Annotated in this window: 50 protein-coding genes (1 of these 50 only partly in view); 22 read left to right on the plus strand and 28 right to left on the minus strand. The window is 67.0% G+C overall.

Annotated features, from left to right (window positions below; translation table 11 throughout):
• Positions 1-114: 114 nt before the first annotated feature.
• On the minus strand, positions 115-600 hold the full coding sequence (locus IB259_RS24785) for a GAF domain-containing protein (RefSeq protein WP_119451789.1): 486 nt from the start codon (positions 598-600) through the stop codon (positions 115-117).
• A 179-nt stretch (positions 601-779) separates the two neighbouring features.
• Here IB259_RS24785 and IB259_RS24790 point away from each other — a divergent pair, with 179 nt between their 5' ends.
• From IB259_RS24790 to IB259_RS24810, 5 genes are all read left to right on the plus strand, one after another.
• On the plus strand, positions 780-1,979 hold the full coding sequence (locus IB259_RS24790) for a PLP-dependent aminotransferase family protein (RefSeq protein ID WP_119451792.1): 1,200 nt from the start codon (positions 780-782) through the stop codon (positions 1,977-1,979).
• 217 nt (positions 1,980-2,196) lie between these two features.
• Positions 2,197-3,123 (plus strand): 4-hydroxybenzoate octaprenyltransferase, encoded by a 927-nt coding sequence (gene ubiA, locus IB259_RS24795; protein ID WP_054457303.1) that lies wholly within the window; start codon positions 2,197-2,199, stop codon positions 3,121-3,123.
• 137 nt (positions 3,124-3,260) lie between these two features.
• Positions 3,261-3,665 (plus strand): DUF1090 domain-containing protein, encoded by a 405-nt coding sequence (locus IB259_RS24800; RefSeq protein ID WP_192330374.1) that lies wholly within the window; start codon positions 3,261-3,263, stop codon positions 3,663-3,665.
• A 307-nt stretch (positions 3,666-3,972) separates the two neighbouring features.
• Positions 3,973-4,365, plus strand: coding sequence for a DUF4148 domain-containing protein (locus IB259_RS24805; protein ID WP_082401215.1), 393 nt, complete (start codon positions 3,973-3,975; stop codon positions 4,363-4,365).
• A gap of 202 nt (positions 4,366-4,567) precedes the next feature.
• Positions 4,568-5,692 carry a saccharopine dehydrogenase family protein gene (locus IB259_RS24810; protein ID WP_054457155.1) on the plus strand — a complete coding sequence of 375 codons (1,125 nt, stop codon included), beginning with the start codon at positions 4,568-4,570 and terminating at the stop codon, positions 5,690-5,692.
• 46 nt (positions 5,693-5,738) lie between these two features.
• On the opposite strand, the gene glcC is transcribed toward IB259_RS24810, so the two are convergent.
• Positions 5,739-6,503, minus strand: coding sequence for a transcriptional regulator GlcC (gene glcC / locus IB259_RS24815; protein WP_013396917.1), 765 nt, complete (start codon positions 6,501-6,503; stop codon positions 5,739-5,741).
• Between the two features lie 237 nt (positions 6,504-6,740).
• Between glcC and IB259_RS24820 the strand changes: the two genes are divergently transcribed.
• The 3 genes from IB259_RS24820 (at position 6,741) to IB259_RS24830 (ending at position 10,758) form a co-directional block, all read left to right on the plus strand.
• Positions 6,741-8,915, plus strand: coding sequence for a malate synthase G (locus IB259_RS24820; RefSeq protein ID WP_119449716.1), 2,175 nt, complete (start codon positions 6,741-6,743; stop codon positions 8,913-8,915).
• 115 nt (positions 8,916-9,030) lie between these two features.
• Positions 9,031-9,648, plus strand: coding sequence for a TetR/AcrR family transcriptional regulator (locus tag IB259_RS24825; RefSeq protein ID WP_175181581.1), 618 nt, complete (start codon positions 9,031-9,033; stop codon positions 9,646-9,648).
• Between the two features lie 249 nt (positions 9,649-9,897).
• Complete coding sequence (locus IB259_RS24830; protein ID WP_054457305.1) at positions 9,898-10,758, plus strand: hypothetical protein; 861 nt, start codon at positions 9,898-9,900, stop codon at positions 10,756-10,758.
• Between the two features lie 77 nt (positions 10,759-10,835).
• Here IB259_RS24830 and IB259_RS24835 read toward each other — a convergent pair whose 3' ends face one another.
• The 5 genes from IB259_RS24835 to IB259_RS24855 form a co-directional block, all read right to left on the minus strand.
• Positions 10,836-11,432, minus strand: coding sequence for a TetR/AcrR family transcriptional regulator (locus tag IB259_RS24835; RefSeq protein ID WP_054457159.1), 597 nt, complete (start codon positions 11,430-11,432; stop codon positions 10,836-10,838).
• Positions 11,433-11,562: 130 nt separating this feature from the next.
• The gene (locus IB259_RS24840) at positions 11,563-11,868 is read right to left on the minus strand and encodes a DUF4148 domain-containing protein (RefSeq protein WP_054457161.1); all 306 of its coding nucleotides are present in this window, start codon (positions 11,866-11,868) and stop codon (positions 11,563-11,565) included.
• 84 nt (positions 11,869-11,952) lie between these two features.
• A complete protein-coding gene (locus IB259_RS24845; protein ID WP_042795957.1) occupies positions 11,953-12,258 on the minus strand; it encodes a DUF4148 domain-containing protein in 306 nt (101 codons plus the stop codon).
• Between the two features lie 358 nt (positions 12,259-12,616).
• Positions 12,617-13,138: a single-stranded DNA-binding protein gene (ssb, locus tag IB259_RS24850; protein WP_192330376.1), complete on the minus strand. Its 522-nt coding sequence runs from the start codon at positions 13,136-13,138 to the stop codon at positions 12,617-12,619.
• A gap of 280 nt (positions 13,139-13,418) precedes the next feature.
• On the minus strand, positions 13,419-14,636 hold the full coding sequence (locus IB259_RS24855) for an MFS transporter (protein WP_054457175.1): 1,218 nt from the start codon (positions 14,634-14,636) through the stop codon (positions 13,419-13,421).
• A gap of 187 nt (positions 14,637-14,823) precedes the next feature.
• Between IB259_RS24855 and uvrA the strand changes: the two genes are divergently transcribed.
• Together uvrA and IB259_RS24865 are read left to right on the plus strand one after the other, a co-directional pair.
• Positions 14,824-17,667 carry an excinuclease ABC subunit UvrA gene (gene uvrA, locus IB259_RS24860; RefSeq protein ID WP_370126359.1) on the plus strand — a complete coding sequence of 948 codons (2,844 nt, stop codon included), beginning with the start codon at positions 14,824-14,826 and terminating at the stop codon, positions 17,665-17,667.
• Positions 17,668-17,712: 45 nt separating this feature from the next.
• Positions 17,713-18,375 (plus strand): glutathione S-transferase family protein, encoded by a 663-nt coding sequence (locus IB259_RS24865; protein ID WP_054457179.1) that lies wholly within the window; start codon positions 17,713-17,715, stop codon positions 18,373-18,375.
• Positions 18,376-18,394: 19 nt separating this feature from the next.
• On the opposite strand, the gene IB259_RS24870 is transcribed toward IB259_RS24865, so the two are convergent.
• On the minus strand, positions 18,395-19,297 hold the full coding sequence (locus IB259_RS24870) for a LysR family transcriptional regulator (RefSeq protein WP_192330377.1): 903 nt from the start codon (positions 19,295-19,297) through the stop codon (positions 18,395-18,397).
• Between the two features lie 127 nt (positions 19,298-19,424).
• On the opposite strand from IB259_RS24870, the gene IB259_RS24875 reads away from it, so the two are divergent.
• Both IB259_RS24875 and IB259_RS24880 read left to right on the plus strand, forming a co-directional pair.
• A complete protein-coding gene (locus IB259_RS24875; protein ID WP_192330416.1) occupies positions 19,425-20,426 on the plus strand; it encodes a tripartite tricarboxylate transporter substrate binding protein in 1,002 nt (333 codons plus the stop codon).
• 23 nt (positions 20,427-20,449) lie between these two features.
• The gene (locus IB259_RS24880) at positions 20,450-21,643 is read left to right on the plus strand and encodes a M20 aminoacylase family protein (protein ID WP_054457184.1); all 1,194 of its coding nucleotides are present in this window, start codon (positions 20,450-20,452) and stop codon (positions 21,641-21,643) included.
• A gap of 31 nt (positions 21,644-21,674) precedes the next feature.
• Here IB259_RS24880 and IB259_RS24885 read toward each other — a convergent pair whose 3' ends face one another.
• Genes IB259_RS24885 through IB259_RS24895 form a run of 3 tightly spaced genes read right to left on the minus strand, consistent with a single transcriptional unit; the run spans position 21,675 to position 24,540 of the window.
• Positions 21,675-22,802: a deoxyguanosinetriphosphate triphosphohydrolase gene (locus IB259_RS24885; protein ID WP_175181583.1), complete on the minus strand. Its 1,128-nt coding sequence runs from the start codon at positions 22,800-22,802 to the stop codon at positions 21,675-21,677.
• Between the two features lie 23 nt (positions 22,803-22,825).
• Entirely contained in the window at positions 22,826-23,902 is a 1,077-nt protein-coding gene (gene aroB, locus IB259_RS24890) for a 3-dehydroquinate synthase (RefSeq protein WP_125472556.1), read from the minus strand.
• Entirely contained in the window at positions 23,899-24,540 is a 642-nt protein-coding gene (locus IB259_RS24895; protein ID WP_054457189.1) for a shikimate kinase, read from the minus strand. The genes aroB and IB259_RS24895 overlap by 4 nt, the downstream gene beginning before the upstream one ends.
• Before the next feature lie 114 nt (positions 24,541-24,654).
• Here IB259_RS24895 and IB259_RS24900 point away from each other — a divergent pair, with 114 nt between their 5' ends.
• A complete protein-coding gene (locus IB259_RS24900) occupies positions 24,655-27,102 on the plus strand; it encodes a penicillin-binding protein 1A (protein ID WP_054457191.1) in 2,448 nt (815 codons plus the stop codon).
• Positions 27,103-27,162: 60 nt separating this feature from the next.
• Here the strand turns inward: IB259_RS24900 and cyaY are convergent, their stop codons facing one another.
• A complete protein-coding gene (gene cyaY / locus IB259_RS24905; protein WP_013396958.1) occupies positions 27,163-27,492 on the minus strand; it encodes an iron donor protein CyaY in 330 nt (109 codons plus the stop codon).
• 54 nt (positions 27,493-27,546) lie between these two features.
• On the opposite strand from cyaY, the gene IB259_RS24910 reads away from it, so the two are divergent.
• Both IB259_RS24910 and lysA read left to right on the plus strand, forming a co-directional pair.
• Entirely contained in the window at positions 27,547-27,708 is a 162-nt protein-coding gene (locus IB259_RS24910; RefSeq protein WP_225590469.1) for a lipoprotein, read from the plus strand.
• A complete protein-coding gene (lysA, locus tag IB259_RS24915; protein WP_054457194.1) occupies positions 27,705-28,997 on the plus strand; it encodes a diaminopimelate decarboxylase in 1,293 nt (430 codons plus the stop codon). The genes IB259_RS24910 and lysA overlap by 4 nt, the downstream gene beginning before the upstream one ends.
• A gap of 60 nt (positions 28,998-29,057) precedes the next feature.
• Here lysA and IB259_RS24920 read toward each other — a convergent pair whose 3' ends face one another.
• The 6 genes from IB259_RS24920 to tssJ are packed head-to-tail and all read right to left on the minus strand — an operon-like array spanning position 29,058 to position 38,004.
• Complete coding sequence (locus IB259_RS24920) at positions 29,058-30,410, minus strand: hypothetical protein (protein ID WP_192330379.1); 1,353 nt, start codon at positions 30,408-30,410, stop codon at positions 29,058-29,060.
• Between the two features lie 19 nt (positions 30,411-30,429).
• Positions 30,430-31,146, minus strand: a complete 717-nt coding sequence (tagF, locus tag IB259_RS24925) for a type VI secretion system-associated protein TagF (RefSeq protein WP_054457308.1) — start codon at positions 31,144-31,146, stop codon at positions 30,430-30,432.
• A gap of 13 nt (positions 31,147-31,159) precedes the next feature.
• On the minus strand, positions 31,160-34,789 hold the full coding sequence (gene tssM, locus IB259_RS24930) for a type VI secretion system membrane subunit TssM (protein ID WP_054457198.1): 3,630 nt from the start codon (positions 34,787-34,789) through the stop codon (positions 31,160-31,162).
• Entirely contained in the window at positions 34,786-36,063 is a 1,278-nt protein-coding gene (locus tag IB259_RS24935) for a DotU family type VI secretion system protein (RefSeq protein WP_192330381.1), read from the minus strand. The genes tssM and IB259_RS24935 overlap by 4 nt, the downstream gene beginning before the upstream one ends.
• A 27-nt stretch (positions 36,064-36,090) precedes the next feature.
• Positions 36,091-37,425, minus strand: coding sequence for a type VI secretion system baseplate subunit TssK (gene tssK, locus IB259_RS24940; RefSeq protein WP_192330383.1), 1,335 nt, complete (start codon positions 37,423-37,425; stop codon positions 36,091-36,093).
• A gap of 18 nt (positions 37,426-37,443) precedes the next feature.
• Positions 37,444-38,004, minus strand: coding sequence for a type VI secretion system lipoprotein TssJ (gene tssJ / locus IB259_RS24945; RefSeq protein ID WP_054457203.1), 561 nt, complete (start codon positions 38,002-38,004; stop codon positions 37,444-37,446).
• A 118-nt stretch (positions 38,005-38,122) separates the two neighbouring features.
• On the opposite strand from tssJ, the gene IB259_RS24950 reads away from it, so the two are divergent.
• Both IB259_RS24950 and IB259_RS24955 read left to right on the plus strand, forming a co-directional pair.
• Positions 38,123-38,494 (plus strand): TssQ family T6SS-associated lipoprotein, encoded by a 372-nt coding sequence (locus tag IB259_RS24950; RefSeq protein WP_054457206.1) that lies wholly within the window; start codon positions 38,123-38,125, stop codon positions 38,492-38,494.
• A gap of 27 nt (positions 38,495-38,521) precedes the next feature.
• Positions 38,522-39,283 (plus strand): FHA domain-containing protein, encoded by a 762-nt coding sequence (locus IB259_RS24955; protein ID WP_054457208.1) that lies wholly within the window; start codon positions 38,522-38,524, stop codon positions 39,281-39,283.
• A 4-nt stretch (positions 39,284-39,287) separates the two neighbouring features.
• Here IB259_RS24955 and tssH read toward each other — a convergent pair whose 3' ends face one another.
• From tssH to tssA, 10 genes are all read right to left on the minus strand, one after another.
• Positions 39,288-41,897, minus strand: a complete 2,610-nt coding sequence (tssH, locus tag IB259_RS24960) for a type VI secretion system ATPase TssH (protein WP_192330418.1) — start codon at positions 41,895-41,897, stop codon at positions 39,288-39,290.
• Between the two features lie 14 nt (positions 41,898-41,911).
• Positions 41,912-43,015: a type VI secretion system baseplate subunit TssG gene (gene tssG, locus IB259_RS24965; RefSeq protein ID WP_192330385.1), complete on the minus strand. Its 1,104-nt coding sequence runs from the start codon at positions 43,013-43,015 to the stop codon at positions 41,912-41,914.
• 4 nt (positions 43,016-43,019) lie between these two features.
• Entirely contained in the window at positions 43,020-43,559 is a 540-nt protein-coding gene (locus IB259_RS24970) for a DUF3540 domain-containing protein (RefSeq protein WP_119449735.1), read from the minus strand.
• 28 nt (positions 43,560-43,587) lie between these two features.
• Positions 43,588-45,492: a type VI secretion system baseplate subunit TssF gene (tssF, locus tag IB259_RS24975; protein ID WP_175160047.1), complete on the minus strand. Its 1,905-nt coding sequence runs from the start codon at positions 45,490-45,492 to the stop codon at positions 43,588-43,590.
• On the minus strand, positions 45,492-46,043 hold the full coding sequence (gene tssE / locus IB259_RS24980) for a type VI secretion system baseplate subunit TssE (RefSeq protein ID WP_192330387.1): 552 nt from the start codon (positions 46,041-46,043) through the stop codon (positions 45,492-45,494). The genes tssF and tssE overlap by 1 nt, the downstream gene beginning before the upstream one ends.
• Positions 46,043-46,858 carry a type VI secretion system accessory protein TagJ gene (locus IB259_RS24985; protein WP_119449737.1) on the minus strand — a complete coding sequence of 272 codons (816 nt, stop codon included), beginning with the start codon at positions 46,856-46,858 and terminating at the stop codon, positions 46,043-46,045. The genes tssE and IB259_RS24985 overlap by 1 nt, the downstream gene beginning before the upstream one ends.
• Before the next feature lie 13 nt (positions 46,859-46,871).
• The gene (locus IB259_RS24990; RefSeq protein WP_088607795.1) at positions 46,872-47,339 is read right to left on the minus strand and encodes a type VI secretion system tube protein Hcp; all 468 of its coding nucleotides are present in this window, start codon (positions 47,337-47,339) and stop codon (positions 46,872-46,874) included.
• Positions 47,340-47,410: 71 nt separating this feature from the next.
• Positions 47,411-48,913 (minus strand): type VI secretion system contractile sheath large subunit, encoded by a 1,503-nt coding sequence (gene tssC, locus IB259_RS24995; protein WP_059379448.1) that lies wholly within the window; start codon positions 48,911-48,913, stop codon positions 47,411-47,413.
• A gap of 31 nt (positions 48,914-48,944) precedes the next feature.
• Entirely contained in the window at positions 48,945-49,496 is a 552-nt protein-coding gene (tssB, locus tag IB259_RS25000) for a type VI secretion system contractile sheath small subunit (RefSeq protein WP_054457219.1), read from the minus strand.
• Positions 49,497-49,535: 39 nt separating this feature from the next.
• Positions 49,536-50,585, minus strand: a complete 1,050-nt coding sequence (gene tssA, locus IB259_RS25005; protein WP_192330420.1) for a type VI secretion system protein TssA — start codon at positions 50,583-50,585, stop codon at positions 49,536-49,538.
• A 527-nt stretch (positions 50,586-51,112) separates the two neighbouring features.
• Between tssA and IB259_RS25010 the strand changes: the two genes are divergently transcribed.
• The 5 genes in view from IB259_RS25010 to IB259_RS25030 are tightly spaced (at most 44 nt apart) and all read left to right on the plus strand, a layout consistent with a single transcriptional unit that may run on beyond the window.
• Positions 51,113-53,500 (plus strand): type VI secretion system Vgr family protein, encoded by a 2,388-nt coding sequence (locus tag IB259_RS25010; RefSeq protein ID WP_054457222.1) that lies wholly within the window; start codon positions 51,113-51,115, stop codon positions 53,498-53,500.
• A 7-nt stretch (positions 53,501-53,507) separates the two neighbouring features.
• Positions 53,508-53,912, plus strand: a complete 405-nt coding sequence (locus tag IB259_RS25015; protein ID WP_192330389.1) for a hypothetical protein — start codon at positions 53,508-53,510, stop codon at positions 53,910-53,912.
• A 2-nt stretch (positions 53,913-53,914) separates the two neighbouring features.
• Positions 53,915-56,542, plus strand: coding sequence for a DUF2169 domain-containing protein (locus IB259_RS25020; protein ID WP_192330391.1), 2,628 nt, complete (start codon positions 53,915-53,917; stop codon positions 56,540-56,542).
• A complete protein-coding gene (locus IB259_RS25025) occupies positions 56,539-57,597 on the plus strand; it encodes a pentapeptide repeat-containing protein (protein ID WP_192330393.1) in 1,059 nt (352 codons plus the stop codon). Before IB259_RS25020 ends, IB259_RS25025 begins: the two co-directional genes overlap by 4 nt.
• Before the next feature lie 44 nt (positions 57,598-57,641).
• Positions 57,642-57,671 carry the start of a DUF4150 domain-containing protein gene (locus tag IB259_RS25030; RefSeq protein WP_054457232.1) on the plus strand. Its footprint extends 354 nt past the window's final position, so the window shows 30 of its 384 coding nt (coding positions 1-30); the start codon lies at positions 57,642-57,644; the stop codon falls past the right edge of the window.

Below are 57,671 nucleotides of genomic sequence, written 5' to 3' on the forward strand. Positions count from 1 at the left end.
GAACGGGAAAGCGGATTGGTTGGCCTGATGAATCATGTATGGATTGAATGCAGTGGTCTGCAAGCGCAGATGCGGGAATCTACCGGGAGCCCGCAACGCTGTCAACGCCGCGTCTCAGCCCAGGCTGGCCAGGAACACCGCGCACAGGGCTTCCATGCCCTGGCGGTCGTCTTCGTCAAAGCGGTCGGGCACGGGGCTGTCCACGTCCCACACGCCGATCAACTGGCCCTGGTGCACCAGCGGCACCACGATCTCGGAACGCGAGGCCGCATCGCAGGCGATGTGGCCGGGAAAAGCATGCACGTCGGGCACCAGTTGGGTCTGGCGCTGGCTGGCGGCCGCGCCGCACACGCCGCGGTTCAGCGGGATGCGCACGCAAGCCGGCTTGCCCTGGAAGGGGCCCAGCACCAGTTCCGTGCCGTCGTAGAAATAGAAGCCCGCCCAGTTCAGGTCAGGCAGGGCCTGATAGGCCAGCGCGCTCAGGTTGGCGGCATTGGCGATGCGGTCATGCTCGCCTTCGAGCAGGGCGCGGGCCTGGGCGACCAGTCCGGCATACAGGGCGGCCTTGGAATCGGCGACGATGGGAGCGGCTTCGAACATGGGAAATGTAACTGTACAGGCGGTTATCGATGCAGGTGATTTTAGGGCTTGGCGCCATTAAGGGGGCCGGGCCGCTGCCGTGTGGGACAATAGTTTTTTGCCGAATGTTTTTTCCGCCGGGCCACCCCAAGGGATCAACCGCCCGTATTTTCCTACCCTTCTTGATCAAGAAGCACTCCATGGACAAGCCTCTCGAACCTGCGTTTTCCTTTTCGGAACGCGCCCAGCAACTCACCAGCTCCGCCATCCGCGAAATCCTCAAGGTAACCGAGCGCCCCGAAGTCATCTCGTTCGCTGGCGGCCTGCCGGCGCCCGGCGGCTTCCCGGTAGAGGTAGTTCGCGCGGCATTCGACAAGGTACTGTCCACCAACGGTCGCGCCGCGCTGCAGTACGGCCCCACCGAAGGTTTTGCGCCGCTGCGCCAATGGGTTGCTGACGACCTGAACAAGGCCGGCGCCAGCGTCGCCGCAGACCAGATCCTGATCGTGTCGGGTTCGCAGCAAGCGCTGGACCTGCTGGGCAAGGTGCTGATCGACAAGGACAGCAAGGTGCTGGTCGAAGACCCCAGCTACCTGGGCGCGCTGCAATCGTTCAGCCTGTACCAGCCCAACTTCGTGCCGGTGCCCACCGACGAAGGCGGCCTGATCCCCGAAGCCATCACGCCTGAACTGGCCGAAGGCGCCCGCTTCCTGTACGCCCTGCCCAACTTCCAGAACCCCACCGGCCGCACGCTGAGCCTGGAACGCCGCATCGCGCTGGTCAAACGCGCCGCGGAACTGAACCTGACCATCGTCGAGGACGATCCCTACGGCGAACTGCGCTACGCAGGCGAACCGCAGCCGGGCCTGATCGCGCTGGCCGCCGAGTACGGCGCCAACGTCGTGCGCCTGGGCACGTTCTCCAAGGTGCTGGCTCCCGGCCTGCGCCTGGGCTACATCGCTGCCGCGCGCCCGCTCATCAACAAGCTGGTGCAAGCCAAGCAGGCCACCGACCTGCACACGCCCACGCTGACGCAGATGGCCGTGTACGAGATCGTCAAGGAAGGCTTCCTGGAAGAGCACCTGCCCAACGTCCGCGAGATCTACCGCGCCCAGGGCAGCTGCATGCTGGATGCCATCAAGCAGGAATTCCCGGACACCGTCACCTGGACCAAGCCGGAAGGCGGCATGTTCATCTGGCTGACGTTGCCCGAGCACATCGACAGCACCAAGCTGCTGGAAAAGGCCATCGCGCAGAACGTGGCGTTCGTGCCCGGCGCGCCGTTCTATTGCGGCGCCGGCAAGACCAACACGCTGCGCCTGAGCTTTGCCACCGTGCCGGAAGACAAGATCCGCCGCGGCATCGCCATCCTCGGCAAGCTGCTAAAAGCCGAGGTGTAGTAGGTCCCCCCCCGAAGCGCCTGTGGCGCTTCCCCCCCAGGGGGGCGCCGCTACGGACCGGCGGAGCCCGGATCCGTGCGGCCCCGCTTTCGCCACGACAGTGACGATATGACGCGGGTGCCTCGAAGGGGGGGTAGGACATGAACGGCGGCCGGGCGCGATGTCCGGCCGCCGTTGTTTTATGCTCTTGGTTTTCCCATTCCGTTTCGCCGTGACAGTGAGCGCCCCCCAACAATCTCCCGTCGACCTCAGTGACATCGTTTTCACCGACTGGGTCGAACGCTGGCTGCCCAAGTCCTGGCGGCCCTATGCCCGCCTGTGCCGCCTGGACCGCCCGATCGGCACCTGGCTGACCCTGCTGCCGGCCATTGCGGCGCTGATCCAGGCCGCGGGCGGCCTGCCGGACCTGCAGCGGCTGATCGTGTTTTCGCTGGGCGCCCTGCTGATGCGCGGCATCGGCTGCACCGTCAACGACATGTGCGACCGCAACTTCGACAAGCACGTCGAGCGCACGCGTTTCCGCCCTCTGACCAGCGGCCAGCTGACGATGAAGAACGCGGTCTGGTTCCTGCTCGGGCAATTGCTGGTCTGCGGGTCGCTGCTGTTCTTCCTGAACGAAATGAGCCGCTGGCTGGCCGTGGCCGTGCTGCCTTTCGTCTTCATCTACCCGCTGTGCAAGCGTGTCACCTACTGGCCGCAAGTGGTGCTGGGCATCTGCTTCAACTGGGGCATGCTGATGGCCTGGTCGGACACGCAGAACCACGTGCCGCTGGCCGCCATCGCCATGTGGGCGGGCGCCGTGCTGTGGCAGGTGGGCTACGACAGCATCTACGCCTACGTGGACGTGCGCGACGACCGCAGCCTGGGCCTGCATTCCACCGCCATGCGCTTTGGCGACCAGGGCAAGCTCTGGATCGGCGGCTTCTATCTGGCCACCATCGTGCTGTGGGCCTGGGGCGGCTACGCCATCGGCCTGTCGTGGGCCTATCAGGTCGGCATGGTGGCGGTGGCCGTGCACCTGGCGTGGCAGTTGAAGGTCTTCGACATCCAGCGCCCCGACCGCAACTTCATGCTGTTCCGCGCCAACCTCTGGCTGGGCGCGCTGCTGGTCGCCGCCGCACTGGCCGGCACGCTGATTCGCTGACGTCCTGCCGGCGCGGCAACGAACCCGGTCGATCGGCGGGGTCCGCGCCGCGCTGAGGCTGCGTTGATGCCGCGCATTGCGAGCATCGCGCGCAAGGCCCATGATGGAACCTCCGCAACGCATTACGGAGACCACGCATGCCCTCATTGCTCAAATCCCTGGCCTTGACGGCCGCCGCAGCCGCCGCCTTCGTGGCCATTCCGGCCCAGGCCGCCAGCGATTGCTCGGCCCAGCGCGGCTGCGCCGCCAAGTTCTGCGAAATCGAAAACGCCATCGCCGCTGCCAAGGCGCAGAACAATACCCGCCGCGAAGCCGGCCTGCGCAAGGCCCTGGCCGAAGCCAAAGCGAATTGCACCGACAGCCGCCTGCAATCCCAGCGCGAAGCCGACGTGCGCGAGAAGCAGAACAAGGTCGCCGAGCGCGAAAGCGAGCTCAAGCAGGCCCGCGCCAAGGGCAAGCAGGACAAGATCGACAAAGCCCAGCGCAAACTGGACGAAGCCCAGGCGGAATACAACGCCGCGCTGGTCGAACTGAACCGCTGATTCCCTCCTCCTTGCCGGTCCCGGGCTTTTCCGGGGCTGCGCCCCCCACTCCCCCCGCCGCCAGACCTCCGCCCTACCGGGTGGACTACCTCCTATGGTGTCATCAAATGGAAATTCCACCACCCATGGTGCCATTTGGTGAAATGGAAACCTATTAGTCTTCTTTTTGGAAAGATGTTTTCAGAGAATCAGGGTTTATCCGGAGATGATTTGCGCCCAGAATGCATCTCATCGGGACACAGCAAGCGAACCCCAGGCAATCAGGCCAGCGGTTCGGCTCCCAAGCTCAAGACATTGGAGGTCTGCTATGAAAACCCTTGCTACCGCTTTGATGCTGTCCATGTCCGTTCTGGCTGCCGGCGCCCAAGCCGCCGAGGCTGATCAGGGCCCGACCCGCGCTCAGGTCCAAGCCGAACTGCAACAAGCCAAGGCCTCGGGCCAATACACCTTCGGCGAAGAAGGCTACCCCGCCGCCATCGCCCCGAAGTCGACCCTGACCTCGCAGCAAGTGCAAGCTGAACTGCAACAAGCCAAGAACGCCGGTGAAGTGACCTTCGGCAACCTGGACTACCCGCCCGTCGCCGCGGCTGAACAAGCCACCTCGCTGACCCGCGCCGAAGTCCGCACCGAACTGGCCCAGGCCAAGTCGGAAGGCCTGGTCACCTTCGGCAACCTGGACTACCCGCCCCTGGGCAGCTGATCCCCCCCTGGCCTCCCCGGCCAGGCAGCGCCCCAAAGCCCTCCGGCCCCAAACCGGAGGGCTTTGTTTTTGACGTTTCGATATTTAATTAAGTCGAATTGACGTTACCTATGGCCGATTCGACTATTTAGTCTCTACACATCGACAGCGACCGCGCATAGGATGAGCTCACCCTCTCCCCCATCCATGCAGGAGCCGCACCATGACCACCGCCTCTCCCCGGCCCGTCGTACTTCTGGGCGCCGGAAAAATCGGTTTCGCCATTGCCCTGATGCTGGAACGCAGCGGCGGCTATTCGGTACTGGTAGCCGACCAGGATCCCGAACGGCTGCGCATCGTGGCCGAACTGGGTTGTGAAACCCGTCAGATTTCCGGCGACGACTCCGTGGCGCAATGCATCGAGGGGCGTTACGCGGTCATCAACGCGCTGCCCTTTCACCGCGCCGCCGCGGTGGCCGGCCTGTGCGCCAAGGCGGGGGTGCACTACTTCGACCTGACCGAAGACGTGGCCAGCACGCACGCCATCCAGGCGCTGGCGGAAGACGCCCGCAGCGTGCTGATGCCGCAATGCGGCCTGGCCCCGGGTTTCATCGGCGTGGTCGGCAACGCGCTGGCGCGCCGCTTCGATACCCTGCTGGATCTGCGCATGCGCGTGGGCGCCCTGCCGCGCTATCCCTCCAACAGCCTGCGCTACAACCTGACCTGGAGCACCGAGGGACTGATCAACGAGTACTGCAATCCCTGCGAGGCCATCGTCGACGGCCAACTGACCAGCGTGCCCGCGCTGGAAGGCTACGAGACCTTCGCGCTGGACGGCGTGGAGTACGAAGCCTTCAACACGTCCGGCGGACTGGGCACCCTGCCCGCCACCTTGCGCGGCCGCGCCCGCAACGTGGACTACAAATCGGTGCGCTACCCGGGCCACTGCAGCATCATGAAATTGCTGCTCAACGACTTGCGCTTGCGGGACCGCCGCGACCTGCTCAAGGAAATTTTCGAAGCCGCCATTCCCACGACCGAACAGGACGTGATCGTGATCCAGGCTTCGGCATCGGGCCGCCGCCATGGCCGGCTGGAAGAGGAGTCCTACCCCATCCGCATCTTCGGCGCGGACGTCGACGGCCATCGCCTGAGCGCGATCCAGCTGTCCACCGCCGCCGGCATCTGCGCCGCGCTGGATCTGGTGGCGCAGGGCGCATTGCCGCAACGCGGGTTCGTCGGGCAGGAAGCCATCGATCTGGACGCGTTCATCAACAACCGCTTTGGCCGCGTGTACGCGGGCAAGCCGCTGGCGCTGGCGGGCAGCGGCGCCATGGCCGACCGCTGAACCACGACGCGCCCTCATGCGTCCTGCCCCGCGAGAGCGCAGGACGCTAGCTCCAGCCTTCCAGCCGCAGCGTCGCGCGCACCAGGCGCTGCTCTTCCTGCTCGATATCGGCCAGGCTCTGGCGCACGCTGTCCACGTGGTCCGCGGCCGCCTTGCGCGCCTGCTCCGGCTGGCGCGCCGTCACGGCGTTGAACAGCCGCGTGTGCTGCCGGTCGATCTGGCGCTTCTCGGGTTGGCGGTGGTACAGGTTGTTGACGCAGGCGAAGACCGAGCCCAGCAGCAAGTCCGTCAGCGATTGCAACGTATGCACCAGCACCGGATTGTGCGAAGCCTCGCAGATGGCCAGGTGAAAAGCATGGTCCAGATGCGCGTGCGTCGCCGTGTCGGTGGCCGTGCCCTGCGCCGCCACCATTTCGTCATAACGGCGGCGGATCATGATGAAGTCCGCCTCGGTGCCGCGTATGGCCGCCAGCCGGGCAGACTCGGCTTCCAGCAGCGAACGCACTTCCAGCAGGTCGTAGAGCGTGCGCGGCTGCGAATTGAACAGGTGCATCAGCGGACCGGCATCCACCTTGGATATGTGCGCCACATACGAACCCTTGCCTTGCGCGGTGTGGATGATCTCGCGCGCACGCAAGAGCTTGAGCCCTTCGCGTAGGGCCGTGCGCGACACGCCCAGCTTCTCGGTCAGACGCCGTTCGGAAGGCAGCGCCTGGCCGGCCTTCAGCACGCCGTCCAGGATCAGGCGTTCGATCCGTTCGGCGACCTCGTCCGCCACCTGGCGAGGCTTTTCTTCAGTTTCCGCGTACATGCACTCTCCGCACCAGTGGTATGACCAAGCGCATCCCCGATCGGACCTCTTGCATAACACCCCCGTAAGTAGCTGATATAAAACCATAAAAATTACGACTTTGCCCATACGGCAGTGCACAAACTGGTATGACCAGTGGGTTTTGATATGGACATTGCGGCAGGCGCGAACGATGATGTCGAGACCAGATACGCCCGGCGCGCGGCGTCGGCCAGTCCCTTACCGCTAGAGAACCGCATGACTCAACGCATCCAGCATCACGGCCTGCAAGTGGCGGCCAATCTCAATCAATTCATCGAACAGGAAGCCCTGCCCGGCACCGGCCTGGATGCCGAAGGCTTCTGGCAAGGCTTCGCGGCCCTGGTGGACGACCTGGCTCCGAAGAACCGCGCGTTGCTGGCCGAACGCGACCGCCTGCAGGCCGAGCTCGACGCATGGCACCGCGCCCACCCCGGCCCCATCGCCGATCCGGCCGCCTACCGCAAATTCCTGGAAGGCATCGGCTACCTGCTGCCGCAGCCGGCCAGTGTGCGCGCCACCACCGACAACGTCGACACCGAGATTTCGCAGCAGGCCGGCCCGCAGCTGGTCGTGCCCATGTCCAACTCGCGCTACGCGCTGAACGCCGCCAACGCGCGCTGGGGCAGCCTGTACGACGCGCTCTACGGCACCGACGCCATCCCCGCCACGCCCGGCGACACGGGCCGCGGCTACAACCCGGAACGCGGCGCCGCCGTCATCGCCCGCGCCCGCGCCTTCCTGGACACCGCCGCCCCGCTGGCCCAGGGCTCGCATGCCGACGCCCGCGGCTACACCGTGGAAAGCGGTCAACTGCGCGTGGCGCTGGCCAACGGCTCGACCGGCCTGAAGAATCCCGCGCAATTGGCCGGCTACCAGGGCGAGGCCTCCGCGCCTACGGCCATCCTGCTCAAGAACAACGGCCTGCACTTCGAAATCCAGATCGACCGCAGCCACAGCATCGGCGCCACCGACGCCGCAGGCGTCAAGGACGTGCTGGTGGAAGCCGCGCTCACCACCATCATGGACTGCGAGGATTCCGTCGCCGCCGTGGATGCCGAGGACAAGGTCCATATCTACCGCAACTGGCTCGGCCTGATGAAGGGCGACCTGACCGAAGAGGTCACCAAGGGCGGCAAGACCTTCACCCGCAAGCTCAACGCCGACCGCGACTACACGCGTCCCGACGGTTCGCCGCTGACCCTGCATGGCCGTTCGCTCATGTTCGTGCGCAACGTCGGCCACCTGATGACCAACCCGGCCATCCTGGACCGCGAGGGCCGCGAAATCCCCGAAGGCATCCTGGACGCCGTGGTCACCAGCCTGGCCGCGCTGCAGGACCGCAAGCACAAGCTGAATTCGCGCACCGGTTCCGTCTACATCGTGAAGCCGAAGATGCACGGCCCCGTCGAAGCCGCCTTCGCCAGCGAACTGTTCGACCGCGTCGAAGACCTGCTCAAGCTGCCGCGCAACACCCTGAAAATGGGCATCATGGACGAAGAGCGCCGCACCAGCATCAACCTCAAGGCGTGCATCGAGGCCGCCGCCGCGCGCGTGGCCTTCATCAACACCGGCTTCCTGGACCGCACCGGCGACGAAATGCACTCCAGCATGGAAGCCGGCCCGATGCTGCGCAAGGGCGACATGAAGTCCACCGCCTGGATCACCGCCTACGAGCGCAACAACGTGCTGGTCGGCCTGGATGCCGGCCTGCGCGGCCGCGCCCAGATCGGCAAGGGCATGTGGGCCATGCCGGACCTGATGGCCGCCATGCTGGAACAGAAGATCGCCCATCCCAAGGCCGGCGCCAACACCGCCTGGGTGCCTTCGCCCACCGCAGCCACGCTGCACGCGTTGCACTACCACCAGATCGACGTGCAGGCGGTGCAGCAGGAGCTGGAACGCACCAAGCTCGACAGCGTGCGCGATGACCTGCTGGGCGGCCTGCTGACGGTGCCGGTCGGCGATCCGTCCAAGTGGTCCGCGCAGGACATCCAGCAGGAGCTCGACAACAACGTGCAGGGCATCCTGGGCTACGTGGTGCGCTGGATCGACCAGGGCGTGGGCTGCTCCAAGGTGCCGGACATCCACAACGTCGGCCTGATGGAAGACCGCGCCACGCTGCGCATCTCCAGCCAGCACATCGCCAACTGGCTGCGCCACGGCGTGACCAACCGCGAGCAGGTCATGGAAACCTTCAAGCGCATGGCCAAGGTGGTCGACGGCCAAAACGCGGGCGATACGCTCTACCGCCCGATGGCCGGCAACTTCGACACCTCGCTGGCATTCAAGGCTGCCTGCGCGCTGGTGTTCGAAGGCCTGACCCAGCCCAACGGCTACACCGAGCCGCTGCTGCACAAGTACCGCCTGGAGTTCAAGGCCAACCAGGCCTGATCCCGGCGCGCTTTTGCCGCAACAAGACCGGACAGCCTGGCTGTCCGGTTTTTTTTCGGGGCGCGACCCTGAAAAAAGCCAGGTCAATTTCGCACGGTCGTGCTAAATTTGCCGCATGACTGCCAAAACCGAGAAAAGCGAGCTGACCTTCGCGGCCATTGTGGACGCGGCCCTGGACATGGCCGCGGCGCAAGGCATGGAGAGCCTGTCGCTCGGCCAGGTGGCCAAGCGCCTGGGCATCAGCAAGAGCGGCGTGTTCTCGCGCGTGGGCTCGCTGGAAGCCCTGCAGCAGGCGGTGCTGGACGAATACGACCGGCGCTTCCTTGAAGCCGTGTTCACCCCGGCCCTGGCCCATCCCCGCGGCCTGCCGCGGCTCAACGCCCTGGTCTCGCTCTGGATCGAGCGCGCCAGCAATGTCGAAACGCTGACGGGCTGCATCTACGTGGCCGGCGCCTTCGAATACGACGACGTGGAATCCCCGCTGCGCTCGGTGCTGGAGGGCAATCTACGGCGCTGGCGCAGCGCCATGCTGCGCACGGTCAACCAGGCGCTCGAAGCCGGCCACGTCAGGCCGGACACGGATCCCGAGCAGCTCGTATTCGAGGTCTACAGCTTGATGATCGGGCTGATGCACGATGCCCGCTTCCTGCGGGATCCCAAGGCTCCCCAGCGCGTGCGGGCGGCCTATGAACGATTGATTTCCACCTACCGCAGTTTCAAGTACCTCGAGTAGCCGTATTTCCAGCGCCGGCCCGTGCCGGCAATTCTTTACTTTAATTTCGCACGGCCGTGCGAAATTTTCCAGGAGCCTGACATGTGGATCGTTATCGCAGTGATCGCCGTTTCAGCCGGGGGCAGCGTCTGGCTGCAGTGGCGCGAGCTGCTCAAGCAGTTACCAGACCGCGCCGAGCATCTGGTACTTTTCTAGAAAGACATGGCCATCCCGTTCTATATTTCGAGTTCGCCTGTCCCGAACGTCGTCATGCCGCGCTCCAATCATCTACTGATCATCGATCCGCAGAATGACTTCTGCGACCTGCCCGAGTCGTACCTGCCCACGGATCCCGTGACGGGCGCCGCGCACGCGCCCGCCCTGCCTGTGGCCGGCGCCCACGCCGACATGCAGCGGCTCGCGCACTTCATCGACACGACCGCGCCCGCGCTTACCTCGATCACGGTGACGCTGGATTCGCACCATCGCCTGGACATCGCCCATCCGACCTTCTGGTCCACCGGCGACGGCCAGCCCGTGGCGCCGTACACGCAGATCACGGCGGCACAGCTGCGCGCGGGCGATTTCCGGCCGCGCCACGACGACGACCTGCCGCGTACCCTGTCGTACCTGGACGAACTCGAGGCGCGCGGCCGCTACACGCTGATGGTGTGGCCGCTGCATTGCGAAATCGGCACCTGGGGCCACAACGTGCATGCGGACGTGCGCGCGGCTTACAGCCGCTGGGAAGACGAGCGCCAGTTCATCGTGCGCAAGGTGCCCAAGGGTATGAACCCCTGGACCGAACACTACAGCGCGCTGATGGCCGAAGTCCCTGATGCCGACGATCCGCGCAGCCAGCTCAACCGCAGCCTGCTCGATTCGCTGGACCGCGCCGAACTCATCCTGATCGCCGGCCAGGCCGGCAGCCATTGCGTCAAGGCCACTGTCGAACACCTGGCCGAGCACCTGCCCGGCCGCGACCTGTCGCGCCTGGTGTTGCTGACGGACTGCATGAGCCCCGTCGCGGGCTTCGAAGACGCACAGGCAACCTTCCAGCAACGCATGCGCGACCTGGGTATCCAGGCGCGCACCAGCGTCGACATGGCGCGGGCGCTGCTCGCGGCCTGATCCCGCCGCGCAAAACACAACGGCCGCCTGCTTGCGCATGGCGGCCGTGGTTGATGGGCTGCGTGGAGCGGGAACGCTCAGGCGGCGCCGCCGTGCTTGCCGTCGCACTCCACGTACAGCGCGCCGATGGCCTCGCACAATGCCGCGGGCTGTTGGAACAGGCGCGCCACCAATATGCAACCTTGCACCGTGGCGAACACCGCGCGGCCAGCCGCCTCCGGCGTGCCAGAGAACTTCATCGTGCCCTGCGCCGCGCCTTCGGCCAGCACGCGTGCCAACCAGGCTTCGTGCGCGCGGAAGAATCCTTGCAATGCGCCACGCACGCGTTCGGGCAGCGAATTGACCTCGGCCGCCAGCATGCCGGCCAGACAGAGCTCGCCCGACCCGCAGGCGCGCGATTCCATCATCGACAGATATTGGTCGAGCTGCGCTTGCGCCGGCAGCGACGTGTCGATCCCGCGCATCGCGGCCAGCGCGCGCGCGCTGTAGGCTTCGACGGCCTCGTAGAGCAAGTCGTCCTTGCCCGGAAAGTAATAGTGGATGCTGGACGTCTTTACGCCCACATGCTCAGCCAGGTCGCGGTAGCTGAAGCCGTTGCATCCGCGCGTGCGGATCAGCTTCTCGGCATGGGCCAGAAGCTGTTCGCGAGTGGTGTTGGAAGTAGGAGTGTCCATGGCTGAATATTACCTACTAATAGGTTGATTCGTCATCGGTTCCGGCAGCGTTGCCACTGCTCCAAAACCCTTGCGGACCCCGGCCGGGAATCATCCCGCCCCCCGGGATCCGCATGTACCGGCATGAAGCTCAGCCTTGCACGGGCGGGTAGTCCAGCTCACCGCTGTCGGTCAGGCCATGCGCGCGGGCGGCGGCCAATTCCTGCTGCACTTGCTTGCGGCTCTTGTCGCCGGCCGAGGCAAACATCGTGGCGGCGTAGCCTTCTTCGCCCGACACCAGCTCGCCATTGGCGCGCGCTTCGGCCAGTTCCTGCTGCACCTGGGCGCGGGTCACCGTGCTTTCCGTGTTCAGGGGAGGCGGATAGTCCAGTTCGCCGGCTTGGGCGGCGCCGATGAAGGAAGCGGACAGGATCAGGGCGGATACGAGGGTCTTCATGGTTGATCTCCAGTAAGGATCAGGTGCTGCGTCAGGGTTTCGATGGAGCTATCTACTTATAGATAGACATCGAGGGAAAAAAACTCAGCCTTGCACGGGCGGGTAAGCCAGTTCGGCGCTGTCGGTCAGGCCTTGGGCGCGGGCGGCGGCCAGTTCCTTCTGGACCTGGGCGCGGCTCTTGTCGCCAGAGGCGGCAAAGATCGTGGCGGCGTAGCCTTCTTCGCCAGACACCAGTTCGCCATTGGCGCGGGCCTGGGCCAGCTCTTGCTGCACTTGGGCGCGGGTCACCGTGCTTTCGGTGTTCAGGGCAGGCGGATAGTCCAGCTCGCCGGCTTGGGCGGCGCCAATGAAGGAAGCGGACAGGATCAGGGCGGATACGAGGGTCTTCATGGTTGATCTCCAGATAACGATTGCGTAGCGGTTCAAAAAACTATCTACTTATAGGTAGACAAGAAGGGAAATAAAAAAGCGGTCCTACTGTATTTCTGGTTTCGACGTCGGCGGGTGTTTGGTTTGCTGCGTCGATGGATGAATCTTATCTACTACTAGGTAGATAGCGCAAGGGGGTTTTGTGAAACAAAATAATTCCAGCAACACCAGGACTTCGCCTCACCTATGCCGGAATGGCGCCCCATCCGCGAGTCGGCCTCTCGAACGCGTCGGCCCACACTACCGCCAGGGGCAACAAAAAACCCGGTAAATCAGGAATTTACCGGGTTCTTGTTGAAGTCTGATGCCGCGCTGTGGCTTAGAACGGAATATCGTCGTCCATATCCGCCAGATTAGCGCCGCTGCTGGCCGGAGCCGCGGCGGGAGCCGGGCGCTGTTGCGGGGCCGGGCGTTGGGCCGGGGAGCGCTGCTGCTGCGGGCGCGAAGGCGCGTCGTCGTAGCCGCCACCGCCGCCGAAGCTTGCGCCACCGCCGCCGCCGTCTTCGCGGCCGCCCAGCATCTGCATCTGGTCGGCGACGACTTCGGTGCTGTAGCGGTCAGCGCCGGTGTCCTTGTCTTGCCACTTGCGCGTCTTCAGGCGGCCTTCGATGTAGACCGAGCGGCCCTTCTTCAGGTACTCGCCGGCGATTTCAGCCAGGCGGTTGTACATGACGACGCGGTGCCATTCCGTTTCTTCGCGGCGTTCGCCCGAAGCCTTGTCTTTCCAGGTGGAGGTGGTGGCAATGGACATATTGCAGATTGCCGCCCCTTCGGGGCTGTAGCGGACTTCCGGGTCGCGTCCCAGATTGCCCACGAGTATGACTTTGTTAACCGATGCCATGCCGTTGTCCCTCTGTTGTTGACAGCCTGCGTGTGCGTTGCCGCGGACGCGCCGGCAACAACATAAAAGCGATGATGTTGAAGACCGGCTTCATGAAACACGCCGGTCACCGCAACGATGACCGGCGACGCCGGGTTGAACCCTGAGTGAAGCCCTGATTTGATGCGTATTATCGACGAAAAGCGCCCGCCGCGCCAAACCAGGATGTGACAAAGCCGTCCACCCCAGCCATGGAATTTTCGCGTCTGTTGGGCGCTTTTCGGGGTGGGATCCCGACTTTTCAGCCGGCCCGCGCCGATGCCTGGCGGTCCGGTTCGGGCAACGGCCGCAGGGCCCAGGTCACCGCCAGCCAGATCGCCGACAGGGCGGCGGCGGCGATGAAAACGGCGCTGGAACCGGAATGCGAGGCCAGCCAGCCGCCCAGCGCGCCACCCGCGAACAGGCCGGCGGCCTGGGCGGTGTTGTAGAAGCCCAGCGCCAGGCCCTTGTAGGCCTGCGGCGCGACCCGCGACACCAGCGACGGTTGCAGGGCTTCCAGCACATTGAAGGCCACGAAGAAGCCCGTCAGGGCGGCTGCCAGGGTGTAGAAGCCATGGCTGGCCGCGGGCAGCAAGGCGCACACCAGCACCAGCCCGGCCACGGCGGCGCGCAGGGCGCCGCGATGGGCGCGGCGCTTTTCGGCGACGAACACCACCGGCACCATCAGCACGAAGGAAACCAGGATGACCGGCAGATAGACCTTCCAGAGCTCGCGCGCGTCCAGGCCGCCCACCTTCGCCAGCAGGGCCGGCACCACGACAAACAGCGCCACCTGGATCAGGTGCAGGACAAAAACGCCGAAATTCAGGCGCAGCAGGTCGCTGTGGGTCAGGACTTCGCGCGGCCGGGCGGCCTGCATGGTGCGGGCCTGGGTCAGCGGCACCACGGGCACCACCCAGCCGGCCACGGCCAGGCAGATCACGCCCAGACAGGCGATGGTCCAGAACAGGCCGGACAGGCCCCACCAGCCCACCAGCACGGGCGACAGGACCAGCGACACGGCGAAGGACAGGCCGATCGACCCGCCCACCATGGCCATGGCCCGGGTGCGGACCTCGTCGCGGGTGGAATCCGCCAGCCAGGCGGTGACGGCCGCGGAAATCGCGCCCGCGCCCTGGATGGCGCGGCCGATGGTGATCCAGTACACGTCGGACGCCTGTGCACAGACGATGCTGCCCGCCACGAACAGCAGCAGGCCGAACAGCACCACGGGACGCCGGCCCCAGCGGTCGGACGCCAGGCCGAAGGGAATCTGCATGAAGGCCTGGGTCAGGCCGTACATGCCCAGCGCCAGGCCGACGCGGGCCGGATCGTCCCCGCCCGGCATGCCGGCGGCGGCCACGGCGAAGACGGGCAGCAACAGGAACAGCCCCAGCATCCGCGCGGCGAACAGTCCGGCCAGCGCCACGCTGGCGCGGCGTTCGGACGGGGTCAATTTCAGTTTTTTATCTGCCTGCATGCGAAAAATTCAACGATGACTAGGACTCGCCCGCGCGCGTGGATGTCACACGCTCACGGTCTGATCTGGCGGTGCGGCGCCGCCCCCCGGGTCTATCCAGGCTGGAGTACTGCCCCGAACGCAGGGGGATTCGGCGCGCTATAGTACCAAGTTGGCCTTTGAAACCGCTTAAAAGAGCCCGATGGACGTGACAATACGCATTCGGGGTGCGCGCACCCACAATCTCAAGAACGTCTCGCTCGACCTGCCACGCCACAAGCTGGTGGTCGTCACCGGCTTGTCCGGCTCGGGCAAATCGTCGCTGGCCTTCGACACGCTGTACGCGGAAGGCCAACGCCGCTACGTGGAAAGCCTGTCCGCCTACGCCCGCCAGTTCCTGCAGCTGATGGACAAGCCGGACGTGGACCTGATCGAGGGCTTGTCCCCGGCCATCTCCATCGAACAGAAGGCCGCGGGCCACAACCCCCGCTCCACCGTCGGCACCATCACCGAGATCCACGACTACCTGCGCCTCCTGTACGCGCGGGTCGGTACGCCCTATTGCCCTGACCATGGCCTGCCATTACAGGCGCAAAGCGTCAGCCAGATGGTGGACGCGGTGCTGTCCTGGACGCCCGAAACCCGGCTGGCGGTACTGGCGCCCATAGCCCGCGGCAAGAAAGGCAGTTTCGAGGACGAATGCGCCAGCCTGCAGGCGCAGGGCTACGTGCGTCTGCGCGTGGACGGCCAGCTGACCGAAATCGACGGCATGGCGCCGCTGAAGAAGACCGAGAAGCACGACATCGACGTCGTCATCGACCGGCTGCGCATCAAGCCTGAAAGCAAGCAGCGCCTGGCGGAAAGCTTCGAGACCGCGTTGCAGCTGGCCGAGGGCCGCGCCCTGGCGCTGGACATGGACAGCGGCCGCGAACAGGTCTTCTCCAGCCGCTACGCCTGCCCGGTGTGCAGCCACAGCCTGCCCGAGCTGGAGCCGCGCCTGTTCAGCTTCAACAATCCCATGGGCGCCTGCCCCAGTTGCGATGGCATCGGCCAGGTCGGCTTCTTCGACCCCAAGCGCGTGGTCGCCTTCCCGGAGCTGAGCCTGGCGGCCGGCGCCATCCGCGGCTGGGACCGCCGCAACGCCTTCACGCATTCGCTCTTGACCAGCCTGGCGGCGCACTATGAATTCGACATCGAAGCGCCCTTCGAGGAACTGCCCGAGGCGTTGCGCGACAAGGTGCTGTACGGCTCCGGCGACGAAGAGATCTCGTTCCTCTACCTGAACGAAAAAGGCCGCAGCACGGTCAAGCGCCATACATTCGAAGGCGTGATCCCGAACCTGGAGCGCCGTTGGCGCGAAACCGATTCGGCCACCGTGCGCGAAGAGCTCGGCAAGTACCGCAACATCAAGACCTGCCCGGATTGCGGCGGCTCGCGCCTGCGGCCCGAGGCCCGCAACGTGCTGATCGGCCAGGATCCGCGCGGCGGCGAACGCCACGGTCAGGCCATCTACGAGGTCGAGGCCATGCCGCTGTCGACCTGCCTTACCTGGTTCCGCGACCTGAGCCTGACGGGCGCCAAGCAGGAGATCGCGCAACGCATCGTGCGCGAGATCGAGGCGCGCCTGAGCTTCCTGAACAACGTCGGCCTGAACTATCTGTCGCTGGACCGCAGCGCCGATACCATCTCGGGCGGCGAGGCGCAGCGCATCCGCCTGGCCAGCCAGATCGGCTCGGGCCTGACCGGCGTGATGTACGTGCTGGACGAGCCCTCCATCGGCCTGCACCAGCGCGACAACGACCGCCTCATCGGCACCCTGCAGCACCTGCGCGACCTAGGCAATAGCGTCATCGTCGTGGAGCACGACGAAGACATGATCCGCATGGCCGACTGGGTCGTGGACATGGGACCGGGCGCGGGCGAGCACGGCGGCCAGGTGGTGGCGCAGGGCGACCCGGAAACCGTGCAGCGCGACCCCCAGTCGCTGACCGGCCAGTACCTGAGCGGCGCGCGCGCCATCGCCATCCCGAAGCGACGCCCCGTCAACGACGAACTGTCCTGGCTGACCCTGACGGGCGCCAGCGGCAACAACCTGAAGAACGTGGACCTGCGCATCCCCGCGGGCCGGCTGGTGTGCGTGACCGGCGTGTCCGGTTCGGGCAAGTCCACGCTGGTCAACGACACGCTGGCGGTCGCCGTGTCGCGCCAGCTGCATCATGCACAGAGCGAACCCGCTCCTTACGTGTCGATGCAGGGGCTGGAGAACTTCGACAAGATCATCAGCGTGGACCAGAGCCCCATCGGCCGCACGCCGCGCAGCAACCCCGCGACCTACACGGGCCTGTTCACGCCCATCCGCGAACTCTTCGCGGGCGTGCCGGAAGCGCGCACCCGCGGCTACGACCCGGGGCGCTTCAGCTTCAACGTCAAGGGCGGGCGCTGCGAGGCCTGCCAGGGCGACGGCGTGGTCAAGGTCGAAATGCATTTCCTGCCCGACATGTACGTGCCTTGCGACGTCTGCCACGGCAAGCGCTACAACCGCGAAACGCTGGAAATCCGCTATCGCGGCCGCAACATCAGCGAAGTGCTGGACCTGACGGTCGAGCAGGCGCTGGAATACTTCGAGTCCGTGCCGGCCATCGCCCGCAAGCTGCACACGCTGATCGACGTGGGCCTGTCGTATATCCGGCTGGGCCAGAGCGCTACCACCCTGTCGGGCGGCGAAGCGCAGCGCGTGAAGCTGTCGCAGGAACTGTCGCGGCGCAGCACCGGCCGCACGCTCTACATCCTGGACGAGCCCACCACGGGCCTGCATTTCCGAGACATCGAGCTGCTGCTGCAGGTGCTGAACCAGCTGGTCGACAGCGGCAACACGGTGCTGATCATCGAGCACAACCTGGACGTCATCAAGACCGCGGACTGGGTGGTCGACATGGGTCCCGAAGGCGGCGACGGCGGCGGGCGCGTGGTGGCGCAGGGCACGCCCGAAGACGTGGCCGGCACGTCCGCCAGCCACACCGGACAATACCTGGGCAAACTGCTGCGCCGCTGAACCGGCGCCTGAACCATCACATCAACGGCTAGGAAGGATCGCGGCATGTACACCTTGATCATCGGCAACAAGAACTACTCGTCCTGGTCCCTGCGGCCGTGGATCGCCTTGCGCGCCGCAGGCATACCCTTTACCGAGCAGAAGCTCGGCTTCTTCACCGAGGAATTCTCGCGCCGCGTGGGCGCGGTGTCGCCCGCGGGGCTGGTTCCGGTGCTGCTGGATGGCGAGTTCGCGATCTGGGACACGCTGGCGATCTGCGAGTACCTGGCCGAACGCCATCCCGAAGCCCGCCTGTGGCCCCAGGACGCGCGCGCCCGGGCCCGCGCGCGGTCGCTCACCGCGCAGATGCACAGCGGCTTTGGCGCGATGCGCCAGGCGCTGCCCATGAACGTCGAAGCGCACCTGCCCGGCATCGACTTTCCTGCGGCCGCGCAACAGGACATCGAGCGCCTGCAAGCGATCTGGCGCGACACGCGCGCGGCATTCGGCCAGGGCGGGCCGTTCCTGTTCGGCGAGTTCTCGATCGCCGACGCCTTCTTCGCGCCGGTGGTCTCGCGCTTCACGACCTATGGCATCGCGGCGTCCGGCCCGGTGCGCGACTACATGGACGCCGTGCTGGCGCTGCCCGCCATGCAGGAATGGACCCGCGACGCGCTCGCGGAAGCCACCTTCGTGCCCGAGGACGAGCCCTACCGCAAGCAGCGCTGAAGCACGTCAATCGGCGCGTTCAATCGCGCAGGCGCTGGGCCACGAATTCACGCACCAGCGCCATCGCCGGCGCCTCGGTGCGGCCCGTCAGCGTCACCATTGCAAACAGCGCGTGGCTGCGCAGCGGCGGGTCGGTAGGCAGTTCCGTCAGTTCGCCCGCGGCGATGCCGACCCGCGCCGCGCCCACGATGCCCAGGAATACCGCGTCCGACACGCGCACCGCTTCCAGCACGCTGCCGATTTCATCGCAGCGCAGGCGCATCGCGGTCTGCGGATCCGCCTCGACGCCGAAATGGTCGACCACGATGCGCACGGTATCCGCTGCGAGAAACGTGGACGCCAGCGGATAGGCCGCAACCTCCGCGAAGCGCGCCGGCCGCCCGGCCTGGGCCAGCGGATGGCCGCGGCGGCAGATGAATCCGGCGCGCATTTCCGAGATGGGTTCGATGCGCAGGTCGGCCGCCGGCACGATGCCGCGCGTATCGACCACCAGCGCGTCCAGGCGCCGCTGGCGCAACAGCGCCAGATGGGCCTCGGGCGAGCCGCGCATCACGTCCAGCCGCAACTGCGGATAGTGCCGCGCCACGTGCGCCAGCAGCGGCGTCATGAGCATGACGCCCGGCCCTGAACCCAATCCGATGCTGATGCTGCCCCGGTCGCCCTGGGTCAGCAGTTCCGCGCTGCGGCGCAGCTCGCCCGATTCGAACAGGATGCGCCGCGCGCGGCCGGCGACGGTCAGGCCCAGCGGGGTCAGCTCCGTGCGCTTGCCCATGCGGTCCAGCAGGCGCGCGCCCAGGTCTTCTTCCAGCAGGCGGATGCTGCGGCTGAGCGCCGACTGGGTCAGGTACAGGCGTTCGGCCGCACGGCTGAAGGAACCCGCCTCGGCCACGGCCAGCAGATGTTCGAGCTGCTTGAGATTCATGCCCGGGTCCCGATTAAGTATGAGTTTTTTTTCTAGCTTCCAGAATAACAATTCGTTAGACAACTAGCGAGGCCTGTCCCTAGCATGCGGATCACGACTAGATCATTCCAAGGGGAATTTCGTGAGCATGCTTTCCAATGGCCTGCGCCTGGCCGGCTGTGCGCTGGCGCTGGGCGCGGCGCTGCTGGCCCAGGGCGCCCGGGCCGCAGACTATCCCGACCGGCCCGTCATGATGATGGTGCCCTACCCGGCCGGCGGCGCGTCCGATTCCATCGCCCGCGTGGTGGCCCCGCCCGTCTCCAAGCAACTGGGCCAACCCGTGCTGGTGGAGAACCTGGGCGGCGTAAGCGGCGCGCTGGGCGCACAGAAGGTGCTGGGCGCCAAGGCTGACGGCTATTACCTGTTCCAGGGCTCGCCCAACGAGCTGATCCTGTCCCCCATTGCCAATCCCGCGGTCAAGCTCAAGAGCGAGGATTTCCGCCTGGTGCAGATGATCGGCATGGCCCCATTGGTGATCGTGGCGCGCGCCGACCTGCCCGCCAACAATGCCGACGAGCTGGTCACGCTGGCGCGCTCGCGCTCGGCCACCCAGCCGCTGACGTTCGGCAGCGTGGGCGTGGGTTCGCTGTACCACGTGCTGGGCGAGCACATGGCGCGCACCATCGGCGCCAACATGATGCATGTGCCCTACAAGGGCGGCGCGCCGTTGATGCAGGACATCGGCGGCGGCCAGGTGGACCTGGCCATCCTGCCGCTGTCGCAGCAGCAGGTGGCGCTGGCCGAGCAGGGCCGCATCAAGCTGCTGGCCAGCCTGGACCCGCAGCGCAGCCAGTTGCCCGCGCTCAAGACCGTGCCGTCGGTCAACGAAGGCCAACTGCTCAAGGGCTTCAACTTCACCACCTGGACTGGCTACTTCGTCAGGCGCGACACGCCGCAAGACGTGGTGGCGCGCCTGAACGCAGCGCTCAACGCCGCCATGCAGGATGCGGCGGTGAAGGACAGCCTGGCGCACCAGAACATCGAAGTCTCCGCCCCCATGAGCGCGGAACAGGCCGACGCCATGTACCGCGCCGAGACCGAGCGCTTCCGCGAAATCTCCAGCCACGTGAAACTGGCAGGCAACCAGTGACCCGATTCCAGGACCTCTCCGACATGCATCCCATCCTGCAGGCGATGACCGCCCAGGCCGACGAATTCGTCTCGATCCGCCGCGACATCCACCGCCACCCCGAACTCGGCTTCCAGGAATTCCGCACCAGCGACCTGGTGGCGCAGTGCCTGACGCAATGGGGCTATGAAGTGGAACGCGGGCTGGGCGGCACCGGCGTGGTGGGGCAGTTGCGCCGCGGCAGCGGCGGCAAGCGCCTGGGCCTGCGCGCCGACATGGACGCCCTGCCCATCCAGGAAGCGACGGGCCTGGAACACGCCAGCTGCAACGAAGGCGTCATGCACGCCTGCGGCCACGACGGCCACACCGCCATGCTGCTGGCGGCCGCGCACCACCTGGCCAGGCATGGCGACTTCGACGGCACGCTCAACCTGATCTTCCAGCCCGCCGAGGAAGGCCTGGGCGGCGCCAAGCGCATGATGGAAGACGGACTGTTCAGCAAGTATCCCTGCGACGCCATCTTCGCCATGCACAACATGCCGGGCCATCCGCAAGGCCGCCTGCTGCTGCGCGACGGCGCCGCGATGGCTTCGTCCGACAACGTCACCATCGTGCTGGAAGGCGTGGGCGGGCACGGCGCGATGCCGCATTGCGCCGCCGATCCGGTGGTGGCTGGCGCGGCCATCGTGCTGGGCCTGCAAAGCATCGTCGCCCGCAATATCGATCCCCTGCACATGGCGGTGATCACGGTCGGCGCATTCAACGCAGGCAAAGCCAACAACGTCATCCCCCAGACCGCCACGCTGAAACTCAGCGTGCGCGCGCTGGACCGCGGCGTGCGCGACACGCTGCAAGCCCGCATCACGGAACTGGTCCACAGCCAGGCGGCCAGCTATCAGGTGCGCGCCACCATCGACTACGGCCGCGGTTATCCCGTGCTGGTCAACACCCGCGAAGAAACCGATTTCGCGCGCCAGGTGGCGGTGGAACTGGTGGGCGCCGACCAGGTGGAACTCCAGACCCGCGCGCTGACCGGCAGCGAGGACTTCGCCTTCATGCTGGAGGAAGTGCCAGGGTCCTACCTGCTGGTGGGCAATGGCGATGGCTCGGCGGAAGGCTTCAACAGCGGGCATGGGGCCTGCATGGTGCACAACCCGGGCTATGACTTCAACGACCACAGCCTGCCCGTGGGCGCTGCCTACTGGGTGCTGCTGACGCAGCGCTATCTGGCGGGCTGAGGCCGCGGCGCAAGCCTGAGGCCCACGGGCCTCAGGCCATCTCGAACAGGCGCTTGTGCTCGCGGATGGCGTAGCGGTCCGTCATGCCCGCGATGTAGTCGGCGATGGCGCGGGCCTGCTCGTTGAAAGCCGGCCGGCGATAGTCGGGCGGCAACAGCCGCGGATCGTCCAGGAAAGCCGCGAACAGCTCGCGCACGATGCGCCGCGCCTTGGTCGTCATGCGCAACACGCGGTAGTGGCGGTACAGGTTGTCGAACAGGAATTTCTTCAGCGCGTCGGCCTCGCTCCGGATCTCGGGCGAAAAGGTCGCCAGCGGCGGCGCGCGGCGCACGTCGTCGGCAGTGGCGGGAGCGAACTCGCGGATGCGCGCCAACGAGGTCCGCGTCAGGTCGACGATCAGCGTATTGATCATGCGGCGTATGGTCTCGGCCACCGCGCGACGCGCAGCCAGCCCCGGATAGCTTTCCAGCACGTGGGCGTGGTGGCGCTCGAAGATCGACACTTCCTTCAGCTGTTCCAGCGTGATCAGGCCCGAGCGCAGGCCGTCGTCGATGTCGTGGTTGTTGTAGGCGACCTCGTCCGCCAGGTTGGCCAACTGCGCCTCCAGCGAGGGTTGGGTGCGGTCGAGGAAGCGCTGGCCCACGTCGCCCAGCTGCCGCGCATGCGCGGCCGAACAATGCTTGAGGATGCCTTCGCGCGTTTCGAAGCACAGGTTCAGGCCGTTGAAGTCCGCGTAGCGTTCTTCCAGTTCGTCCACCACCCGCAGGCTTTGCAGATTGTGCTCGAAGCCGCCCGCCTCCGGCGCCAATTCGCGCATGCAGGCGTTGAGTTCATCCTGGCCCGCATGACCGAACGGCGTGTGGCCCAGGTCGTGCGCCAGCGAGATGGCTTCGGTCAGGTCTTCGGACAGGCCCAGGCTGCGCGCCAGCGTGCGCGCAATCTGGGCCACTTCCAGGCTGTGGGTCAGGCGGGTGCGGAACAGGTCGCCCTCGTGGTTCACGAAGACCTGGGTCTTGTATTCCAGGCGCCGGAAGGCGCTGGAATGGACGATGCGATCGCGGTCGCGCTGGAACTCCGTCCGGTTTTCCGGCGGCGGCTCGGCATAGGTCCGCCCGCGCGATTGAGACGGGTGGGATGCATAGGAAGCCAGTTCTTTCATCTGCAACACCGTCTCCATCACGGCTATTGGGTGGTGCGGGCCAGCACGGCGCGCACGGCGTCGTCGGGGGCCGCGCGCATCATGGCCTCGCCGATGCGGGTCATGAGCACGTAGCGGATCGAGCCGCCTTCGGTCTTCTTGTCGACCTGCATCAGGTCCAGCCAGCGGTCGGCGCCCAGGTCGGGGGCCACGACGGGACAGCCGATGGCGACCACCAGCGCGCGCACGCGCTCCACGTCGGCACGGTCAAAGCCGGCGACGTCGGCCGACAGCTCGGCAGCCTGCACCATGCCGCAACCGACGGCTTCGCCATGCAGCCAGGCGCCGTAGCCCAGGCCGGATTCGATGGCGTGGCCGAAGGTGTGGCCCAGGTTGAGGATGGCGCGCAGGCCGGACTCGCGCTCGTCCTTGCCCACCACTTGCGCCTTGAGTTCGCAGGAGCGGCGGATGGCGTAGGCGACCGCCTCGGGGTCCAGTTCGCGCAGCTTCTGCGCATTGTCCTCGCACCAGGACCAGAATTCCGGGTCCAGGATCAGGCCGTACTTGATCACTTCGGCCAGGCCCGCGGACACCTCGCGCGCCGGCAGCGTGTTCAGCACGTCGGTGTCTATTTCGACTGCGACCGGCTGGTAGAACGCGCCGATCATGTTCTTGCCCAGCGGATGGTTGACGGCGGTCTTGCCGCCCACCGACGAATCGACCTGCGACAGCAGCGTCGTGGGCACCTGCAGGAAGCGCACGCCGCGCATGTAGACCGCGGCCGCGAAACCGGTCATGTCGCCGATGACGCCGCCGCCCAGCGCCACCAGCACGCAGCGGCGGTCCAGGCGGTTGCCCAGCAGCGCGTCGAAGATCAGGTTCAGCGACTGCCAGTCCTTATAGGCCTCGCCGTCGGGCAATTCGATGCGCAGCACCCGCTTGCCGGTCCGGGCCAGCGCGGCTTCGGCGCGCTCGCCGTACAGGGCGGCGACGGTCGGGTTGGTCACCACGGCGATCGCGGTGGCGTCGGCGGGGATGCACTGGTCCAGGGCGTCCAGGCGGCCGGGGCCGATGTGGATCGGGTAGGCTCCGCCCGGGGTGTCCACGTGTACTACGTTCATATGCGCTTCTCGAAGGCTTGCAGTTGCGGCAGCAGCGCCTTGACCAGGGTGTGTATGGGCATGGCGCCCGTCTCCACCACCAGGTCGGCTACTTCCTTATAGAGGGGTTCCCGCAGGGTCATGAGATCGCGCAGCGTGCCGCGCGGGTCGGCCGTGGCCAACAGGGGACGGTTGCGGTCGCGGCAGGTGCGGCGGAACAGTTCGTCCACGCTGGCGCGCAGGTAGACCACGATGCCGCGCTCGCGCAGGCGCTGACGGTTTTCCGGCGCCAGGATCGCGCCGCCGCCGGTGGCAAGAATTATGTTGCGCCGTTGGGTACACTCTTCCAAGGCGGCAGATTCCCGGCGACGAAAACCGGCTTCGCCCTCGATTTCGAAGATTACCGGCACCCGCACGCCGCAACGCGCCTCGAGCTCATGATCCAAGTCCATAAACTCGCGCCCCAGGGCACGCGCCAGGCCACGCCCTATGGTGGTCTTGCCCGCGCCCATCATCCCGACCAGGAAAACCGGCAGGTCATGCGGCAGCGTGGCGGCCTTGCCTGTGCACTCGATCGCGCAAGGCTGGTTTTCGGGCGTCTCGCAGGAGGACGCCGGGTCCGGGTCAGCCTCCGGACATGAGTTAGCGGAAAAGTTCATGACGGCATTATCACATCAGCCGCCAGTTGCCCGCCTACCACACTGAACGATTTTGTTACAGAAACCGGTGCCCCGTGCCAAGACGGACCCGGAGATACCCGTAAAATCGCCGCGATGAGCAAGCCCCAGAATTCCTCCAAGAAAGACAAGCCCGCCAAGAGCGGTTCCCCGATACTGCGATTCTTCGTAAAAACCGGCATTTTCTTTGCCGGCCTGTTCCTGTGCGGCGTGCTGCTGGCTGGGATGGCGTTGGCGCTGGCCTGGCCCAACCTGCCCGACCTGAACGCCATGACGGACTACCGCCCCCGGGTGCCGCTGCGCGTCTTTACGGCGGACCGCGTCCTGATCGGCGAATTCGGCGAAGAGCGCCGCAACGTGCTGCGCTTCAACGAAATCCCGGACGTCATGAAGTCCGCGGTGCTGGCGGCCGAGGACGACCGCTTCTACCAGCACGGCGGGATCGACTGGATGGGCGTGGCGCGCGCCGGCCTGACCAACCTGGTCAGCATGTCGAAGTCGCAGGGCGCCAGCACCATCACGATGCAGGTGGCGCGCAACTTCTACCTGTCGTCGGAAAAGACCTATTCGCGCAAGTTCTATGAACTGCTGCTGACCTTCAAGATCGAGTCGGAGCTCACCAAGGACCAGATCCTCGAGCTCTACATGAACCAGATCTACCTGGGCCACCGCGCCTATGGTTTCGCGGCCGCCTCGCGCACCTACTTCGGCAAGCCCCTGTCCGAAGTCACGCCTGCGGAAGCCGCCATGCTGGCCGGCATCCCCAAGGCGCCCTCGCGTTTCAACCCTATCGCCAACCGCCCGCGCGCCGAGCTGCGCCAGCGCTACGTGCTGGGCCGCATGCACTCGCTGGGCTACCTGACCGAACCGGAATACCAGCAGGCGCTGGCCCAGCCCATCGTCATGAAGTCCGCGGAAGGCACGCCGGCCGGCGGCTATTCCATCCATGGCGAGTACGTGGCGGAACTGGCACGCCAGCTGTTGTTCAACGTGTACCAGGACAACGTCTATTCGCGCGGCATCAATATCTACACCACCGTGCAGTCCAAGGACCAGGAAGCGGCCTACCGCGCCGTGCGCGAAGGCGTGCTGGAATACACGCGCCGCGCGCCCTACCCCGGCCCCGAGGAACAGCTCGACCTGCCGCCGGGCACCGAGAACAACCCGCAGGCGCTGGACGAATTCCTGGACGGCGTGTTCGACAAGTTCAGCGACAGCGGCGACCTGCTGACGGCGCTGGTGCTGTCGGCCAGCCCCACCGAAGTGAAGCTGGCGCGCAGCTCGCGCGAGATCATCACCGTCACCGACAAGAAGGTGCTGGGCGTCGTGGCGCGCGCGCTGAACGACAAGGCCAAGCCCGAGCAGCGCATCAAGCGCGGCTCCGTGGTCTACATCCGCAAGTTCGGCGACAACTGGGAAATCATCAACCTGCCTTCGGTGCAGGCGGCCTTCGTGGCGCTGTCGCCGCAAGATGGCGCCATCCGCGCCATGGTCGGCGGCTTTGACTTCTACCGCGGCAACTTCAACCGGGTGACGCAAGCCTGGCGCCAGCCGGGTTCGAACATCAAGCCCTTCATCTACGCCGCTTCGCTGGAACGCGGCCTGACCCCGGGCACGCAGATCTCGGACCAGCCCTTCGAACTGACGGCCGCGCAGACCGGCTCCAAGGCCTGGAACCCGAAGAACTACGGCAATCAGTACGAACCCATGCTGACCCTGCGCCAGGGCCTGTACAAGTCCAAGAACATGGTGTCGATCCGTATCCTGCAGGCCATCGGCCCGCAGTACGCGCAGGACTACCTGACCCGCTTCGGCTTCGACAAGGCCCGCCAGCCCGCCGTGTTGCCGCTGGCGCTGGGCGCGGGCTCGGTCACGCCCTTGCAGCTGGCCGGCGCCTTCTCGGTGTTCGCCAATGGCGGCTACCGCGTCACGCCCTACCTGATCGACCGCGTCACCGACAGCAGCGGCAAGGTCATCATGCAGTCCAAGCCGGTCGTGGCCGGCGACGCCGCGGCCCGCGCCATCGATCCGCGCACGGCCTGGGTCATGGACGACATCCTGCGCGGCGTGGCCACCTACGGCACCGCAGCGCGCGCCCGCGTCCTGCTCAAGCGCAACGACATCGCAGGCAAGACCGGCACCACCAACGAATCGGTGGACGCCTGGTTCTCCGGCTACACCCCGTCGCTGGTCGCCACCGCGTGGCTGGGCTTTGACCAGCCCAAGTCCCTGGGTTCGCGCGAAACCGGCGGCGGCGTCGCCATGCCGATCTGGGTCGATTACATGCAGACGGTCCTCAAGGGCGTGCCCGAAGAGAAGCCGCGTCCCCGCCCCGATGGCCTGCTGGTCGAAAACGGCGAGTTCTACTTCTCCGAATTCCCGCCCGGACAAGCGGTGGCGCGCCTGGGCTTGCCCGAGGCCGACACGCTGGGTGAGTTCCTCAACGGCCTGAACGGCAGCACCAGCGAGGAAACCCGGATCAAGGTGGCGCCGGGCGTAGGTACGCAAGGCAACACGCCCTGGTCCCAGAAGATTCCGTTCTGACGCGCAAATGACAAGGCCGGCCCCATGGGGCCGGCCTTTTTTTCGCCTGAAGCTGACGTTTTACAGGCGTATCGTCACGGGTACGCCGGCTGCCGCGGAACAGATCTGCGACAGGGCATCCGGCAACTGCGGGCCGCCTCGGGTATCGTTCCAGTGCTGGCCATCGTAGCGGTAGTGAAAGCCGCCGCTGCGCGCCGCGACCCACAGCTCCTGCATGGCAGCCTGGCTGTTCACCACCACATGGGTGTTGTCCTCGAAAACCATCGTCAGCACATTGCCGCTGCGGCTGGTTTCGACGTCGACATCGAGCGAAGCCGCCCAGTCATCGGCCTGGCTTTCGATGCTGTTCAGCACCTGGTCGATCAACGCAAGAAATTCGGTTTCGGTCATAATCGAGCCTGCAAGATTTAGGAGTTCCCAGTGTTCCACTTGGCATTTCGCCGCATGGTCCTTCGCATTGTAGCCACGCTGCTGGCGACCGGCATGGTTGCCGCCTGCGGGTATAAGGGCCCCTTGTACATGCCGACGCCGGACGGCAAGCCGCCCTCGCGCACGCAGCCGCAGCCGCAACCGACGCCCATCCCGCCGGTGCAGTCCATTCCATGACCCCCCGATTCCCCGCGCAGCCTGAACTGGCCGGTCATCCGTACTTCCAGTTCCGCAACAATGTCCTGTACGCCGAGGACGTGCCGCTGGATCACCTGGCCGAAAAGCTGGGCACGCCGCTGTACGTATACTCGCGCGCCGCGCTCAAGGCTGCCTGGGAATCCTACCGCAATGCCGTCGGCCAGCATCCGGTGCTGGTCTGCTACGGCATGAAGGCCAATTCCAACCTGGCCGTCCTGAAGGAATTCGCGCGCCTGGGCGCGGGCTTCGACATCGTTTCCGGCGGCGAGCTCAAGCGCGCCCTGGCGGCCGGTGCGGACCCGTCCAGGATCGTATTTTCCGGCGTGGGCAAGCAGGCCTGGGAAATGCGCGCCGCGCTGGCCGCCAAGGTCAAGTGCTTCAACGTCGAGTCCGAAGCCGAACTGCGCCGGCTGTCGGAAATCGCGCATGACATGGGTCTGCGCGCGCCCGTTTCGCTGCGGGTGAATCCGGACGTGGATGCGCAGACGCATCCATACATCTCCACCGGCCTGAAGGAAAACAAGTTCGGCATCGCCATCGAATCGGCGCTGGACGTCTACCGCCTGGCCCAGTCGCTGCCGGCCCTGGAAATCGTGGGCGTGGACTGCCACATCGGTTCGCAGCTCACCGACATCAGTCCCTATTTCGACGCGCTGGAAAAGCTGCTGGACCTGATCGAAAAGCTGGATCAGGCCGGCATCCGGATCGTCCATCTGGACCTGGGCGGCGGCCTGGGCATCCGCTATACGGATGAGATCCCGCCCTCGCCCCAGGCCTTGCTGGACCGTGTCTTCGAACGCCTGAACGCGCGCGGCTTCGGCCATCTGCACCTGGTGCTGGAGCCCGGCCGCTCGCTGGTGGGCAACGCCGGCGTGCTGCTCACGCGGGTCCAGTACCTGAAGCACTCGGAAGCGCGCAACTTCGCCATCGTCGACGCCGCCATGAACGACCTGCTGCGTCCCGCGCTGTACGAAGCCTTCCACGGCGTGCGCCCCGTGCATCCGCGCGCGGGCGACGAAACCCTATACGACATCGTCGGCCCGGTCTGCGAAAGCGCCGACTGGCTGGCCCGGCAGCGCAAGCTTGCTCTCCAACAGGGCGACCTGCTGGCGGTGGAGTCCGCGGGCGCCTACAGCATGGCCATGGCCAGCAATTACAACGCCCGCCCCCGCGCGGCGGAAGCCATGGTCGACGGTGACAAGTACTACGTCGTGCGCCAGCGCGAAACGCTGGACGACCTGCTCAAGGGCGAATCCACGCTGCCCTGAGGGGCTGCCGCCATCCGCGGCGCGGACCGCGCGCCGCATAGGGGCGCGATGCCGCTCATTTCACTCGAACTCATGCGTGATGGAAACCGGCCGGCCCGGCGCTACTGTCAGGGTCATGCGGTAATCGCCCGCTGATGCGTTGCGCACCGTCACCTGGTAACGGCCTGGCGGCAGGGACAGTTCGCGCAGCGGCGGGCTGACGCCGCGCGAGCGGCCATTGACCACCACCTCTCCCCACGGACGCACGGCCACGCGCACCGTGACAGGCGCCGCCTGAGGCGGCGGCGTCGCGGGCGCGGCGGGCTCTGACGCGGCGGGGGCCGCCGCGGCTTCAGGCTCAGGGGCGCTATCTGGCTTCGGGCTGGCGGACGGCATGGTGGAGCCAGTGGCTGCGGCCTGCGGCGGCGAGGCTGGTAGGGCCGCGGCGGGGGAATCCGGCGGGGTCGGTGGAGTCGGCGCGGGCGCGGGTTGCGGCTGTGGTTCCGACGGCGGCAGGGGTTGCGGCGGCGGTTGGGACGGTGGCTCCGATTGGGGCTGGGGTTGCTGCTGAGCTTGAGGCGGCGCCACGCCAGCCAGCTCCACCGGCGGCTGTGCCGGCCGCAGCCATGCATATCCCCCCGCCGCAAGCAGCAAAAGGCCCGCCACGGCCAGCGGCAGCATGCGCCGCGCGCGCGTCGGGTGTTCCGGCCGCATCGCGGTCAGGCGAGCGGCGGCCGGCGGCGGATCGGCAAGGTCGCCGGCGGGCGTCTCCATCATCAATGAAGGCGCGGTCATGTCCGGCTCCGGATCCTCCACAGGAGCGGCCACAGAAACCGCCGCAGGAGCCGGCACCGCCGGCGGGATCACGCCCATCGCCGCAGCAAGCGCCACGGCTGTCCGCGGCCTCGCCTGCGCCTCCATCGCCAGGCCCTCGTCCACGGCGGCGCAGAAGGCCGCCCGATAGGCGCCCGGATGCCACTCATCCAGAGGCGGGCAATCGTCGCGTACACGGCGCGCCAGCGCGCCTGGAGGGGCCGCGCCCGTCGCCAGGAAGTACGCCAGCGCCGCCAGCCCGTACACGTCCGTCCAGGGGCCGCAAGAATGCCCCGGATCGTCCGTGTACTGTTCGAACGCGGCGTAACCGGCATGTCGCGCTGCGTCTTCGTCATCGGGCGCCACATCGAAAGGCGGCGCCAGGACGGCAAAACCCTGCCCGTCGCGTACCACGGCATCTGGGCAAATGCCGCCATGCGCCCGGCCGCCTTCGTGCATGGCGGCCAGGGACGCGGACAGGCCGGCGACCACTCGCAGGATCTCCTGTTCACGCAGCCGCCCGGGCGGCAGGCGCAGGATATCGTCCAGGCGCTCCACATCTGGCGCGGCCGGGAAGCCCCCCGCGCCCGGTCCAGGCGGCACAGCTGAAGTTCGTAGCATGCGCGGTCCTCCGGCAGATTCAGGGATGCCAGGTCGGCAGGGATGAGAACAGCCTGGCGAACAGCGTCGCGTTCAGCGCGCCGCCATGGATGTAGGTCTGCAAGGCCGCGCCGTCCGCCTGGTTGGTCCACCAATAGCTGGTGTGGGAACTGGGGTTGAAGCAGAACGGCAGGTCGGGCCAGGCGCCCAGCGCGCGGCGCGCCAGCGGCGCGGAATCCTGCTCGCGGCCGGCGCTCAGGATGTCCATGATGTCGCTGCCGCCGCGCGGCGCGGCGGCGCCCGGCGCTGCGGCAGGCGTACGCACCTGCTGCAGGCTGCGGTCGAACTGCTCCGCCGGGCAGCCATGGCGCACCGCCGCCAGCATGCTGGCGCCGATCTGCCGGTAGTAGTCGCTGGCGCCATCCAGGATGCTGCTGTGGTACTGCGCGGGCGGTACGGCCATGACCACGCACAGCGGGTAGCCCCGGCCCACCCGGTCGCGGCTGGGCGTGATGCAGCCCAGCTGTGCGACACCCGCGCCCGGCCCGGCGGGAATCGCGAAATTCCAGATGGGCGCCGACGCGAAACCGCGCGCGGCATTGACGTCCGGCGCCTGCTTCAGCGCCGCCAGCCCGAACTGCAGCCAGCGGTCCCACCAGGTGATCAGCTCGCGCGGCAGGCGCCGGTGCACGAAGTCGCCCGCCGCCGGAATCTTGCCGTACCAGCCCACACGCCCACGCTCCACTGCTAGCTCCATGTCCATGTCCTGTTCACGACGCGCCCGGGCAGGCGAACGCCTGCATCTCGGCCAGATGGAAAGGGCTCTTGACGCTGCTGGCGGTGATCTCCAGCACCACCTTGCGCCCGCCCAGATCGAATGTGGCCAGCGTGACCTCCGGCGTGGCCCCCCGCCGCAGCTGGGCGCGGTCCAGCATGCGGTTCAGCGCCCAGGGGCCCGACGTGGTCATGCCAGCCGCGCCGACCTGCGGCGTGAGCTCGATGCGCACCTGGTTGCTGCCGCGCGGACCGGGCCACTGCACCGTGGTCGCCACCTGCGGACCATGCGCGTAGCGCACCGCCTGGCCATCCACGTCCATCACGAACTGGGTAATGCCCGCGTCCATTTCCACGGGCCTGATGGCCACCCGATACGAGGGCATGGGGTTGCCCGCCATGAAATACACGTCGCGGATCACGCCCGCGCGCTGGAACGCGTCCAGCGTGGTGGAGTTCTCCCCCGACTTGCCGTCGATGCCGGGCTTGAAGCGCCAGCGCTGTCCGGAAACGTCGATCTGGTTCGCCAGGTTCTTCTGGAAGAAGTCGTCCATCAGGCCATTGGGCCCGAACAGCCGCGCCATATCGTTGGGCGCCACGTCGCGCGCCGAACGGCTCGAAAACGGATAGCGTCCGGCCACGGACTGGCCGCAGAACATGCCGATGGTGGCGGACACGGTCTCGCCCATGCGCGCGCGGGCCACGTCGGACACCTCGCCGGACGCGTTCACCGACAGCGAGTTGAGCACGTCGCGCAGCGGCCCTGGCAAGCGGCCCGCCTCGGCCCTCAGCTTGGTCACGGAATCCGAGCTGGGCGCGGGGCTGCCGCTGCGCAAGGCCGCATCCGCCGCCGTCAGATAGGTATAGAGCTCGTTGATGAGGCCGGTGGTAGCTGCGATCGGCGAGGTGGCGCCGGCCGCCGCGCCCTCGCCTTCGGCCAGCCGCCGGTACGGCTCGAAATGCTGGTCTACGATGCGCTCCAGCTTCTCGTCGGTGGCGTCGGCCCGCATGGCCGCGCCGGGCCCGGTTGGCCCGAACATCTGCTCCAGCGCCTCGCGCGTGCTGCTGACGCGGTCGCGTGCCTGGTCCACCAGCGAGCGGTCATCCTTGCCGGTATCGCGCAGCAAGGAGGTCTCGCGCGCAACGCCGCGCACCAGCTGCACCAGCGGAGACTCCGGCGCGGACAAGGTGCGCGCCATCTGGATGTTCTGCAGCAGCGACTTGCTGGGCGCCAGCTGCATATCGTTCAGATAGCCGTCCCACTGCGCTACGTAGTCGTTCATGTACAAGCGCTTGATGTCGACCACCAGCTGGCGTTGCGCAGTCTGGTCCAGCTGGCTGCGCAACGGGATGTTCAGGATCCACGCATCATCCGAACGCAGCACCTCGGCCACGCCGGTCACGCGCTTGTTGAACACGTCCCAATAGCCGCGATAGCTGTAGAGCGCGGGAATGCCCTGGCTCAACGGCTTGCCGCTCTTGCGCACGAAGACGGCGCTGGCCTGCGCGCCGCCCAGGGTCACCACCGTGATCTCGGGCGCCGCGTCGGCGTTGGCCAGGGTGCGGCGCAGCCGGCTGTAGGCGCGTTGCGCCAGCGTGTAGCGCGCCAGCTTCTCGCGCGCCTGGGCCACCAGCGCGTCGTCCTTGGGAAACGGCGACGCAAGCACGTGGCTCTGCGTCAGGTTGCGCAGGTGCAGCGACAGCTGCTCATACTGGCGCCGCGTGTAGCCTTCAGGCAGGGTGGCCTGCATGTCCGAGAGCAGCCACGCATGCATGAACTCCGCGTCGTAGCGTTCGGCCTCGTACAGCATCAGATAGGCCCGCAGCGCCTCGTAGGAATACTCCAGGTCGCTGGCCGAGGCGTCGCGCAGGGCGGTCTCGACGCGCCGCGCCACCTGCGGCAGCAGCACCTGGTCCAGCGTGTTGCCGTACACGCCCTGCGCCGCCGCCCGCAGCTTCTGGCCCTGGTAGAGGCCATAGCGATAGCTCAGGGGCGGATTGTCGATCTCGAAGCCCTCGTGCTGGGGCAGGTACCAGAGGCTGTCCAGGAACGGCATCAGCCCCAGCAGGTCGCCGGTGCGCGTGATCTTGATGTCGCGGCTAAGCTTCTCCACCGCCGGCACCCGCCGCGCCACCTCTTCCACGTAATCGGCGTTGTTGCGATAGCTCATCGTCCAACCCGCGACCAAAGCCAGGAAGGCCGCTGTCACCAGGCCGTACCCCGCCCAGTGCAACTGCCGATAGCGGCGTTCCCAACGCAGGTTGCGGCTGGCCAGGCCGGCCTCGCGGAAGATGACGTCCTGCAGCAGGTTCTTCAGGAAGTAGCTGCGTCCTTCCGCCTCGCCCGGCACGCTGGCCGCGGGCGCGGCGCCGCCGTCGATGCGCAGGTAGCGCTTCAGATGGCCAGTCACCTGGTCGAAGGTCTCTCCGCCCTGCGTGCCGCTGGTGAAGTAGACGCCTCGCGGAATGACCCGCGCCTCGAATTTCGAAGTCGCGAACACATCGCTCAGGAAATGGCCCAGGATGGCCTGCAGGCCCGCGAACTGCTGCGGCAACATGTAGGCAAGCGCGCGCCGCGCAGGATCGCTCTCGGCCGCCACCACTTCAGGCAAGGCGTCATCCAACCGCCGCTGCAACAGCGCATACTCTTCATGAAAGGCTTCATACAGGTCGAAACCCGGCTCCTGCGCGCGCGCATACGGCAAGGTAAAGCCCCAGATCTGCGCCAGCTCCTCTCGGGTAAAGGAAGCGAAGTACTCTTCGAAACCGGACAGCAGATCCGTCTTGGTCACCAGCACATACACCGGGAATGCGATGCCCAGCTGCTCGCGCAATTCCTGCAGGCGGCGTCGCAGCACAGCCGCATGCTGCGCCCGTTCCGCATCCGACGCCGACAGCAGGTCTTCGACGCTGACAGTGAGCATGGCGCCGTTGATGGGCTGGCGGCCGCGGTACTTGGACAGCAGGCCGAGAAAGCCGCGCCACTCTTCTTCGTCGCCGGTCGGATCGCTTTCGTGCGTGGTGTAGCGCCCCGCCGTGTCCAGCAACACGGCATCGTCAGTGAACCACCAGTCGCAATTGCGCGTGCCGCCCACGCCACGCAAGGCCACCTTGCCGTAGCGTTCGGCCAGAGGAAAATTCAAGCCTGAATTCACCAGCGCGGTGGTCTTGCCCGCGCCCGGCGCGCCGATGATCACGTACCAGGGCAGCTGATACAGGTACTGCTTGGAGAACCGGTCCAGCGCGCCGCGCCTGCCGCGGCTCTCGAAGCGGGTCTTGCGCAGCAGTTCCACGGCCTCGTGAAAGCGCGCCTCCAGCTGGCGTATCTCGTCGTTGCCGGCGGCTTCCTCCAGCGGCTTTTCCGCCTTGGGCCGGGGCCGCCGCAACTGGCTCAGCAGCTGCGCGTTCAAGCGCCCTTCGCGCCATTTTCGCCACAACAGCCGCAGCAGCCAGATCGCGAACATCGCCACGATGACGGCGATGCGCACCGTTTCGCTTTCCAGCGGGCGCACCGTGCCGATGGCGATCAGCGGCCCCGCGATCCAGATCAGCACCGCCAGGGCCACCAGCCCCAGGAAGTTCCACACGCGGCGGCTGAAGAACCATCCGAACAGCCTGTAGATCATTCCTGTCCTCCCTGCTCGTGCCCCACCGGCGGCACCAGCACCGTGATCTCCACCCGCCGGTTCAGCGCGCGGCCCGCGGCCGTGTCATTGGGCGCCACCGGATCAGCGTCGCCGCGCCCTTCCGCGCGCACGCGGGCCGTCTGGTCCAGGCGTTGCTCCAGCATGTCCTTGACCGCATCCGCGCGCGCCTGCGACAAATGCCAGTTGGACGGAAAGCGTGCGCTGCGCATCGGCGTGTTGTCGGAGTAGCCGCGCACCAGGATGCTGCCCTGCGTCTCGCGCAAGGCATCGGCCACGCGCGACAGCACCGGCAGGTACTGGTCGCGCACGGAACTGGCGCCAGATTCGAATACGCCGTCGCCCCGCAGCACCACCACGCTGCGGTCCACCTCATCGCGCACGGTGACCAACTGGTCGCGGATCTCGGGCGCCAGGAACACCGCCAGCCGCGGCGCGGGCGCGGGCCGCTTCACGGCGGTCGGGGCGATCTGCACCGTGGGCGGACGCAGCTTGGCGATGGACGCGAACACGCCGTCGGACTCGCTGCCCAGACGCCAGCCCAGGCCCCAGTACAGGGCCAGCGCCAGGACGGCTGCCAACGCGCCGAACACCCACAGCGGCACGGGCAGGCGGCGCAATGGCGTCTGCGCCGGCTCGTCGCGCCAATGCGGAGACAGCGCCAGCGGATAATCGCCGCGCGCGCCGCGCAGGATGCGCAAGAGGCGCTGGCGCAGCGTTTCCAGCTGCGAGCGGCCGTTGTCGATCACGCGGTAGCGCCCTTCGAAGCCCAGCAGCAGGCAGTAATACAGCAACTCCAGCAGATCCAGGTGCTGCCCGGGGTTCTGCGACAGCTTGGCCAGCAGCTGGAAGAACTTTTCTCCGCCCCAGGTCTCGTTGTGGAACGTGACCAGCAGGCTGTGCGCGGACCACACGCCGCCCCCGCCCCATGGCGTGAGCGCCGCGGCCTCGTCCAGCGCCGTGCACAGGCAGTAGCGCGCGCCCAGTATGGTTTCGTTGGGGATGCCCGCCTGCTGCGCGCGCAGCTCGAACTGCCGCACTTCGTCCAGCAGGTGCTCGCGCAGCATCGCAGGCGAGGGATGCGTCGCCGTGGCGCGGATCTGCGGGATCAGGTCCAGCAGCGGGTTGGCCGCCGCCACCAGCGGATTGGCGCCGCTGATGACGTAATCGTGGGGACGCAGCCTGCCCGCCGTATTGGCAGCGCCTTCGCCGATGCCGCCCGGAGGGCCGGCCAGCGTGTGATCCGAAGCATGCATAGTTGTCTCCGCCTGGTTTGGCCGCGCTCAGTCGCGCAGCGCCCAGAACTCCATCGTCAGCCCGGGAAAATCGCCCGCCAGATGCAACGCCAGCGCGCCGGTGCGCTCCAGCTGCTTCCAGAATTCGCCGCTCTTATCCAGTTCGAAATAGACATGTCCGGCGCTGTACGGAATCTGTCGCGGCGCCACGGGCAGCGCGCGCACGGCGACGCCCGGCAATTGCAGGTGCACCAGGTCGCGGATGCGTTCCACCGGACCGATCTTGACCTGCGCCGGAAAGCGCGCCCGCACGGTCTCCACGCCCAGGTCCGCATGCACCGCCAGCACGAAGCCGGCCGACTGCAACAGTTCCGCGTCCTGGATCTGCGCCACGCGCACGCCCTGGCCGCGGTCCTGCAGCGGTATCTGCAAGGCGCGCTGCTCCAGCACGGCCGACAGGGAGCGGCGCAGCTCGTTCATCAAAGGCGTGAAGCTGCCCTGCAGATCATCGTGCACGTAGTCCGGCAGCACACCGGGCCGGCGCGTGGCGGACGTGAAGGTGGCCAGGTCGCAGGCCAGCATCAGCCAGTCGTGGAACAGGCGTTCGGGATGCTGCGCCGGAAGCTGCCGCGCATGCCAGATCGAACCCATATAGCGGTTGACGGTTTCCAGCAGCATGAAGTCCGACACCTCGGAAACGCCGCCGCGGCCGGGCTGCGACAGGCGCGAGGCCAGCGCCTCGCTGCGCGCGTCGAGCAGCCCCTGCAGTTCATCGACGAAGCCCCGCAGAACCGGATGCTCGCCCGCCGCCAGCCACGGCGCCACATAGCCTTCGTCCAGCACCACCCGGTTGTCTGAACGCCGCTCCAGCACGCGCGCCACGCCCAGGCCGAGCCAGTCGTCGGTGAGTTCGTCTTCCAGCATCAACCGCAGCCGCAAGCGTCCGAGCTGCATCAGGACGGGTTCCAGCGCCACGGAGCCGCTGTCTTCCACTTCGGCCTCGTGCACCAGATAGCGCGCCAGCGTGTCTTCCTCGCCTTCGTAGATGACGTCGCTGGCGCCGGCGCGCACGCGCGGCAGGGCCAGCACGATGCGCGCGCCGCGCGTCTGCGCCGGTACTTCGAACGCCGCGGGCGCCGCGTCCGGATGCGAGAAATCGAAAGGCGTGCCGTCGGGCATGACGCCTTGCGCCCGGGTCAGCGCCACCTTGCCGATCGCCAGCGCGTCGCGGTCCAGCGACAGCAGGCCAAAGCCCCAGAAGCATCCCTGAAGCGTGGCTGCGCGCTGCTGCGCGGTATGCAGCATATGGCGTTCAAACTGCTGGAAATGCTGCGGCCGCAGGAACATGCCCTCCGACCAGATCACTTTGTCTCTACTCACCATGTGCGGTTCTCTTCGCTTCTAAAAGGGCCACCACGAACGGCTGCGATCCACTTCTTCCAGCCCGTCGCGCTTGACCGCGACCTTCACCGTCTCCTCGTTCGGCGAAAACTGCCAGACCTTGTAGATGTTGGTGTTCTGCGCCTCGGGCAACGACACCAGCAGCCGCCACTTGCTTTGCTCCAGTTCGCGATAGGCCGCCACCACGCCCACCACGCGCGCCTCGGCGTTGCCTGGGTACTGCACCACCTTGGTTTCACCCGGTTTCAGGATGACCTGGTCGACATTGAGCAGCTCCGCGCCCAGCGCCGCATGCGCATCGCCCTGCAAGGTGAAGAAGTCGCGCGATTCGAAGATGCTGGCCGATTTCAGTTCATAGATCGTCACCTGCACCGGCGAGGGCCTGCCGCTGGCGTTCTGGTTCACTTTCGGATCCGCGCGCAGTTCGATCGCGTACGGCACGGGCACTCGCTTGGCCGTCGACGAGCATGCCGCGAGCATCGCCGCCGTCAACGCAGCCGCGAGAATCGCCGCGGTGCGCCGCCGTCCCGTCGGAATCACTCGTAGGCATGGACCGTTCATAAGACCTCGGAAATAAAAGTACACACGTCTGTTACGCCGCGACGCATACCTTGCACGGCGGGCCGCTATCATCGGCGGAATGACCAGGCCTACACACTCCGAACGACACGCCCGCGCCATGAAACAGTCCGCACGCATTTGCTTGATATCCACGCTCGCGCTGCTTGCAGCCTGTGCTTCCACCCCATCGCCGCAAGCCGTGGAAGCGCTGCAGCAGGTGCGCGACGAATATGCCGCCAGCCGCTTCGGAGCCGTCGTGCGCACGGTGGCGACTTCCGACGCGCTTGCCACCGCGCCCACGCCCATGCGGGTCGAAGCGCTCAAGCTGCAGGCCTTCAGCTACTGCGTGACCAACTATCGCCAACTGTGCGAGGACAGCTTCGCGCGCATCCTGCAGCTGCAGCCCTCGTTCCAGCTCGCGCCGAATGAGGCCGGACACCCCCAGTGGGGACCGGCATTCCAGGCGGCGCAAGCGTCCCAGATCCGTTAACGCGCCGACGGCGCCCAGGAGACAGGCGTGAAACTCACCGTGTTCCAGCGTGCCGGCGATCCGGCCTTCGAACCCATCCACGCCGTGTTCACGGCGCCCGGCGGCACGGTAGGCCGCAGTCTCGACAACCAATTGGCCCTGCCCGATCCGACGCGCGGCATCTGCCGCGTGCAGGCGGCGATCCGCGTCAACGACGAGGACGCCGGCTTTCTGCTCAACCTGAGCGACATGAGCACGGTCAGCGTCAATGGCCAGGCGCTCGCGCGCGACCAGGAAGTGCCGCTGCATCCAGGCGACGAGCTGCAGATCGGCGACTACCGGCTGCGCGCCGCAGCGGCCGCGCCCGAGGCTCCGGCGGCCAGCGCGGCCGCCGTGGTCGACGACGACATCTTCAGCGACCTGATCGGCCCCGGCACCCTGCCCGTGGGCAGCGCGCCGGACGTCTCCACACACCCCTTCGATCTGGACTCCGCGCAGGCGCGCAACCCGGAAGATCCCCTGCGCCACCTGCCGCCCGGCGACGGCGCGGTGTCGCGCCCGCCCACCGATCCCCTGGCGCTGTTCGATGCGCCGGGTGACGACACACCCAGCATCTTCTCGGACGGCACCCCGTCCGCCCTGCCCGCGCACGACGCATTGGCCGAGCACCGGGCCCATCCCGTCGACGACGCGCTGGGCCGCCCGCGCGACGCGGCAGACGGCCGCAGCGCGTCCGATCATCTGCGCGAGATCGGCGGCTACCTGCGGCCCGCGCCCGTCAAGCCAGAACCCGGCGACAAGAACCGCTGAGGCCTCAGGCGTAGTCATAACGGAACTCCCCGTCGGCGACCGACAGGCCTACTTTGCTCAGCCTGCGGTCCTGCATGGAGGCGCCCAGCAGTTCCCGGCTGATCCGGGGCAGCACGGTATTGGTCAGGACGGCATCCACCATGCGCGCCCCCGACTCCACTTCCGCGCAGCGCGCCACCACCAGCGCAGTGGCCTCGGGCGTCACCTCCAGCACGATGCCGTGCTGCTCGAGCAGGCGGCGGCCCACGCGCTCGAACTGCAGGTCCACGATGCGCGCCAGCATGGCGTCCGGCAGCGGCAGGTAGGGCACCGCCACCAGCCGCCCCAACAGCGCGGCTGGAAAGGCTTGCAGCAGCGGCTCGCGCAATGCCGCGGCCAACGCGGCGGCGTCGGGCAGCAGCTCGGGATCGCGGCATAGCGTCGCGATCCGTTCCGCGCCCACGTTGGAGGTCAGGATGATCACCGCATTGCGGAAATCGATATAGCGCCCCTCGCCGTCCTCCATCCAGCCTTTGTCAAAGACCTGGAAGAAGATCTCGTGCACATCGGCATGCGCTTTCTCCACCTCGTCCAGCAACACCACGCTGTAGGGCCGCCGGCGCACGGCCTCGGTCAGCACGCCGCCCTCGCCATACCCCACATACCCCGGCGGCGCACCCTTGAGCGTGGACACCGTGTGCGACTCCTGGAACTCGCTCATGTTGATGGTGATCAGGTTCTGCTCGCCGCCGTAAAGCGCCTCGGCCAGCGCCAGCGCGGTCTCCGTCTTGCCGACGCCGCTGGGGCCGCAGAGCAGGAACACGCCTACCGGCTTGTCCGGGTCGGTCAGGCCGGCCCGCGAAGTCTGGACGCGGCGCGCCACCGCTTCCAGGGCATCTCGCTGGCCGATCACACGCGCCGAAAGCGTGTCCGCCAGGTCCAGAACCGCGCGCGCCTCGTCCCGCAGCATGCGGCCCACGGGAATGCCGGTCCAGTCGGCCACCACTGCGGCCACGGCGGCGGCATCGACCGCGCAATGCACCATCGCGGATTCATCCTGACTGGCCGCCAGCGCTATGCGCGCCTGCGCCAGTGCGCGGCGCTGGTCTTCCTGCGCATCGGAGGAGGCGAGCTCCAGCGTCTGGCGCAAATTCAGCACCTCTCCGGCCAGCGCGCGTTCCGACTCCCAGCGCTCCGCCAGCGCCTGCTCCTCTTTCGCGGCGACGGCCTGCTCGGCCGCCAGGCGTCCGACCCGCTGCGCATCGCCCTCGCCCAGACGCAGCTCGCGTTCGGCGATGCGTTGAGCCAGCTCCAGCGCCTGTACCCGCCTGCGCGCATCCTCCAGGCTGGGCGGCGCCGCATGCTGGCTGACGGCGACGCGCGCGCAGGCCGTGTCCAGTAACGCAACGGCCTTGTCGGGCAGCTGGCGCGCTGGAATGTAGCGGTGCGACAGTGTCACCGCCGCTTCGATCGCCTCGTCCAGCAGCAGCACGCCATGATGCGCCTGCAGCGTTTCAGCCAGTCCGCGCAACATGCCGAATGCGCGCGCCTCGTCGGGCTCGTGCACCTGTATGACCTGAAAGCGGCGGCTCAATGCGGGGTCTTTCTCGATGTACTTCTTGTATTCCGACCAGGTGGTGGCGCCGATGGTGCGCAGCTCGCCGCGCGCCAGCGCCGGCTTCAACAGATTGGCCGCGTCTCCGGTCCCTGCCGCGCCGCCCGCGCCCACCAGCGTGTGGATCTCGTCGATGAACAGCACCACCGGCTTCTCGCTGGCCTGCACCTCGTCGATGACACCGCGCAGCCGCTGCTCGAATTCGCCCTTCACGCCCGCGCCCGCCTGCAGCAGGCCAATATCCAGCAGGTACAGCGCCACATCGCGCAGCTGCGGCGGCACCTCGCCTGCGGCCAGGCGCAGCGCCAGCCCTTCCACCACGGCCGTCTTGCCGACGCCGGCCTCGCCGGCCAGCAGCGGATTGTTCTGCCGCCTCCGCATCAACACGTCGATGAGCTGGCGGATTTCCTCATCGCGTCCCGAAACCGGGTCGATCTCGCCCGCGCGCGCGCGCGCCGTCAGGTCGACGGCGAACCGCGCCAGCGCGGAACCGCCCGCGTCCGGCGCCCCGGCAGCGGCAACGGGCGCAGTCTCGGCCGCGTCTTCCGGCGAGCCCTGCACGATCTCCTGCAGCTGTTCCAACAGCGTGTCCGGCGCGATGCGCGAGAACTGGGCCGACATGCCCAGCAGCACGTGACGCAGCGCATAGGTCCGCGCCAGTCCCGCCAGCAGATGGCCGCTGCGGATGCGCGCCGCGCCATAGCGCAGCGAGCCCAGCACCCAGGCCCTTTCGACCGCATGGTCGATGTGTTCGGACAGGTCGGAGACCGAGCCCGCGCCGGACGGCAGGCGGTCCAGCTCCGCCGTCAGGTCGGCCTGCAAGGCGGCCAGGTCCAGCTCGAAGCGGCGCGCGATGCGATGCAGGTCGCTGTCTTGCGCGTGCAGGATCTGATGCACCCAATGCACCAGCTCCACATAGGGGTTGCCGCGCAGCTTGCAGAACGCGGTGGCGCCCTCCAGCGTCTGGTAGAGCAGTGGATTGAGCTTGCCGAAGAGGTCGATGCGGCCGATATCGGACATGGCAGGGTGGCGCGTCACGCGCGCGTCGTCGTTGAGGTTGAGGCCGGCGCACGGCCACGTGGCGGCCTGGCGCCGCGGCTTTCGTAGTCCAGCAGAAGATCGCCCGCCTCGCCTTGCTCGGGCCGGCGCTTGCCCAGCCATGAGGACAGGCCCAGCGGACGCGCGGCGCCCAGGTTCACGCCACGCGCGTCCTCCGCGCGCAGCACCGGTCTCAGGTCCCAGGCCAGCTCCATGCCGATGTAATGCCTGACCCAATGCGTCAGCTGGCGGGCGCGTATGCCTCCCGGCAGAAAGCTCTGGTAGTCCTCCAGCGCCAGCGGGCCGATCTCGATGCGGAATTTGTGCTGGGCATCGCGCACCGCCACGCCCAGCACCGTGTCGCGCCCCAGCCCCGCAAAGCCGCCCAGGCCCAGCCGCTGGGCTGGTTCCAGGCGGATCCATTGCGGCACGAACTCGCGGATGCGCACGGGCAGGCCGAAGAACGATTGCAAGATGTGCTTGAGCCCTTCCGGGTTGCGGGTCTGTCGCGTCAGATGGCCCGCCATGTGGTACTTGGCGTGGTCCAGCACCGCGTCGCGGCGGCGCATCGACGGCTCGCCCATATGCAGCAGGCTGGCTACGTAGCGAGTGAAGCGCTCATCCTTGCGGTCCAGGCTGACCGTGCTCTGCGCGTCCGCCCAGGCGCGGTAGAACAGCAGGATGAGCCGGTGATGGAACACGTCGGCAAATGCGGACAGCGTGCGGTCCCCGTGATGCGCCAGACGCTCGCGGGCATGCTCCGTCAGGTGCAGGGGCAAGGGTCCATTGGGGCCGAACAGGCCGAAGCTGTAAATCGACAGTTCCGCGGGCCGCCCGCCCGTGGCGGCGCGCGCGGCGGCCACGGTGGACGGCGCGAACGCCATCGACGGCTCCTGCCGCAGCCGCACGGGTTCGTGGCGCGCGACCGTGTCGCGTCCCAAGGGCTTGCGCGCGCCCGATAGCGCATCGATCCAGCGCAAGGCATGGAACAGGTCATGGGCGTACGGTTCGCGTTCGACCGCGCGCCACCAATGCGCCAGCGCGCCATCAGGCGCGGCGGACGGATGGACGGGATCGGCAACGGGCTGGGCGATATCCACCGTCCTACCCCATGTGTATCTGCTTGGCGTCCACCTTCACCAGGTCGCCGCCCGTCACCACGGTGTAGGCCGCGTGCAGCCGCGCGCTCTGCTCGGCCTGGAAATCGATGGCGCCGGCGCGCACCTGGTCCATCTCGCTGACGCTGCGCTGCGACAGCCGCGCCATCAGCGTCATGCGGTCCATCACCGCCTCGTAGCTGCGGCCCACCAGACGGACTTCGCCCACCGTGGCATGCAGCTGCCTGGCCACCATGCGGATGCTGCCCGAGCGCAGCAGCAATTCGCCCTCCGCCTGCAGCGTGGTGCGTGCGGGATCGGCCTGCACGGTGACGGCGATCAGGTAGATGCGGGCGGGGTCCGGCCCGCTGATCAGCACTTCGTCGCCCGGCTGCGGCTCCAGCAGGCAGCTGGCGGCGCGCCGCACGGTCCAAACGCGGCCATCGCAGGCCACGGCATAGCTGCCGTCGTCTTCGCGGCGCAGCAGCTCGCCCAGCAGATGGACGGGGTCGTAAGCCATGCGGTTCAGATGTGCGGCGGACTTCATCACGCGCTCCTTTTAATGTGCACAGCCCCTAGACCACGGGCCGGCGTCCCATGCGGGGCTTGTAGCGGGCGACCTCGCCGCGCTGCAGGGTCGAGAGGACCAGCTCCGACATCAGGTTGATCGATACGTGGCGCGCGAAGAACTGCTCCAGCACGGCGCCAAACAGATAAGGGCTGATGCCCGAAAACGCGGTCTCGTCCACCTGCAGCGCGATGCGCACGCCGCGCCCGTGGACGATGGGGCCGGGCACGGGCAGACGGTGATGCACCGGCGTGGCGCTGACGTGCCGCAGGCCCGCGATGTGCCGGCGCACGCCCGGCTCGGCCAGGTTGCCGTACACGTGCAGCATTTCGCGCAAGGTCTGCGCGCCCTGCTCGGCGTCCAGGTCGGTCAGGCTGAGGTAGTTCAGGCCCAGGTGGCTGATCAGGTGCCAGGTGGCCGCGTTCTCGGCCAGCGCCGCGCGGGGCCGCGTGGGTCCGTGCAGCACCTTGACCGCGCGCACCGGCGCCGACACGCGCAAGGTCATGTCGGTATCGCCTCCCAGCGGCAACAGCAGCGCCAGATCGCGGTTCGTGCACAGGGTTTCCAGGGTCAGGTGGCGCAGGTCGCCCGAGAACGGCGCCTCGCGCCGGTCCACCAGCGACAGGAACACTTCGCTGCCGATGTAGCCGCTACGGGTGCCGTTGCGTTGCGCGCTATCGGACACCAGCCGCGGCTCGCGGCGCATGGAAAAGTACGCGCCGTGCTCTTCGGGATCGCTGCCCAGCGAACCGTAGAACGGCCGGAATTCCTGCTCCTGCCGCTGCGCGGCGGCATGGCCCGCGACGCGCGTCACCCCGTAGACCTCGTAGTCCAGCGGGCGGCTGCGGTCGATGACGACGTGGTACTCGGAAGTCCTGGGCGTAACCGCCACGCGGTCCGCCCGCTTGGCGAACAGGTTGATCACCGGCACGCAATGCAGCGCCAGGTTGGCGGCCGATATCGCGCCTTCCAGCTCCGGCGCTGCCATCGAGAACAGCAGAGTCAGATCGAATGCACGGGTTTCGCGCTGCGCGCCCTGGGGCATCGCGGGCGTGCGCAGCCCCTGCTTCAATCCGTTGATGCTGAAGAACAGATAACGCTGCGCGAATGCGAAATACTCTTGCAGAAGGCGATAGCCCTGGAACACGCGGGCATCGCCCGGCAGCAACGCCTGTTCGTCGGCAAAACCTTCGTGGCGCACCGCGTCCGGCGGCAGTCGGTTGATCCATGCCACCGGCCTGGCGGTGTCATGGCCCAGCACCGCCACGGTATGCCCCATCACGACTTCAAGCAGACGCTGCATTTGCAGGTCCTGGCCGTTCAGGTGGAACACCAGCTGATCGAGCTCCAGGTCCTCCAGGCGCTGCCCGCCGCAAACCTCTATCCGGATGCGCAGCGCGCTCAGCACGCGAGCGGCGCGCCCGGCCAGGCCCAGCCGCGCCAGCGGCAGATCCTGCGGCGCGGCGGTGAATTCCGCCTGCGTGACCTGCAAGGGCCACAGGCGCAGGGCGTGGCCGGTGGTGAAGTCGCAAGGCGTCTGCTCGCCGCGCGCCACGCGGCCGCGCAGCAGCGTGCCGCGCGGCAATTCAAAGCCGCCCGCCAAGGTGCCTTCGTTCATGCTGGGCGCGAACTGCACGATGGCCATCGCCGGCGTGGGCGCCAGGTAGTTGGGATAGACCACCTCCAGCAGCCGCTGCGAGAAGCGCGGAAACTCGGCATCCATCTTCATATGGATGCGGGCGGTCAGAAAGCTGAAGCCCTCCAGCAGACGCTCGACGTAAGGATCGGCGACCTCCGTGGCATTCATGCCCAGCCGCGCCGCCACCTTGGGATGGGCCTGCGCAAACTCCGCGCCCAGCTCCCGCAGATAGACCAGTTCCCGGTTGTAGTAATCCAGCAGGCGATCGTCCATCAGGCACCGCCCAGATCGCGCAGATCCATGTGGCCGCTTTCCAGGTCGATGTCCGTGCGGAACAGGAACTCGAGCGGCTGCGGCACGCACCACAGCATGCCGCGTATCTCCAGGCTCAGCACATTGTGGTGTTCCAGCGTGCCGGCATCGGACACGCAGCGCACTTCCACCGACGAGTCCAGGATGCGCGGCTCGAACGCGGAGATCGCTGCGCGGATCGACTCTTCGACGTCGATCCAGTCGATCTCCGACATGCGCTTTCCCGCCATGGCGCGCACGCCGAAGTTCACCGCCGAGGCCGCTACCGGCCGGTGCGCCGACAGGTCCTGGGACGCCTGCAGGTTGACGGTATTGAGCAGCCAGCGCAGGTCCCGCAGCACCGCCGCGCGCAGCGCCTCATGCGTCAACATGGCGTTTTCGCGCGGTTCTTCGCGCTTGGCGGGCTCGTTGTCCATCAGGCGATCCAGCAGCGACGGCTGTAACCGGTCGCGCGCCGCGCGCTGGCCGCGCGACAACGGCTCCCAATCGCGCGGACGATCGGCGTGGCCCATCACGCCAGCTCCAGGCTGCGTACCTCGAGCAGCGCGACTTCCGCGGCATCCGTCAGCCACATCTTCTGCCCCACGCCTGCGTAGGTATCGCCATGCAAGGCGCGCCAATCGGTCGTCCTGCCCAGCTTGGCCGAGTCGGACAGTTCGACCATGCGCGCGCCGGGCGCTGCCGGATAGCGCGCCGGCACCAGGCCCTGCCGCACCCGGCCGTCTTCCAGTTCGATCTCGGCCTGCGCCCAGACCAGGTCGCACAGGCCTTCCGGCGCAAGCAGACGCACGCGCTTGAGCCCGGCGAAGGGCAGCCACACGTAGCGCCCGCCCGCCAGGAACTCGAACACCGGACCAAGGCGGCTGTCGCCATCGCAGATCCATTGGAACGGCTGCGCCGTCTCTTGCGCCGCCAGTTCCAGCAGGCCGGCACGCGCGCTGGCATCCTCGAAAGCCTTGCCGCGCAGCTCGGCCGCCTGGCCTGGCGCAGTGCCGTCCAGGCGCAGCGCCGATATCATGGCCCGCAGCCAATCAGCGGGCTCGTCCAGCAGCGCGGGTTCGCCTTGCCCGGCAAGCACGGCCTCGCGCTCGCGTTCCGCCGCGATGGCGCTGGCGTAAAGCACCTGCGTCGGCCGCGCCTGCGCGTTCAGATGGCCGCAGACGTTGAGCTGCTCGGCCGCGCGCGCCCAATCCCCCTGCACCGCCAGCAGCTGGAACAGCTGGGCGCGCAGGTCCGCGTCGGCGGGCTGCCGGCGCACCTGCGCCTGCAGCTCGTCCAATTGGCCAGCCAGGCTGAGCGCGCCGAAGGGAACCGCAGCGATGGACATGGGTGTCTCCGCCCTAGCCCACTTCCTTGTTCTGCTTGATGTCCCAAGCCACCAGGCTTTCCGCGCCCTTGCCGCCCTTGTCGGTCTGCTCCCAGTACTGCTGCTTGACCTTGGCCGCCTGGAACGCGAAGTTCACCACCACGCCTTCGGCACTGCGGTCCCCGGATATCTGCACCGACGACACCAGCACGTCCTCCAGCGTGATCTTGGAGTACTCGATCTGCTCGCCGCCCGCCTTGCACATGGACAGCTCGATCTTGCTGAGGTGCTTGCCGCTGGCGCAGTGCTTCATCACGGCTGGCGCGGCCTTGTCGATGCGGGCCACTACGTGCAGATCGTTGAAGCTGGCCTTGCCCGCGCCCAGGCCGCCGCCGCTGGCCAGGTTGCCTGGCTGGGTTGCGCCCCATGAAAAGGACACGATATCGGTCCAGTCCTTGTGGTTGGCGTCCTTGGATTCACCGTTGGCGCCATCGATCTTCATGAACATATCCACTGCCACATCTGTCTCCTGGAGTTATGGGGCACGGTTGCGCCCCGACTTGTCAGCGCCACTCAGCCTTCGTTCTGTTTGAGCGAAGGCAGCTTGGAAACCAGCCGCAGCGACACCGTCAGCCCTTCCAGCTGATAGTGCGGCCGCAGGAAAAACTTGGCGGAGTAATAGCCCGGGTTGTCCTCGATCTCCTGCACCTGCACCTCGGCCGCGGCCAGCGGCTTGCGCGCCTTGGTTTCCTGCGAGGAGTTCACCGGATCGCCATCGACGTAATTCATGATCCAGTCGTTCAGCCAGCGCTCCATGTCGTCGCGTTCGCGGAACGAGCCGATCTTGTCGCGCACGATGCACTTCAGGTAATGCGCGAAGCGGCAGCATGCGAAGAGATACGGCAGGCGCGCGGCCAGCTTGGCATTGGCCGAGGCGTCGGCCTCGTAGTAGTCGTGCGGCTTTTGCAGCGACTGCGCGCCGATGAAGGCGGCGAAGTCGGAGTTCTTCCGATGCACCAGCGGCATGAAGCCGTTCTTGGCCAGTTCGGCCTCCCGCCTGTCGCTGATGGCGATCTCGGTCGGGCACTTCAGGTCCACGCCGCCGTCATCGGTGGGAAAGCTGTGGCACGGCAGGTTCTCCACCGCGCCGCCGGACTCCACGCCGCGGATGGACGTGCACCAGCCGTACAGCTTGAACGAGCGGTTCACGTTGGCCGCCATGGCATAGGCGGAATTGGTCCAGGTGTAGCGGTCGTGGTTCGCGCCGTCGGTGTCTTCCTCGAAGTCGAATTCGTCGACGGGATTGGTGCGCGCGCCGTAGGGCAGCCGCGCCAGGAAGCGCGGCATCGCCAGCCCGATGTAGCGCGAGTCCTCGGATTCGCGCAGGCTGCGCCATGCGGCGTATTCCGTGTTGGTGAAGATCTTGGTCAGGTCGCGCGGGTTGGCCAGTTCCTGCCACGAATCCATCTGCATCACGTTGGGCGAAGCCCCCGCAATGAAGGGGCAGTGCGCGGCGGATGAGATCTTGGCGATCTCGCCCAGCAGTTCCACGTCGGGCGGACTGTGGTCAAAGTAGTAGTCGCCGACCAGGCAGCCGATGGGCTCCCCGCCGAACTGGCCGTACTCTTCCTCGTACACGCGCTTGAAGATCGGGCTCTGGTCCCAGCCCACGCCCTTGTGCCGCTTGAGCGTGCGGCCCAGTTCCGACTTGGACAGGCACATCACGCGGATCTTCAGAAGTTCGTCGGTCTCGGTGTTGGTGACCAGGTAATGCAGGCCGCGCCACGCGCCCTCCAGCTGCTGGAAGTCGGGGTGGTGCATCACGCGGTTGATCTGCTCCGACATCTTGCGGTCGATCTCGGCGATGATGGCCTGGATGGTGCGGTAGGCGTCCGACGACAGGCCGACGCCGCTGTTCTCAAGCGCCTGATGCGCCAGCGTGCGCACGGCGTGTTCCACCGCCTCCTGCGCCTGCTCGGTCTTGGGCTTGAATTCCTTCTTCAGCAGGGCGGAAAGATCGTCCGCCTGCAAGGTCTCGACAGCACGCGCGTCGGCGCGTTTGGCCACTGCGGTCATGGCATTCTCCGAAAAGCGATTCAAGCGGAAATCAGGCGGCCGGGTCCGGCGCGGGGGCATCGGATGCGCGCGGCTCCTCTTGCGGCTTCGGCGCGGCCGCCAGCGCGTTCATCAGCGCTGGATTCTTGAGCACGCTGCCGATCAGTTCCTCGGCGCCGGTCTTGCCGTCCATGTAGGTCAACAGGTTCGCCAGCTGGGTGCGCGCGCTCAGCAATTCGTTCAGCGCGCCAACCTTGCGAGCGACGGTGGCCGGCGAAAAATCGTCGATGCTCTCGAATGTGACGTCCACATTCAGGTTGCCTTCGCCCGTCAGCGTGTTGGGCACCTGGAACGCCACGCGCGGCTGGATGGACCGCATGCGTTCATCGAAGTTGTCGATGTCGATGTCGAGGAACTTGCGCTCGCCCACTTCCGGCTGCGGCGTTTCGGACTTGCCGGCCAGGTCCGCCAGCACGCCCATCACGAACGGCAACTGGATCTTGCGTTCAGCGCCGTAGATCTCCACGTCGTATTCGATCTGCACCCGCGGCGCGCGGTTTCTTGCAATGAACTTCTGGCCGCTTCCCTTCAGGCTGGTCGCCATGATGTCGTCTCCTCTTGTTGGTGCGGCGGCTGGCCCGCCTTACGGTTCCTGCCGGTTCGCCTCGGACCGCGGCAGCCATGCCTCGAACTGCTCCAGCCCCTGGGGCGCCAGATTCCTGATGATGTCGTGAAAACTCATTGGGATGAGCTGCTGCGCCCTGCGGATGAGGTAAGGCGCGGGATGGCCGGGCTCGTTGGCCTCGAAGTACGCACAGACCTTGGACAGCATCGCCACGGCCTCGTCGCGCGACTGGATCGTCGCGTCCTGCCAGCGTGCGGCGTGATCCGCCGCGCTCGCGACCGGCTGCGTGGCTGGCGCCTCTGCCGCGGTCCGCGCCTCGTCGCCCGGCGCCGCGGTCGGCCTCGCGGATTGCGGATCGCGCGCCGCGTCCAGCACCAGGTCCAGCGTGCGCAGGATGGCCGCATAGTCGGGCGCCCACGCGGCGCCCAATTTGTCCGTCACGAGTTTCTGAATGCGCCGCAACGCATCGGCGGCTGAGGCCAGCGCCTGCACGTCGGCATCGCCTTGCGTCCATGCCTGGCGCAAGCGCTCGACCAGGCGCGGACGCCCGCCTGGATAGCCGTCCGCATCCTGGCGGCTGCCGTCCAGCAGCGCTTCGGTATCGCGCACGGTGAGTTGTCCATGCACGCCGCTGATCAGGCTGGCCGAACGCAGGCTGCGCGCACAGCCCTGCATGTCGCCAAAGGCCGCCAATGCGTTCATGCGCGGCATGGGATCGTCTTCCCCCACGCTGTCCAGGCGTGGATGCACCGGCTCCCAATAGCGTTCCAGGGTATCGACGGCCAGCGCCAGGCCATCGCCATAGCCGGGCAGGCCGCGGATTTCGGTCCAGGCGGAGGTCAACAGGCCAATGATGCGCAGGTCGCGGGTGCGTTCCAGCAGCGCGCGCGCCAGGCGTTCGACTTCGCGCCAGTCAGGTGGCTGCGCGGCAATGATGGTCGACCCGAACTGCTGTTCGTCGCGCCCCGCCGCGGCTTGCTGCAGTTGCAGGAAGTCGGCGTCGTATTCGAGGTCTTCCCCGCAGGGCAGACGTGAATCGAGTGTATTGAGGATGTCGGCGAATTCCATAGTCATCAGTTAAATGCCTGCTGGGATGCTGCCTGGATACAACCACTACGCTCCGCGCTGCTTCACGGAAGGGTGAATTCTAGGCATCTCTTTCCGCATGCAACGGCAACCTAACAACTACAGATTTTTCTTACAGATAGCTAACACCCGAGTAAACAATTGAACACTTGTCTCCCTGCTGCATTGATTTTTGGACACAGACCTTACGGAATCGGGCGCATCACGGAAGGACTGTTACCGAAGCGTAAAAAACACAAAAGCATGTGAGAGCGCTTCTCCGGCGCTTTCGCCCCTGCCTACAATCGGCGCTCACGCTGGCGGCAAGACCGGCGCGCATCAGATCCAGAGACAGATTTCCCCGGCGCAGACCCGTTCGTGACGAGTCCCTGCCCGCCTATGCAAGCGGCCCCATCGCGTGGCCGGACATCCCATTGCAGTCATCGTGACGCGCCTGGCGCGCGGCCGCGAAGAAATCGAAAGCAGCACACGCAGCAACAGGCGAAGCATTCTCATAAGGAGACGGTGAGATGGACCGCAACGTGCCCAGCGAACGTGTCGTCAAGGCGCATACGCCCCTGCCGCCGGAGCAACTGAAGTTCCGCGCCATGCATGGCGCCGAGAGCCTTTCGCAGCTGTACGAACTGGAGGTCGAGCTGGTCTCGGAATCCTATTCGCTGGATATGAAGTCGCTGCTGGGAAAGCCGCTGACGCTGGAGATCGAAACCGGGTCCGCCGCACCGCGCTATCTCAGCGGGCACATCACGCGTTGCGCGCTGGTGGGCCGCGAGAACAACACCTCGCGCTACACCATCTACCGCGCCACGGTGCGGCCGTGGCTCTGGTACCTGACCCAGACCTCGGACAACAAGATATTCCAGAACAAGAGCGTGCCCGACGTCATCCGGGAAGTGCTGAAGGACTACGACTATCCCATCGAGTTCAAGCTGGTGGACAGCTACCGCAATTGGGAATACTGCGTCCAGTACCAGGAAACCGACTACGCCTTCATCAGCCGCCTTATGGAGCACGAGGGCATCTACTTCTGGTTCAAGCACGACAAGGGCAAGCACACCCTGGTCCTCACCGACGACATCACGCAGCACGAGCCCGTCTCGGGCTACGAGCAGATTCCCTATTACGGGCCGGACCGCATCACCATCCCGCGCGAAGACCACGTCTACAAATGGGAAGTGGCCGAACAGATCACGCCCGGCGCCTTTGCCACCACGGACTACCATCCGCTCACGCCCGCCGCCAGCCTGGAAGCGCGCCGCAACAACCCCGGCGCGCACGACCATGGCGACCTGGAGATGTACGAATGGCAAGGGGGCTACACCAATCCTGACGACGCGGAGCACTACACCCGCGTGCGGCTCGAAGACCTGCAATGCAGAAAGGAGCAAAGCGCCGGCGGCTCCAACGCCCGCGGGCTGGCCACGGGCCATCTCTTCACGCTGCGCAATCATCCGCGCCAGGCCGAGAACCGCGAGTACCTCGTCGTCAGCACCTACTACCGGATCCGTGAAACAGGCTATGCCAGCGGCCAGCCCGATCCCGGCGACTTCGACCTGGAGTTCGTCGTGCTGCCGTCCAGCACACAATTCCGCGCGCCGCGCGTGACTCCCGTTCCGCGCACCCATGGCCCGCAGACCGCCACGGTAGTGGGCAAGGAAGGAGAGGAAATCTGGACGGACAAGATGGGCCGCATCAAGGTGCAGTTCCATTGGGACCGCTATGGCAAGAAGGACGAGAACAGCTCGTGCTGGGTGCGCGTGTCCAGCCCTTGGGCCGGCGGCGGCTTTGGCGGCATCCAGCTGCCGCGCGTACGCGATGAAGTGATCGTCGACTTCATCGGCGGCCAGCCCGACCGCCCCATCGTGATTGGCCGCGTCTTCAACGCCAACAACCTGCCGCCCTGGGACCTGCCGGACAACGCCACGCAAAGCGGCTTCCTGAGCCGCTCCAAGAGCGGCACGCCCGCGACGGCGAACGCGCTCATGTTCGAGGACAAGAGCGGCAGCGAACGCATCTGGCTGCATGCGGAACGCGAACTCTGCACCGAGGTGGAAGCCAACGAATTCCATTCGACCGACGAGAACCGCAGCACCACCATCGGCGACAACGACACCACCAGGATCGGCGGCAACCGCGACATCAAGGTCACCGGCACCGACAAGCTGCATGTCGACAAGACGCGCGACGTGTTCGTGAAGGGGCACGAGGAATACACCGTCAAGGCATCGCGCACGGTCAACGTGAAAGACGGCCTGATGGACGAGAAGTTCGACAACGGCCTGAAGACGACGGTCGCAGCCAAGGGCGAGGAACGCGAGATCACGGGTCTCTTCAAGGAAACCTTGAAGAACGGCGAGCAGGTCTACGTGAACGAAGGCGACTCGCTGCATCACGTCAAGACCGGCATGCTCACCGAGAAGGCCAAGGGCAAGGTCGAAGTGCTTTCCACCGACGCGAACATGGACGTCAAGGCCAAGACCGCGATGCACGTGGAGTCCGAAACGTCCACCATGGATCTCAAGGCCAAGGGCAAGATAGACATGGAGTCGACGGGATCCACCGTATTGGTCAAGGCCGACGGCAACATCACGCTGAAAACCCCTGCCGATGTCGTGATGGACGCTGCCAACGTCAAGGATCTTTCCAAGGAAAGCTGGCTTCAGGCCACGCCATTTTCCATCGGCCTGGCAGTGGCCAAGGCGGAATTCGGCATGCATCGCCTGGCGCTGTTCCGCACCACGGTCATGCTGAACCTCTCGTTCACCAACTACGCCATGGTCAGCAGCATCGGACAGATGGTCTCGTACCGCACCACCGGCGCCAGCTACCAGTTCGACGCGGTCACTGCGGAAAAGGTGGGCCTGGGCGCGTCGATGGTCGGTCTCTGGAGCATCATCTAAGGCCGCCATGTCCGACTTCATCGATGCATGGCCCAGCTGGGCCAAGTGGGTATGGCTGGGCCTGTTGCTGTCCCTGGCGCAGGCGGCGTACATGTTGTGGCGCGAGCGCCAGCGTCGCGCGGCGGGACGCAAGGAAGTGCAGCGGCAGGACGGTTTGCGCATCAGCGGACTGCCCGGCACCGCGCGGGTGACGGCGGCACGCGACACGCGCCGCCGGATCGGCGATACCTTGTACTTCGTCATCGAGCTGGACCTGGACGTGGCCGCCACCAGCGCCACGCCCGCGCTGTCGCGCACGCTCAGCGTGCCCCTGTCGCCCTTGCACCTGGCCGATTTCGGCGTCGGCAAGACCATACAGGTGCGCGTCGATCCCGCGACCCGGGAGGTCGTCGTGGACCAGGCCACCGGATAGCCATGAAGACCATCAAGCCGTTCCGCCTGGGCCTGCTTACCCGCCCCTACCGCTGGCAACGCCGCGACGTGCTGGGCGTGGCGGTGTTCGCGCTGGTCGATATCGCGCACGCGCCCACGCTGCTCATGGACCAGGAACTTTGGAAGCTGGCAGGCGCCGAAGCTGGCGGCCTGCTGGACCTGGCCACGCCCAAGCTGTGTCCGGAAGTGCTGGTCGCCGGCCACGCCTATCCGCATGATCCCAAGAGTCCCGGCGCCTGCGCCGTGCGCCTGAAGGTGGGCGCGATCGACAAATCATTGCTGGTCTTCGGCGACCGCTACTGGCTCGATGGCAAGGCCACCGCCCCCCAGCCCTTCGAGCGCATGCGTCTGGACTGGAGCCGCGCCTACGGCGGCCCCGGCTGCGCAGAAAACCCGCAGGGCATAGGCGCGCAGGAAGAGGACGTCAACGGCGTGCGCGTGCGCCGGCTGCCCAACATCGAACACCCGCAGGAACGCGTCGCATCGCCCTCCCAGCGCGTCGCGCCCGCCGGTTTCACCGCCATGCCCATGGACTGGCCGCAGCGGGCCGCGCTGCTGGGCAGCCAGTATGGCCAGCAGTGGCTGGAACATGACTTCCCGGGCTTCGCGTCCGACATGGACTGGCGCTTCTTCAATGCCGCCCCGCCCGACCAATGGGGGCCCGCCAATTCGGCGCTTGCCGGCGGCGCCGACTATGAACTGTGGAACATGCACCCTGAACGCGAGGTGCTGCGCGGCCGCCTGCCCGACTGGCGCGCCCGCTGTTTCTTCAGCCGCCAGGCCGATGGCAGCGCGCTCGAGGAAGTCGCGTTGCGCCTGACCACGGTCTGGTTCTTCCCCGACCGCACGCAGCTGGCGCTGATCTGGCATGGCGCGCTGCCGGTACGCGAAGACGATGCGGCAGATATCCTGCACATCATGCCCGCGCTGGAACACGCCGGCCAGGAGCGCGACGTGGCGCATTACCAGACTGTGGTGGGACAGCGCCTCGATACCGAGCTCGGCGCGGTCCATGCCCTGCTGGATGCCCAGCTCGTACCGGAAGACATCTGCGGCGAGCTGCCGCAGGCGGCCATGGAAGCCACGGCCCAGCGTCCGTCGAACCGCAACCTGCATGCCGGCGCCGCACGGCGGCATGCCCGCGAGCGCGAATCGCTGCTCGCCCAGGGCCTGGATCCCGATCTGTACATGGTTCCCCTGCAGCCGCCGCCAAAGGCGCCTAACCTGGCCGATCTGCCGCAGACCATCCTGCGCATGCAGCGGGAGCTGGAAGAGGCCAAACGCCTGTCGGGCGGTCCCGGCGCGCGCGCGCTGGCCGATCCCAACCTGCCCTCCATGGCCGCAGTCTCCGGGGTAGACATGGACGCACTGCGCAAGCTGGAGGATGACGGCAAGCTTCCCGCCGGCTTCGACCCACGCAAGGTGAAGCGGCACATCGCCGACTTCGATGCCAACCCGCACACGCAGGCCGAGCGCGGTGCGCCGGATGCACCAGGCGTGCCGCCCCCGCTCAGCCAGACCCTGGGTCCGCAGGTGCATCAGGCCTATCAGCAGTCGGCGCATCAGTTCGCGCCGCCCCCGCCCATGCCGCCGTTGCGCGCACGGCGCACGCGTTCGAAGCTGGAAGCGCGCCTGAAAGGCAATCGCGATTGCCGCGACATGAACCTGACTGGCGCGAACCTGAGCGGCATGGATCTTTCCGGCGTCGACTTCCAGCGCGCCATCCTGGCCGGCGCCAATCTTGCCGACGCGCGGCTGGACGGCTGCGACCTCACCGACGCCGTGCTGGCAGGCGCCGACCTGGCGCGCACCAGTATGCGCGGCGCCGATATGTCGCGCGCGAACCTGGGCCGCACGCAGTGCGTGCAGACGGACTTCACCGAAAGCCGCATCAAGGAAACCATCTGGGACCATGCCAACTGCGAAGATTGCAGCTTTGCCGGCAGCGTCTGGTTGCTGGGACGCCTGCATCAGGCGCGCTTGCGCGGCTGCGACCTGAGCGGCGCGTCTTTCGAGCAATGGGCCGCGATGATGGCCGCCTTCGAGGATTGCCGCTTTCACCAAGCGCGCTTGAATCAATGCGTGTTCATGCAGGGCACGATGGCGAACGCCGACTTCTCCGGCGCGGACTTGCTGCGCGTCAGCTTCATGGACGTGGAGTTCTCGGGCCGCCATAGCATGGAGAACGCCACGCTCGATGGCTGCGCCTACGCGGGACGCGTAGCGCTTGCCGGCGCCTGCCTGCGCGGCATGCGGTTCAAGGTGGGCAGCATGCGTGGCGCGATGCTCGATCGCGCCGACTTGCGTGGCGCGCAAGTCGCCGCCAGTGACTTTTCGAACTGCAGCCTGCGGGAAGCAGACCTCAGCGGCATGGCCGCCCCCGACACCCACTTCGTGCGCGCCGACTTCACCGGCGCGCGCCTGCGCAACGCCAACCTGATCAACAGCCTGCTCGGCAAGGCCATCCTGCTGCGCGCCGACCTGACCGGCGCCAACCTCTTTCGCGCGGATGTCGCGCAGGCGCAGATGGACGGCAGCACCGGGCTGGACGACGCCCATACCCAGGGCGCCAAGCTCTGGCCGGCCCGGCAGCCGGAGAACGCCGCATGAACCTGGATCAGTTGCTGGACCAGGTGCGCCACGGCGAGCCGATAGCGCACCGCAGCCTGGCGGGCCGGGACCTGCGCGGCCTGGACCTGGCGGGCGCGTTCTTCGACCAGGTGGATTTGAGCGGCGCCAGGATGAGCGGTTGCCAGTTGCAGGACAGCCAATTCCTCAACTGCGTGCTGACTGGCGTGGTCGCCGCGGACGCCAATCTGGATATGGCCCGGCTGTTCCGTTGTCAGGCCCGCGGGGCGGTGCTGGACCGCAGCCACGCCCATGGCGTCAGCTTCACCGAATGCGATCTGGGTCAGGCCAGCCTGGAAGGGGCCGAGCTGAAGGAAGCGGCGTTCAACTCCACCTCGCTCGAAGGCGCCTCCTTGCGATCCGCCCGCGTGGAACGCTCGGTGTTCTCGCGCGGCGTGCTGACGCGCGCCGACCTGTCGCGGGCCCGGATGAGCTACACCCTGTTCCACCAGCTGGACCTGCGCAGCATCGTGCTGGCGGGCGCCGGCGCGGAAAGCACCATGTTCATCGAATGCGATCTGACGGCGCAGGACTTCTCCTCGCAAGCCTACCCGCTCTGCCATTTCACCGACAGCCAGCTGGACGGCGCGGACTTCCGCAATGCCGACCTGCGCCAGGCCGGCTTCAAGGGCGCGTCGCTGCGCGGCGCGCGCTTCGCTGGCGCGTCGGCCCCGCAGTGCTTGTTCCCTCAGGCCGACCTGAGCGGCGCCGACCTGCAGGGCGGCCGTTTCGACGGCGCCATCTGGGCCGAGACAACGCTGGACGGCGCCTCCTTGCGCGGCGCCAGCCTGTCGCTGTGCATCTTCCAGCGCGCGCGTTGCGCCGACACCGATTTCCGCGGCGCCAACCTGGCCGACGCCGACTTCTCGCTGGCCGACCTGGGCGGGGCCGACCTGCGCGACGCCACCTTCCTGCGCACGCGCATGCATCGCGCGTTGACCCAGGGCACGCGTTGGACGCAACGCCGCGGCATCATCGAAAACGATGCGCCCCTGCTTGAAGCCGAACTTTGGTCGGCCGGACGCGCCTCCCTTTGACCCCACGCCGCATCGCCGCCCCCTCGCCAACTAAGGAGATCAACATGCTCGCAGTCTGCCAATTGCCCAGCCTG

It is taken from the genome of Achromobacter sp. ACM04, from assembly GCF_014851465.1.
Classification (GTDB): Bacteria; Pseudomonadota; Gammaproteobacteria; order Burkholderiales; family Burkholderiaceae_B; genus Achromobacter; species Achromobacter aegrifaciens.

Coding starts and splice junctions, on each gene's coding strand:
- tssE (WP_192330387.1), bottom strand. CDS start 46,043: ATGGGCCACGCCGATCGTCCGCGCGATTGGGAGCCGTTGTCGCGCGGC.
- glcC (WP_013396917.1), bottom strand. CDS start 6,503: ATGTACGCGGAAACTGAAGAAAAGCCTCGCCAGGTGGCGGACGAGGTC.
- tssB (WP_054457219.1), bottom strand. CDS start 49,496: ATGGCGACCAGCCTGAAGGGAAGCGGCCAGAAGTTCATTGCAAGAAAC.
- IB259_RS24790 (WP_119451792.1), top strand. CDS start 780: ATGGACAAGCCTCTCGAACCTGCGTTTTCCTTTTCGGAACGCGCCCAG.
- IB259_RS24935 (WP_192330381.1), bottom strand. CDS start 36,063: ATGCATGCTTCGGATCACACGCTGGCCGGCCCTCCGGGCGGCATCGGC.
- tssC (WP_059379448.1), bottom strand. CDS start 48,913: ATGACCGCAGTGGCCAAACGCGCCGACGCGCGTGCTGTCGAGACCTTG.
- aroB (WP_125472556.1), bottom strand. CDS start 23,902: ATGAACGTAGTACACGTGGACACCCCGGGCGGAGCCTACCCGATCCAC.
- IB259_RS24865 (WP_054457179.1), top strand. CDS start 17,713: ATGTACACCTTGATCATCGGCAACAAGAACTACTCGTCCTGGTCCCTG.
- IB259_RS24875 (WP_192330416.1), top strand. CDS start 19,425: ATGCTTTCCAATGGCCTGCGCCTGGCCGGCTGTGCGCTGGCGCTGGGC.
- IB259_RS24920 (WP_192330379.1), bottom strand. CDS start 30,410: ATGCTACGAACTTCAGCTGTGCCGCCTGGACCGGGCGCGGGGGGCTTC.
- tssK (WP_192330383.1), bottom strand. CDS start 37,425: ATGGTGAGTAGAGACAAAGTGATCTGGTCGGAGGGCATGTTCCTGCGG.
- IB259_RS24985 (WP_119449737.1), bottom strand. CDS start 46,858: ATGTCCATCGCTGCGGTTCCCTTCGGCGCGCTCAGCCTGGCTGGCCAA.
- IB259_RS25020 (WP_192330391.1), top strand. CDS start 53,915: ATGAAGACCATCAAGCCGTTCCGCCTGGGCCTGCTTACCCGCCCCTAC.
- tssA (WP_192330420.1), bottom strand. CDS start 50,585: ATGGAATTCGCCGACATCCTCAATACACTCGATTCACGTCTGCCCTGC.
- IB259_RS24895 (WP_054457189.1), bottom strand. CDS start 24,540: ATGAACTTTTCCGCTAACTCATGTCCGGAGGCTGACCCGGACCCGGCG.
- IB259_RS24830 (WP_054457305.1), top strand. CDS start 9,898: ATGCCGCGCTCCAATCATCTACTGATCATCGATCCGCAGAATGACTTC.
- IB259_RS24885 (WP_175181583.1), bottom strand. CDS start 22,802: ATGAAAGAACTGGCTTCCTATGCATCCCACCCGTCTCAATCGCGCGGG.
- tagF (WP_054457308.1), bottom strand. CDS start 31,146: ATGGAGCTAGCAGTGGAGCGTGGGCGTGTGGGCTGGTACGGCAAGATT.
- IB259_RS25025 (WP_192330393.1), top strand. CDS start 56,539: ATGAACCTGGATCAGTTGCTGGACCAGGTGCGCCACGGCGAGCCGATA.
- IB259_RS24990 (WP_088607795.1), bottom strand. CDS start 47,339: ATGAAGATCGATGGCGCCAACGGTGAATCCAAGGACGCCAACCACAAG.
- IB259_RS24900 (WP_054457191.1), top strand. CDS start 24,655: ATGAGCAAGCCCCAGAATTCCTCCAAGAAAGACAAGCCCGCCAAGAGC.
- IB259_RS24810 (WP_054457155.1), top strand. CDS start 4,568: ATGACCACCGCCTCTCCCCGGCCCGTCGTACTTCTGGGCGCCGGAAAA.
- IB259_RS24785 (WP_119451789.1), bottom strand. CDS start 600: ATGTTCGAAGCCGCTCCCATCGTCGCCGATTCCAAGGCCGCCCTGTAT.
- IB259_RS25015 (WP_192330389.1), top strand. CDS start 53,508: ATGTCCGACTTCATCGATGCATGGCCCAGCTGGGCCAAGTGGGTATGG.
- tssF (WP_175160047.1), bottom strand. CDS start 45,492: ATGGACGATCGCCTGCTGGATTACTACAACCGGGAACTGGTCTATCTG.
- IB259_RS25010 (WP_054457222.1), top strand. CDS start 51,113: ATGGACCGCAACGTGCCCAGCGAACGTGTCGTCAAGGCGCATACGCCC.
- IB259_RS24800 (WP_192330374.1), top strand. CDS start 3,261: ATGCCCTCATTGCTCAAATCCCTGGCCTTGACGGCCGCCGCAGCCGCC.
- cyaY (WP_013396958.1), bottom strand. CDS start 27,492: ATGACCGAAACCGAATTTCTTGCGTTGATCGACCAGGTGCTGAACAGC.
- IB259_RS24845 (WP_042795957.1), bottom strand. CDS start 12,258: ATGAAGACCCTCGTATCCGCCCTGATCCTGTCCGCTTCCTTCATTGGC.
- IB259_RS24855 (WP_054457175.1), bottom strand. CDS start 14,636: ATGCAGGCAGATAAAAAACTGAAATTGACCCCGTCCGAACGCCGCGCC.
- IB259_RS24805 (WP_082401215.1), top strand. CDS start 3,973: ATGAAAACCCTTGCTACCGCTTTGATGCTGTCCATGTCCGTTCTGGCT.
- IB259_RS24880 (WP_054457184.1), top strand. CDS start 20,450: ATGCATCCCATCCTGCAGGCGATGACCGCCCAGGCCGACGAATTCGTC.
- IB259_RS24950 (WP_054457206.1), top strand. CDS start 38,123: ATGAAACAGTCCGCACGCATTTGCTTGATATCCACGCTCGCGCTGCTT.
- IB259_RS24825 (WP_175181581.1), top strand. CDS start 9,031: ATGACTGCCAAAACCGAGAAAAGCGAGCTGACCTTCGCGGCCATTGTG.
- tssJ (WP_054457203.1), bottom strand. CDS start 38,004: ATGAACGGTCCATGCCTACGAGTGATTCCGACGGGACGGCGGCGCACC.
- IB259_RS24970 (WP_119449735.1), bottom strand. CDS start 43,559: ATGAAGTCCGCCGCACATCTGAACCGCATGGCTTACGACCCCGTCCAT.
- tssH (WP_192330418.1), bottom strand. CDS start 41,897: ATGTCCGATATCGGCCGCATCGACCTCTTCGGCAAGCTCAATCCACTG.
- tssM (WP_054457198.1), bottom strand. CDS start 34,789: ATGATCTACAGGCTGTTCGGATGGTTCTTCAGCCGCCGCGTGTGGAAC.
- IB259_RS24870 (WP_192330377.1), bottom strand. CDS start 19,297: ATGAATCTCAAGCAGCTCGAACATCTGCTGGCCGTGGCCGAGGCGGGT.
- lysA (WP_054457194.1), top strand. CDS start 27,705: ATGACCCCCCGATTCCCCGCGCAGCCTGAACTGGCCGGTCATCCGTAC.
- IB259_RS24820 (WP_119449716.1), top strand. CDS start 6,741: ATGACTCAACGCATCCAGCATCACGGCCTGCAAGTGGCGGCCAATCTC.
- ssb (WP_192330376.1), bottom strand. CDS start 13,138: ATGGCATCGGTTAACAAAGTCATACTCGTGGGCAATCTGGGACGCGAC.
- IB259_RS24840 (WP_054457161.1), bottom strand. CDS start 11,868: ATGAAGACCCTCGTATCCGCCCTGATCCTGTCCGCTTCCTTCATCGGC.
- IB259_RS24835 (WP_054457159.1), bottom strand. CDS start 11,432: ATGGACACTCCTACTTCCAACACCACTCGCGAACAGCTTCTGGCCCAT.
- IB259_RS24910 (WP_225590469.1), top strand. CDS start 27,547: ATGGTCCTTCGCATTGTAGCCACGCTGCTGGCGACCGGCATGGTTGCC.